This is a genomic window from Rhodococcus sp. IEGM 1330 (genome assembly GCF_033142445.1).
GTDB lineage: Bacteria > Actinomycetota > Actinomycetes > Mycobacteriales > Mycobacteriaceae > Rhodococcoides.
Genome location: NZ_JAWLSB010000004.1, coordinates 112,809 through 167,791, shown reverse-complemented (window position 1 = coordinate 167,791; position 54,983 = coordinate 112,809). Strand labels below are relative to the sequence as shown.

The following is a 54,983-nucleotide window of genomic DNA, read 5'->3' as shown; positions in this document are numbered from 1 at the left end:
AACGCTACTTCACCGACCGTCTCGATCCCGACGTGGCAGCGGCGTTCGAGAATGCTGTCCGGGCACTCGAAGCTGCGGGTGCCACCATCGTTCCCGTGAGTTTCGACGGCGTCGAGCTCTGTCCCGACATCGTCGGCGTCATCGCCTCCGTGGAGGCCGCATCGGTGCACCAGGCTCGCGCCAACGAACGCCCGGATCTGTTCGGATCCGATGTGATCGATGCGCTGCGGGTGGGTCATCTCCACAGCGGTGTCGCCTACGTCGATGCGCAACGAGCACGGTCGGTCGTACTCGGCGGCATGCATCGGATGTTCGGATCGGTGGACGCGTTACTGTCACCGACCATCGCCACGACTGCACCATCGTTCGGTGCATCTCGAATGGCGTTGGCAGAACGAGAGATCGACATACTCAACGGCCTGAATGCGCTGACGGTGCCGGCCAACGTGACCGGCATGCCGGCTTTGACGGTGCCCGCCGGATTCGATTCGACAGGATTGCCGATCGGACTTCAGATCATGACTCCACCGTTCCAGGAGGCTCTCGCTCTGGCGGTGGGCAATGCATACCAATCCCTGACCGACAGTGCCGCAGCGGTACCTGTCATCACTTCGAGAGGAAGAACCGAACAATGAGCGCACAGGACTTCGACCCCACCCGTGAACAGTTGGCAGCAGTCTTCGAATACGCGGGACTCGACATCGAGCCGGCGCGGCTCGAGGAGAAGTTCGAGGTGTACCGCAGCACGCTGGAACTCATTCGCAAGGCAAGCGTGACCGGTATCGGAGAAACCGTTCCCGCAGCGGCATTCAAGGCCTCCTGGACCTGATCAGCACTCACTCGTCGTACGAAAGGACCACCAGCATGCAGTTGTACGAACTTTCCCTCACCGAGGTGGCCGACAAGATCCGCACCGGGGAGGTATCGCCCGTCGAAGTCACCCAGTCGGCCCTCGACCGTCTGGACGAGGTGGAGCCTGCAATCACGGCCTTTGTCACGGTCACGGGTGACCAAGCGTTGACTCGAGCAGCCGAAGCGGAGCGAGAGATCGCAGCCGGCCGGTACCGCGGTGCCCTGCACGGCATTCCGCTCGGCGTCAAAGACCTGTACGACACCGCGGGGATCCTGACGACGTCCAGTTCCGCGCAGCGTGCCGCGAACGTGCCGACGGCCGACAGCGCGTCGGTGGCCAAGCTGTACGACGCGGGAATGATTCTGGTCGGTAAGACCCAGACACACGAATTCGCCTACGGAGCAACGACTCCGACCGCAGGAAATCCGTGGGACGTCACCCGCACGCCAGGTGGCTCCAGCGGCGGTTCCGGTGCCGCGGTCGGCGCGGGCGTGGTGCACGTCGCGCTGGGAAGCGATACAGGAGGATCGATCAGAATCCCTGCCGGTGTCTGTGGGGTGGTCGGCCTCAAGCCCACGTTCGGACGAGCGTCCCGCGCTGGGGTCGCATCACTGTCCTGGTCTCTCGATCACGTCGGACCGTTGACGCGCAACGTCTCCGACGCGGGACTGGTGCTGGGCGCGATGTCGGGCTACGACCGACGCGACCCGGCGTCCGTCGACATGCCGGTTCCCGATTTCCTCGCGGGTATCACGGACGGAGTCGCCGGGACTCGAATCGGCATACCGTCGAACTTCTACACCCACAACGTTCAGCCGGAAGTCACCGAAGTTGCGCATCGCGCCGCAGAAGCGCTCGAACGACTCGGCGCGATCCTGGTAGAGGTCGAGGTCCCGCTCGCAGAGTACGTCCTGCCGGTGGAGTGGGCGATTCTGACCGCCGAAGCCAGTGCCTATCATATGGATTCGACGCGGCAGTCGCCGGAACTGTTCACCGACGAAGTGCGAACGTTGGTCGAAGCGGGCGAGGCGATTCTCGCGACCGATTACATCAATGCGGTCCGCCTGCGTACGCGAATTCAGGAGGCATGGAGGGACATGTACTCGACGATCGACGTGTTGCTGGCCCCGACCGTTCCCGGTGTCGCATCGCTACGCAGCGATCCCTTCTTCCACTGGGATGATGGAACCGTGGAGGGTTCGACCAGTGCGTACTCGCGAATGTCCGCCCCGGCGAACGTGACTGGTCTTCCCGCACTGCAGGTACCTGCGGAGTTCTCGGCCGGGGGCTTGCCGATCGGCGTTCAGATCATCGGAAAGCCGTTCTGCGAGGCCGATATACTGAGGGTGGGTTACGCGCTGGAGCAGTCATCCGATGTAGTCGGTCGAATCGCGCCCGTCGTCACGGCGAGCAGCGCGGTTCGGTGACGTGACGTCCGCCGACATCGAGGGGCCCGTGGTCGAGTCGATCGTCGGGCACGAGTCCGATCCGGCTCTCGCGGAGCACCTTCACCGGCTACGGCACAGCGGTTTCGTCGAATACGTACACATCCCGGCGGAGGACATGGATCGGACTCGACTTCGTGTGAGCTCCGATGCCGGGCGTGACTATCGCATCGCACTCGGTCGCGAGCATCGGGTGCAGGATGGTTCGGTGCTGCTGCTCGAGTCCGAGCGTGCAGTGGTGGTCCGCGCAGGCGAGCCCCGAGTACTGGTGTTGCGCGCAACCTCGGTGTCGGCGGGACTCCGGCTCGGTTTTCTCGCCGGCCACCTGCATTGGAAATCCTCCATGACCGACGACGTCGTCGAGGTGTCGATGCAAGGTGAGGTGGACGACTACCTGAACCGAATCGCCGAGCTCGTCGCCGTTGGATCGGTGGAAGTGCAGTCGCAGTGACGGTCTCCGAGGTGCTGATGACGCTGCGTCTGGGCGACAGTGCATTTCCCTCGGGTGGATTCGCTTTCTCGTCGGGACTCGAAGGTTCGTATCGCGACGGATTCGTGACCGACGAGTCGGGAATGAAGGAATTCGTGCGCGAGCAGGTGATCGGGCGTTGGAACACCGTCGATCGCCGAGTGTTGAGGGCGGCATGGCCTCACGGGTCCGCCGAGGTGGCCGACCGCCGGTGCGAGGCGCACAGCACCATGTCGGTGCTGCGCGAAGCCTCGCGTAGGGCGGGGGCAGCTGTATTGGGGACGTTCGCCGCTCTCGGTCACGAGGATGTGTCCGACTACCGTCGGTCCGTTCTGTCCGGGGCCGTTCCAGGTCATCTTCCGGTGGCCCAGGCGCTGTGCTTCCGCGCGGCGGGGTTGTCACTGGCGTCGGCGGAAACGGTCAGTGCCTGGCAGGCGGTCTCGGGGATCGCCGGTGCGGGCCTGAGGCTGGGCATCGTGGGGCACCTCGGTGCACAGCGCATCCTGGCCGATCTCGAGCCGGCGATCGCCCATCTGCTGACCGACCGACCTCCCGCTGACGCGGCGAACCTGCATTCCTTCACTGCATTCGCAGATATCTCGGCTCAGCGGCGAAGCGATGGCGCGCGGCTGTTCGCCAATTGACGTCCATACCTCTACACGAGAACGGAATTCGAGCGTGAACCTCACTCCTACCGAGAGCGAGCGGTTGACCATCTTCACGGCAGCCGAGTTCGCCCGGCGAAATCTCCGCGACGGTGTTCGTCTCTCGCATCCCGAGGCGGTCGCGTACCTGACCGACGAGATCCTGCTCGCTGCCCGCAAGGATCTGAGCTTCGAGGAGGTGATCGACCACGCCGGTCACCTGCTGACCGCGGCGCAGGTTCAGGCCGGAGTTGCGGCGATGGTGGACATGATCATGGTGGACGCGCCGTTCGCCGAGGGCACGAAGCTGATCACCGTGGTCGACCCGATCGCGCCCTCGGCGGACGATGTCGTTCCCGGCGAGATCATCGTGGCCGATCGGCCGGTCGTGCTGTTCGGCAGTTCCGAGATCACCACAGTCACCGTCGTCAACAGGGGAGATCGCGACGTTCAAGTACGCAGTCAGACACACTTCTTCGAAGCCAACGAGTCCCTGGAATTCGATCGGCGCGCGGCGTGGGGACGCAGGCTGGCGGTGGCCTCGGGTGCGGGTGTGAGATTCGAGCCCGGAATGTTCGTCGTCGCACGCCTGGTTCCGATCTCGGGTGACCGAGTGGTGCACGGCTTTCGGGGACTTGTCGACGGTCCGCTGGACTCGAACGAGGATGCGACGGCGGGATCTCCCTCGTGAGCAACGACGACATCGCGATCGACAGGGCCTCTTATGTGCGGATGTTCGGCCCGACGGTCGGAGACCGGATTCGGCTCGCAGATTCGTCTCTGTTCGTGGAGATCGAGCGTGATCTGACCACGCCCGGGTACGAGCTGCTGGCGGGGGCGGGAAAGAACGTGCGTGACGGGGAGGGGTACCGGCCTACGTCGACGGCATCGGACGGCGCACTCGATTACGTGTTCATCGGGGCCACGGTGATCGATGCGGTGCAGGGAGTAATCAAGGCCGACATCGGTATTCGCGGTGGCCTCATCGCCGGTATAGGCAAAGCAGGCAATCCCGATGTGATGCCCGACGTCACCGAGGGCATGGTCGTCGGACACATGACCACACCGATACCGGCGGCGGGGCTGATCGTCACGGCCGGTGCCATCGAAACCCACGCTCACCTGATCTCTCCACAGCAGAGCGAACACGCGCTGGCCACCGGGACAACCACCCTGATCGGAGGCTCACCCGGCCCGGCGTTCGAGGTGGGAACCGGAAGCGCGCGCAATCTCGGACTGTTCCTCCAAGCTGGTGAGCACACACCGATGAACTTCGTCGCCTTCGGCAGAGGTGCGTCCGACGAGCGAGCGGTACTGGAATCGGTGGCAGCAGGTGCAGGTGCGGTCAAGATTCACGAAGACTTCGGCGCATCACCCGCGGTGATCGACAAGACCCTTCGCGCAGCAGATTCCGCGGACTTCGCCGTGCATCTGCATACCGACTCGATCAACGAGTTCGGGTTCGCCGAGACAACCATGAACACCATCGGCGACCGGACGATCCACATGTATCACGTCGAAGGTGCAGGCGGAGGCCACGCACCCGACCTCATCCGATGCGTTGGATACGACAACGTCATACCTGCATCGACGAACCCCACCAACCCGTACACCGCGTACGCGCTCGACGAGGGCATACCGATGACGATGGCCGCGCACAACATGAACTGGCAGGCACCGGAGGACGTGGCGTTCGCCGAAGCGCGCATTCGTCCGCAGACGATGGTCGCCGAGGACTTCCTGCACGACATGGGCGCGATCTCCATCTTCGGAAGCGACACACAGGGAATGGGTCGCGTGGCCGAGAACATCGCCAATTGTTGGCAACTGGCGGATGTGATGAAGCAGCGGGTGGGACGATTGCCGGAAGAGACGACCGAGGCGGCCGACAACGAGCGAGTCAAGCGGTATATCGCGAAATTGACTGTCAATCCAGCTATCTCGATCGGTGCCGCCGGGTACATCGGGTCCGTCGAAGTGGGCAAGGTGGCTGATCTCGTCCTGTGGTCACCGGCCTTCTTCGGCGTCAAACCCGAGGTGGTCATGAAGAACGGCTTTGTCGCGTGGGCCGCACTCGGCGATGCGGCGGGCAGCATTTCGCGTTCACAACCGGTGGTGAGTCGGCCCAATTGGGGTGCGCTCGGGGCGGCATCCGCCGAACTCGGCATGGTCTTCATGTCCTCGCTCGCCCTCGACGCCGGCATCGCGGAGCAGCTGGGTCTGCGAAAACGCGTCGTCCCCATCGCGTCGGTTCGGGGCTTGCGCAAATCCGACATGGTGCGCAACTCGGCGCTTCCGGTGGTCGAGGTCGATCCACGAACCTTCGAGGTCAGGGCAGACGGGGTACTGCTGACCGGCGAACCTGCGACCAGCGTCCCCTTCTCGAGGAGGTACCTGCTCCGATGAACGACCGACGTGCAGCACGTATCGGGATAGGCGGGCCCGTCGGATCAGGAAAGACCGCCCTCGTCGAGCAGCTCATCGCCGTCTTCGGCGCTGCAGATCGATCGATCTCGGTCATCACGAACGATCTCGTCACGGCCGAGGACGCCGAACGAGTCAAGCGCAGCGGCCTTATCGACCCGGCACGGGTACGGGCGGTGGAGGCGGGCGGATGTCCGCACACCGTGATTCGCGAGGACCCATCGCTGAACATCGCGGCCGCCGACGAGTTGGAGGCGCAGTTTCCGAACACCGAGGTGATCCTGCTCGAAAGTGGCGGAGATAATCTGGCGTCCACCTTCTCTCGGGATCTGGTCGACTACTGGATCTTCGTGATCGACGTGGCCGGCGGAGACGACATCCCCCGTAAGCGAGGCCCCGGTGTGGTTCGGTGTGATCTGTTGGTGGTCAACAAGATCGATCTCGCCCCGTACGTCGGCGTGGATCTCGAGTTGCTACTGCGCGAGGCGGAGCTTGTGCGCGGCGGCAAGCCGATCGTGTCCACCAATGCCCGCACGGGCGACGGCATCGCCGCAGTGGTGGCGCAGCTCGATCGCGATGTGTTGTTCGTGTGATCTCGCGGTCTCTGGATCTGTCCTTCGAAGCGGTGGACGGACGGACGGTGTTCGACAGAAAGCGCTACCGCTGGCCGCAGTCGGTGGGGCGCATGTTTCCCGGGCCGCATCCCGGTTCTGGTTCTGTGATCGTTCAGAACTCGGGGGCATCGATCCACCCCGGCGATGTGATCGAGCAACGTGTGGACGTCGGCTCGGGCGCGTATGTACAGGTTCTCGGCCAGGGCGCGATGCTGGTGACGGGAAAGCCAGGCGGTGCAGCGGCGACCGAGTCGACGGTTCTGCGGTTGCGGGGCGACGGTCGATTGATTCATTGCACCGAGCCCAGAATCCTCACGCGGCATGCGCATTTCGCGCAACTGACCGACGTGGAGATCGGCGACGGGTCCGCAGTCGTCGTGGACGCCTTCGTGTTGCATCCCGAGCTGACCGCGGGCGACGTCGGCAGCATCAGCTCCACCGTCCGGCTTCGTTGCGTCGAGGGTCAGGAACCCCTGATGGTCGATGCCCAGCTGCTCGATTCGAGCCTGTGGCCGCGCTCGCTTCGCGCGTTCGGCACCGTCTACGTCCTGGGGTCGGCAGCGACCGTGCCGTCGTTGTCGGACGTGGACGGTGTTCACATGGTTGTCACGGAGCTTCCGAACGGCGTCGGCCATGCCGTGCGAATGGCCGCAGAGGAGGGCGGTGCGTTGCGGACGGCTCTCGACCGGACGGTGCGGCTGGTCCGGTGACGATCTGCCCAGGCCGTGCCCTATGCACGGCTGGACCCACCGGTCGTTCCGCAGGCTCCACTCCTGTCTCGTAGCAGACTACGAAGTTTCGCTCACCTGGGTCCACCAGGGATCGGGGCGCTTGCGGTGCCACTGCAGCACGTTCTCGAGTTGAGCGGCGACCGACACCAGTAGCGGCTCAGAGGATTCGTGCCCCATCAGTTGTAGGCCGATGGGGAGGCCGCCGGCGGTGAATCCTGCGGGCACGTTGACGCTCGGCCAGCCGAGGACGTTCCACGGCCAGGTGTACGGGCAATGCTCGGTGATGACCCGATCGGTATCGGCGTTGGAGATGCCGTCGATGGCCTCGATTCGGGGCGGCGGGGTGGCCGTCGTCGGGGCGAGCACGATGTCGTACTCGTCGAAGAACCGGCCGATGCGCCGGCCGATGCGCGGCTCGGCGGCGCGTGCTGCGCGCAGCGGCGCTCCGGCGAGAGCCCGGCCGCTCTTGGCATTGGCTCGGGTCCTCGGGTCGGCGAGGGAGGGATCGGGCAGGCGATCGAGCCAGGTCGCCACGCCGGCCAGCGATCGCGGTAAGAAGTTGAGCCCCAACAACATTCCGTAGGCGGGGTCATCGACGACCACTCGGTGTCCGAGCAATCGCAGGACCGCCGACATCTCGTACGCGGCACCGACGATCTCGGGGTCCAGCGGGGCGGGCGTCGGAATGAACGGCTTGCGCAGGCTGAGCGCAATCCGTAGTGAACCGGGATCGCGCCCGACGGCGTCGGAGACGGTCAGCGGAGCGGGACGATGCAGATCTCCGTCATGACTACCCGAGACGACGTCGAGGAGCAGTGCCGCGTCGGCCACGGTGCGCGCGAGGGGGCCGATGACGGTGATGCCGTTGAACGCCTCGGGCTCCGGCCACGACGATATGCGTCCGCGTTGCGGTTTGATCCCCACGAGATTCGTCCAGGAGGCCGGAATTCGCACCGAGCCGGCACCGTCGGAACCCAGAGCGGCAGAGACCAATTCGGCAGCCACTGCGGCAGAACTGCCGCCCGAGGAGCCGCCGGGAGTGCGCTCGCGGTCCCATGGATTGCGGGTGTGCCCGAAGGTGCCGCCGGTGAACGGCCACTGGCCGAGTTCCGGGCTGTTGGTCTTTCCGACGATGACCGCTCCGGCCGCACGCAGTCTGCGCACCACCTCCGAATCCGTGGCGGCAGGTGGAAAGTCGCCCGCACAACCGAAGGCGGTCGGTTCGCCCGTGACGTCCACGTCGTCCTTGACGGCAACGGGAACGCCGAGCAGGGGAGCGGCGTCCCCGGCGGCGCGCAGCCGATCCGCTTCGGCTGCCTCGGCGAGGGCGGCGCTGCGGCGCACGAGGCGGAACGCATTGAGCGTGGGTTGGCTCTTCTCGATGCGATCGAGCGATTCGGCGACCGCCTGTACCGAGGTGATGCGACCCGACGCGAGAGCGGCGGCTTGAGCAACGAGAGTCGACCGATGAAAATCCACGTCTGCACAGTATCGACATCTCGTCAGCGCGGGAACGGTCACCGCCGCTGCGCGCGTGGGACACTGGATCACGTGAGGCCATACCGTGACAACGCAGTCGTCCTGCGCCAGCACAAGCTGGGTGAGGCCGATCGCATCGTCACGTTGTTGACCAGGGAGAACGGAATCGTGCGGGCCGTCGCCAAAGGGGTTCGCCGCACCAAATCCAAGTTCGGTGCGCGGCTGGAACCGTTTGCGCACATCGACGTTCTGCTCTATCCGGGACGCAACCTCGACATCGTCACCCAGGTGCACACGGTCGATGCGTTCGGTGGAGACATCGTGGCCGACTACGGTCGCTACACCACCGGCTGTGCGGTCCTCGAAACTGCCGAACGGCTGGCAGGCGAAGAGCATGCACCCGCGCAGCGGCTGCATCAGCTGACCGTCGGTGCCCTGCGTGCCCTCGCGCAACACGTGCGGCCTCCCGAGCTGGTGCTCGACGCATACCTGCTGCGCGCGATGGGTTTCGCCGGATGGGCTCCCGCACTGACCGACTGCGCGCGGTGCGCAGCGGTAGGGCCACATCGAGCTTTCCATGTCGCTGCCGGTGGAGCCGTATGTGTGCATTGCCGTCCGCCGGGATCGGCGACGCCGTCGACAGGGGTTCTCGATCTGATGGTCGCACTCGAGCGGGGGGAGTGGGACTACACCGTCACAACCTCCGATGCCGTTCGCAAGCAGGCCAGTGGACTGGTGGCGGCGCATCTGCAATGGCATCTGGAACGACAGTTGCGCACACTTCCGCTCATCGAACGCTCGCACCCGCATCAGGTCCCGCTGGCGCAACCTGACTCCGTGTTCGCCGACACCGTCGGGCAGGATGGGGACCGTGATTCGACGACGAGAGCCGCAACCCCGGCCTGACGAACAGTCGGCAGTGCGCCCTCCCGATCCGCATCCCTCGGGCGCTCGGCCGCCGATCCTGCAGCCCGAACTCATCCCTCGCCACGTCGCGCTGGTGATGGACGGCAACGGCCGGTGGGCACAGGACCGCGGCCTGCCGCGTACCGCGGGGCACGAGCAGGGCGAAGCGGTGCTCATGGACACCGTGTGCGGGTGCATCGAGATCGGGGTGCAGTGGTTGTCCGCATACGCATTCTCGACGGAGAACTGGAAGCGCAGTCCCGACGAGGTCAAGTTCCTGATGGGCTTCAACCGCGACGTCATTCGTCGTCGACGCGACGAGATGAACGAGATGGGCGTCCGAGTTCGCTGGGCCGGCCGTCGACCGAGGTTGTGGGGCAGCGTCATCAAGGAACTCGAAGTGGCCGAGGAGTTGACGAAACGCAACACCGTGATGACGTTGACGATGTGCGTCAACTACGGTGGCCGGGCCGAGATTGCCGATGCCACAAGGGAAATCGCTCGACAGGTGGCCGCGGGCAAGCTGAACCCCGAGAAGATCACCGAGGCCACAGTCGCCAAGTACCTCGACGAATCGGATATGCCCGACGTGGATCTGTTTCTGCGTCCGTCGGGGGAGCAGCGGACGTCGAACTTCCTGCTGTGGCAGTCCGCCTACGCGGAGTTCGTGTTCCAGAAGAAGCTCTTCCCGGATTTCGACCGTCGGGATCTGTGGGAGGCGTGCATCGAATACGCCTCGCGGGACCGACGATTCGGTGGAGTCAAGTATGAGTGACAACGCGAACGGCACGCCTGACGAGGGGCTTTCGTTGCAGGCCCGTGCCCAGTTGGCGCTCTCGCAGTTCGCGACGGTCACGCTCGGTGACGAGGGATCTCTCGGTTTCGACTACGCGGGCGCTCTGTGCTCACTGCGTGCCGTTCGACTCTCACCCGAACTCGAAGTGCTCTCGCTCACCGCGGTGTTGGCCTGGGATCGTCCGCTCAAGGCCGCTCTGCACAAGAAAGTTGCCGACCGCAATGCCGATTCGCAGTTCGGTGCCATCTCGGTCAACACCCACGACAAGCTCGCAGATGTGTTGCTGCGCTACACCTTTCCGGCGAACGGTCTGGATGACGAGGCAATGCTGACGATGCTGATCCTGGTACTCGCCGGAGTCGAAAAGGCGCGCGAGGGTCTGTTGCCCTGATCGGTCAGCTAAGGTTTGCCTGTACTTACTTTTCCAGTAGAGGCGGATGCAATGACAGTGCGGTTGACCCGGTTCCTGACGGCAATAGCGTCGGTGATCGTCCTCGGTGCATCGGTGACGGCCTGTTCGACCGCAGATTCCGAGAATTCGGGGACGCAGTCGGCGGACGGTGCATTCCCGGTCGTCATCGATCACATCTACGGCAGCACGACCATTGCCGAGAAGCCAACGCGCATCGTCACGCTCGGGGTGTCCGACGCCGATGCCGTCATCGCCCTCGGCACCGTTCCCGTCGGCAACACCGGGTACACGTTCTACGAGACCGGACTGGGTCCGTGGACCGACGAGTTGGTCGGTGACGCGCCGTTGACGCTGCTGGGCTCGGAGTCCGAGCCGAACTTCGAGCTGATCGCGTCTCTGGCGCCGGATCTCATCACCGGACTCAACGCGGGTTTCGACGAGGCGACGTACGACAGGCTCAGCGGCATCGCGCCGACGGTCGCCCGACCTGCAGGATCGGCTGCCTATGCCGTCGATCGTGAGGTGGCCACCGACACCATTGCTCGCGCGATGGGTGAAGGCGACCGCGGCGAGGAGTTGAACACGCAGACCAGCGATGCGCTGGAGCAGGTTCGAATTGAACATCCCGAGTTCGCGGGCAAGACAGCAGCAGTGGTGCTTCCGTACGACGGCCAGTTCGGTGCATTTCTGCCCGGTGATGCCCGCGGCACATTCGTCACCTCGCTGGGCTTCGAGGTCCCGGAAGCGATCCGCGCCGAGGACGACGGCACCAACTTCTTCGTTCCGGTCGGGGCCGAGAACATCTCGATGCTCGACGCGGACCTGGTGCTCTATCTCGGTACCGGCGACGACATCGACGTGGTGGCCGAGAATCCGATCTTCGGAACGCTCGATGCTGCACGTGGCGACGCGATCGTTCCGTTGTCCACCGATCAGCGTGGAGCGATCACGTACAACTCGGTGCTGTCGATTCCGTTCGCGATCGACGCATTGGTACCTCGCGTGGCGGACGCCGTCGCCTGAGCGGCTTCACTGCGCGGCAGCGCTGCACTGACTGCACGTGCCGAATATCTCGATCGTGTGGCTCACGTCGCTGAAGCCGTTGGATTCGGCGACACTCTGCGACCACTTCTCGACGGTTGGCCCTTCCACCTCGACGGTGAAACCACACGAGCGGCACACCAGGTGATGGTGATGTCCGGAGGAGCAGCGCCGGTAGACCGACTCGCCGTTGTCGGTCCGCAGTACGTCGACCGTCCCGGCGTCGGCCAAGGTCTGGAGGGTGCGATACACCGTGGTGAGGCCGATACCCTCACCACGCTTGCGCAATTCGTCGTGCAGATCCTGGGCGGACTTGAACTCTTCGATGGTGTCGAGCAGATCCGAGATCGCACTGCGCTGCTTGGTGGCCCGCACTCCGATGGCGACGGGTCGTCTGGGTGCGGCGGTATCGGTGGACTTGTCGGTCACAGGTTCCGGCCTTCCTCGGCGTGGGCCACGGCGTCGACGACGATATGGGAGAGGTGATCGTCGACCAGTCGGTACAGGACCTCGCGTCCGTTGCGTTCTCCGCGCACCACGCCCGCTGCCTTGAGTACCCGAAGGTGCTGGCTGATCAACGGTTGAGTGACACCGAGGGCGACGACGAGTTCGTGGACGCACCGCTCGGACTCGCGCAGCTGCAGCACGATGGCGATGCGCACCGGGGCCGCGAGTGCCCGCAGGATGTCGCCCGCCGCAGTCAGAGTCTCCTTCGGCGGGATGTGAGCCGGGGGAGCGACGGCGAACGGATCGCCGGAGTGCAACGGATGCTCGGGGTCCTGTCTGTGGGGCGAACTTGCTTCCACTGTCGAGTCCGTGGACACGGTTGCGGCTCCTTCGGTCGCCGGTTCGTTGCCGGCGGACTCTCCCTGCACGATCGACGTCATGGCATCAGGTTAGTGCAGTAGTTGTTATTGCAAATCGTATTCATTGTGATATGCACAGGTACGCATGTCAACTTCCGCACTCGACCGCTGTTCGGATTCGACCGCCGAGCCAGATAGTCTGATCAGGGCGAAAACCGCCCACGTCACCTCTTACACGATGTAACCGAAGATGGAGAGCTCCGCCAGTGGCACCCAAGTCCAAAGTCGAAACCGTCGCCAACCTCGCCAAGCGCAGAGGCCTCGTCTACCCGTGCGGCGAGATCTACGGCGGTACCAGGTCGGCGTGGGACTACGGTCCGCTGGGCGTCGAGCTCAAGGAGAACATCAAGAAGCAGTGGTGGCGCAACATGATCACCAGCCGCGACGACACCGTCGGGCTGGATTCCTCGGTGATCCTGCCGCGTGAGGTGTGGGAGGCGTCGGGCCACGTCGAGACGTTCTCCGACCCGCTGGTGGAGTCGCTGCACACGCACAAGCGGTACCGCGCCGACCACCTCATCGAGGCGTACGAGGAGAAGCACGGCCACCCGCCGGAGAACGGCCTGGCCGACATCCGCGACCCCGAGACCGGTGAGCCCGGCTCGTGGACCGAACCGCGTGCATTCTCGGGACTGCTCAAGACCTTCCTCGGCCCGGTCGACAACGAGGAGGGCCTGCACTACCTGCGTCCCGAGACCGCACAGGGCATCTTCGTCAACTTCGCCAACGTGCTGACCACCTCACGCAAGAAGCCGCCGTTCGGCATCGGCCAGATCGGCAAGAGCTTCCGCAACGAGATCACCCCCGGAAACTTCATCTTCCGCACCCGCGAGTTCGAGCAGATGGAGATGGAATTCTTCGTCAAGCCGGGCGAGGACGAGCAGTGGCACGAGTACTGGATCGACTACCGCATGAAGTGGTACACCGACCTCGGCATCGATCCGGAAAACCTGCGGCTCTACGAGCACGCCAAGGAAAAGCTGTCGCACTACTCCAAGCGCACCGTCGACATCGAGTACAAGTTCGGCTTCCAGGGCAGCGCGTGGGGTGAGCTCGAGGGTGTTGCGAACCGTACCGATTACGACCTCTCGGTGCACTCGAAGGCGTCGGGCCAGGACCTGAGCTACTACGAGCAGGCCACCGACACTCGTTACACCCCGTACGTCATCGAGCCTGCGGCCGGTCTGACGCGTTCGCTGATGGCATTCCTCGTCGACGCCTACAGCGAGGACGAGGCCCCCAACGCCAAGGGTGGCGTCGACAAGCGTGTCGTGCTCAAGCTCGATCGTCGTCTGGCCCCGGTGAAGGTCGCGGTGCTCCCGCTCTCGCGTAACGCGGACCTGACGCCCAAGGCGAAAGATCTTGCGCAGCAACTGCGTCAGTACTGGAACGTCGAATTCGACGACGCCGGAGCCATCGGTCGCCGCTACCGTCGTCAGGACGAGATCGGCACCCCGTTCTGCATCACGGTCGACTTCGACACCCTCGACGATCATGCCGTCACCATCCGCGAGCGCGACACGATGGCGCAGGAGCGGGTGGCACTCGATCAGGTCGAGGGCTACATCGCGTCTCGTCTGATCGGCGCGTAACAACCTCACGCACACCACAGGGCCCGATCTCGCGATGAGATCGGGCCCTGTCCGGTGTCTGTAGAGAAAACTAGAAGCGGCCGCCGCCGCCACCGAATCCGCCGCCACCCCCGCCTCCGCCGAAGCCCCCGCCACCACCGAATCCGCCACCGAAGCCTCCGCCACCCCCGCCGCCGCGAAGCACACTGTTGATCAGGATGCCGCCGAGCACCGCGCCGGCGATGTTGCCGCCGCTACTGCCGCCGCGAGGACCGTGACGATTCTCCCAGTTCTGTACATCGGCCTGGGCGATCTGCGATGCGCGCGAGGCCAATTGGCTGGCGGCGTGAGCATGCTTGAGGGCTTCGTCGGGGTTCTCCTGGCCCAGCTGGCGAGCCGCGCCGAGATGGCGTTCGGCCTCGGACAGGCGCGTTCTGGCGTCGGCCCCTACGCCGCCGCGACGCGTCGAGATGTAATCCGCGGCTGCGGTGATCTGCGCCTGAGCGGCCGCGATATCGCGCTCGAGGCGAGCCCGCAGCTGGTCCTCGGCAGCCTTCTCCGCCGACGCCTCGTCGACGATCTTCTCGAGTTCGGCATCGGCTTCGGCGAGGGCGGTGTAGCTGCCGAGTGGATCCGAGGATTGGGCCGTCTCCGCGTTCTTCAATGCCGTCTGTGCCGCTGTCATGGCCGACTGGAGTTCGGCACCGCCATGTTCGGCCAATCCACGAGCCTGCTCGATGTCGCGGCGAACGTCCGCGATGGCGTCGGGCAGAGTGGCGATGGCGTGCCTGATGTCGTCCCGGGCATGGTCGACGCCATCGAGCAAGGTCTTGGCCTGGTCGACGGCTCGTTCGGCCGTGCGAATCGCGGTGACCGCAGGTCCCTGCTTGCCGGGCGGGAGTGCTGCCGCCTTGCGGCCGGCCTCGATGTTCTCCTCGGCCAGCGCGAGGCGCTCCTGTGCCATCGTGACGTTGTCTGCGATGGAAGCCAGTGCGGTGTCTGCGAACTCGGAATGCAGCTGCGCGAGAACCGATTCGGACTGCGGAATTCTCACCGTCAAGCCGACGACCGCCTGGGTCAGTTCGTCGAGGTGGGCGTCGGCGTTCATCACGAGATCGCGGAACCCGTCGAATTCCTCCACTCTCGAATCGAGTTCGCGATCGGCCTGGCCACAGGAGGAGATGATCTCGACGAGCATCGCCCGTCGCTGATCGGGAGTTTCCGGAATGGCGTCGTCGAGGCGTTGACGGATCTCGAAGGCGGACGCGAGGGCCCGCTTGGCGTTGTCGTGGGCAGCGATGAACGGTGCGGCCGCAGAATCTCCGAACTCTCCACGGGCGAGGTTCAATTCCTCTTCGCTGGCGCGTACGGCATTGTCGGTCTCGACCAGAATTTCCTTGGCGCGGGTGTCGAGGACGTCGATGGGGAAGGCAGCCAGCGCGGCCGGGTCGCTCGGGTCGATCTTCGCCACTGCCTCGACCTCGGCGGCGACGCGGGCCTTCTTGCGCCGGGACGAGTAGACGACGGCTCCGCCACCGGCCACGGCCAGTGCGCCGACGCCGATCAGCAGTGGCGCCGACGAGCCACCGCTGCCGCTCGAGGCGTACGCGTCGCCGAGTGCACCGGCTGCCGCAATGGCCGCACCGGACCAATCTTCTTCGCGCAGTGCGGGTTCGACGTCGTCGACACGGATCGAATCTTGCTCGGAGGTGGTGATCTGTGTCAGCCCGGTGTCGACGGCGAGGTAGTACGAACGGTCCACGGTCGCCACGGCGAGCAGAACGTCGCGCTCTCCGAGGTCACTTCTCTCGTACGTCTGCTCGGCCCAGTTCGCCGCCGACATGTTGTCGAAGTCTGCGACATAGGTGACCCACAACCGAAGCTGGCTGCTGCCGTAGAGGTCGTCGATGGAGGTCTGTACCTCGGCCAGCGAATCAGGGTCGAGAGCCTGGACGTTGTCGGTGATCTGCGTGGCCAGCCGCGAAGGAGCCTCCGCCGAGGCGACCCCCGGCGCGAGCAGGACCGCCCCGAACAGGGTCAGGGCACCCACGGCGGCGAGACGACGAAATCGATGGATTGCTTCTCGAACGACTGGGGCGCTGGTGTGCCGCCGGTGCTGGACTGCCATGGCCTGAAATCTACCGGCTACGCGCCAGTGAGATCGAGCAGGTCGATGTGGATGCATGACAGTTGTCACCCCGCAATCGTGACGCTCGAACGAGGTCGACGCCGCTCGATCGCAGCAGAGTGATTCCCATGACCACAACGAAGGCAGTCGAACTGCGAAACGTCACCAAGACCTACGGCTCGGTCCGGGCGGTCGACGGGCTGAGCCTGTCCATCGAGCCGGGCGAGGTCGTCGCATTCCTCGGACCGAACGGAGCGGGAAAGACGACCACCATCGACATGATGCTCGGCCTGGCCGCACCCACCACCGGATCGGTGTCGGTGTTCGGGGGAACGCCCGCCGACGCGATCGCCCAGGGCCGCATCTCGGCCGTCATGCAGACCGGCGGATTGCTTCGCGATCTGACCGTCCGCGAAACCGTCGAGCTGACCGCGGCACTGTTCGCTCACACCCGGTCGGTCAAGGAAGTGCTGACCCGGGCGGGCATCGCAGACATCGGAGACCGTCGAGTCGCGAAATGCTCCGGCGGCCAGCAGCAACGACTGCGGTTTGCGCTCGCACTGCTGCCCGATCCTGATCTGCTGGTGCTCGACGAGCCGACCACCGGCATGGACGTCGAGGGACGGCGCGATTTCTGGAACGCCATTCGGCAGGACGCCAGCACCGGCCGAACTGTCCTCTTCGCAACCCACTACCTCGATGAGGCCGATGCCTACGCCGACCGCATCGTGCTGGTGCGGCACGGCAAGATCGTCGCCGACGGCAGCGCCGCCGAGGTGAAGAACCTGGCGGCAGGACGCACCGTCACCGCCACGCTGCCCGGCGTCGACCAGTCGATGTTGCTCGCCCTGCCCGGGGTGGACCGCGTCGACACTCGTGGCGATCGGGTGATCGTGCACGGACGCGACTCCGACGCCGTTGCCCGATACCTGCTCAACGACGCGCACGCGACCGACCTGGAGATCGTCTCGCGCAACCTCGAGGACGCATTCCTCGCCCTGACCACCGATTCTGACAACGACTCAACCGAAAACGACCTCGCCGGGAGCATCCGATGACCACCACCACACAATCCGCAACCACCCGCACTTCTGCCAGAGCCGTTGCCTGGGGCGGATTCTCGCCGACCTTCCTGGGACTGGAAATCCGCAGGCTCTTCCGGAACAAGCGAACTCTGATCTTCACCTTGGTGATGCCGCCGGTGTTCTTCGTCATCTTCGGCACGCAGTCCGACTACAGGACCAACTATCCTTTCGCGCACGGAAACGTCACCGGCTACATCGCCATCAGCATGGCCGTCTACGGCGCGATGCTCGCCACCACCAGTGGTGGAGCGATGGTCTCGGTCGAACGAGCTCAGGGGTGGAGCCGACAGTTGCGGTTGACCCCGCTCAAGCCGGTCGCCTACATCGTCACCAAGGTCCTCGTGGCCATGACGATGGGTGCCGCCTCGATCGTCGTGGTGTTCGTCGTCGCGAAGTTCTTCGGGGCGGACATGCCGATCTGGGTGTGGATCGTCAGTGGTCTCATCGGCTGGATCGGCTCGGCGGTGTTCGCCGCGTTCGGACTGTTCATGGGCTACCTGTTGCCCTCGGAGAACGTCATGCAGATCCTCGGACCCGTGCTCGCGTTTCTGGCGTTGGCGGGCGGACTCTTCGTTCCCCTCGGTGACAGCGGTTGGTTCCCGATGCTGGCCCAGTTCACGCCGCTCTACGGGCTGGCCACCGTGTCCCGGGCAGCGTTCGCCGGGACCGAGACCGGAACGTTGCTGATCGCCGTGATCAATCTGGTGGTGTGGGCGACGGTGTTCGTCTCGGGAGCTGCACTGCTGTTCCGAAAAGACACCAAGCGTGCCTGACGCAGAAACCACTGATCGTGTCGCCCACGGGGATACCGTGGGCGACATGACCACGTTCACCGCTGACCTTCCCGAAGGACGGATCTGGCGGTTCGGCTGGCTGTTCGGAGCCATCTGGCTGGTCTACCTGATCTATCCGTTGAACGAGATTCTGTCGTTGGAATCCGTGCCGTCTCGGGCCTTCGGGATCGTGGTGATTCTCGGCTTCGCCGCTGTGTTCACGACCACCTTCTGGCGTTTTCGAAACGGCCACCGCCGAGGAAATCCACTGTCTGTGTCGCAGGCGTGGGTAGCGCTCGGGGCCATGGCAGTGCTGACCGTGTCGATGTGCGTCCTCATCGGAACCACCGGCTTCGGCGCGACGGTGTACATCGCAGTCCTGGCGATGATGACGTTGCCGGTGCGACAAGCGTGGATCTTCGTTGCGGTGATGGTGGTGTTCGTCGAAGTGGTGCCTCGTTTCATTTCATCCTGGGTGCCCGACAATTTCTTCGCCTTCCAGTTGCTGATCAGCGCCGCTGCTGCGTGGGGCATCACCCAGGTCTTCCAGCGCAACCACGAATTGGCCGTGGCCAGGCAACAATTGGCAGACCTGGCCATCGTGGCCGAGCGTGAGCGCATGAGCCGGGACGTGCACGACATCCTCGGCCATTCCCTGACCGTCATCACCGTCAAGAGCGAACTGGCCGGCAGGCTCATCGAGATCGACCCCGCTCGAGCGGCCGTCGAGATCGCCGAACTGGAGACCCTTGCCCGGCAAGCACTTGCCGATGTGCGCAGTACCGTCGGGGGCATGCGGCAGGTCGACATCGGATCTGAATTGGCCAGTGCACGAACGGCATTGACCGCTGCGGGAATCGACGCCGATCTTCCCGGTGACGCCGACGTGGTACCACTGCGACACCGAGAACTGTTCGGTTGGGTGATCCGGGAAGCGGTGACCAACGTCGTTCGACACTCGAGCGCACGACACTGCCGGGTGACGCTGACGGCGTCGAGCATCTCGATCGTCGACGACGGAGTAGGACCGGCAGACAAGCAGTCCGGCGGCAACGGTCTACGCGGTCTCGGTGAACGAGTGACGGCCGCGGGTGGTGCACTGACGATCGCCCGGGTGTCGACCGGCGGATTCAAGGTGGAGGTCTCGGCAGAATGAGCATCAGGTTGTTGTTGGCCGACGATCAGGCGCTGGTGCGGGGTGCACTGGCTGCTCTGCTGGGGCTCGAACACGATCTCGACGTCGTCGCCGAGGTGGGACGCGGGGACGAGGTTGCCGCTGCCGTTCTCGAACATCGACCCGACGTCGTCCTGCTCGACGTGGAGATGCCCGGCAAGAACGGTATCGAGGTCACCGCCGAACTGGCGCTCGTCGCCCCGCAGTCGAGAGTCCTGATCGTCACCACGTTCGGGCGACCCGGCTACCTGCGACGCGCCATCGATGCGGGTGCGTCGGGTTTCGTGGTCAAGGACACCCCCGCCAAGCAGCTGGCCGACGCCGTTCGGCGCGTGCACATGGGGCTTCGCGTTGTCGATCCGACGCTGGCGACCGAAACCCTCACCGACGGCGTCTCTCCACTGACGGCCCGAGAGCAGGAGGTTCTCCGCGCAGCTGCTCGGGGCGGGACGGCAGGGTCCATCGCTGCTCAGGTCCACCTCTCTGAGGGCACGGTGCGCAATCATCTGTCGTCGGCGATAGGGAAGACCGGCACCAGCACCCGGGCCGAGGCGGTCCGGGTGGCCGAGGATCGAGGGTGGCTGTAGATGGTTCGGGGCGCGCCGTGACCATGCCGATGCGCAGGCCTGGCAAACTCGAGGGGTGAATTCAACTCTCGACCGAGATTCGTACGGCGATCCGTACGACGATCGGTATGCCCCGGACCCCGGTCCCGAGCGCCTGGGCTTCTTCGGAACGCTCGGACGCTGGACCGGTCGGCTGGTCGCGGGAGTGGTGCTGATGTCGTTGGTACTGGTCGCGGGAACAGCGGTGCGGGTATGGCAGGTGGCGCGCATCGACGACTATTCCAAGGCGGACGCCATCGTGGTGCTCGGTGCTGCGCAGTACAGCGGCACACCCTCGACGGTGTTCGAGGCACGACTGTCCCAGGCCGCGTCACTGTACGAGCAGGGAATCGCCCCCGAGATCGTCACCGTCGGCGGCAAGCAGGAGGGCGACCTGTTCACCGAGGCCGCGTCGGGCCGCAACTATCTGATCGATCAGGGAGTTCCTGCCGACGCCATCATTGCCGTCGAGACCGGCTCGGACACCCTCGAGAGCATCGAGGCAGTGAGCAACACACTGCGCGAACAGGGCAAGTCGTCGGTCGTGTTGGTCAGCGATCCGTGGCATTCACTACGCACCCGAACCATGGCGCGCGACGCAGGACTGGACGCCTGGACCTCCCCGACGCGCACCGGTCCCGCGGTCTACACCAGAGAATCCCAGGCACACGGGATCGCCAGGGAGACAGGCGCTCTGCTGTGGTACCAGCTGACCCACTTCACCGCGGACTTCTCCTACACGGCAGGCCAGTAGATGACCGGCACATACTCGGCGCACGACGTCGAACGATTCGTCACCGAACCTCCGAAGACCGCAGGACTGCGGGCCGGGGCAGACAACGCGTCGCATCGAAGCGCCTTCGCGCGCGATCGAGCGCGCGTGCTGCACTGTGCCGCACTGCGCAGACTCGCCGACAAGACTCAGGTCACCGGTCCTCGAGACGGAGACACCCCGCGCACGCGATTGACGCACTCGCTCGAAGTTGCGCAGATCGGCCGCAGCATCGCCGAGGGTCTCGGCAGCGATCCCGATCTGGTGGACCTCGCCGGGCTGGCGCACGACATCGGCCATCCGCCGTACGGACACAACGGTGAACGCGCGCTCGACGAAGTGGCCCAGGATTGCGGTGGGTTCGAGGGCAACGCGCAGAACCTCCGCATTCTCACCGGACTCGAGCCGAAGATTCTCGACGCCGACGGCCGCAGTGCAGGACTCAATCTGACCCGAGCCTCGCTCGATGCCGCCACCAAATACCCGTGGATCAGGCCCGCGCCCGGCGCGAAGTTCGGTGCCTACGACGACGACTCCGCCATTCTGGGCTGGGTGCGTGACGGCGCTCCGGACAAGCACAAGTGCCTCGAAGCGCAGAGCATGGACTGGTCCGACGACGTCGCTTACTCGGTGCACGACGTCGAGGACGGCGTCATCGACGCGCGAATCGATCTCCGGGCGCTGTCCGATCCGATCGAGCGACGCGCTCTCGCCGAACTCGGCGTCTCGGAATTTCGCGGACTCGATGTCGACGAACTGATCGAGGCCGCAGATCGTCTGTCGAGGATGCCCGTCGTGGTCGCGGTCGGACGCTACGACGGCACTCTCGCCGCATCCGTAGCGCTCAAGCACATGACCAGTGAGCTCGTCGGCCGCTTCGCCACCGCCGCCATCGAGGGCACCCACGAGAAGTACGGCACTGCGCCGCTGAGCCGATACGACGCCGATCTGGTGGTGCCGTCGATCGTCGGCTCGGAGGTGGCATTGCTCAAGACGATGGCGTTGCGGTACGTGATGTCCGATGCCGGACACAAGATCCGCCAGGAGCGCCAACGCGACCGTATCCACCGCGTCGCCGAGTGGTTGATGCGCTCGGCTCCGGGTGAACTGGACCCCATTCTGGTGCCCGCCTGGCAGCGGGCCGACAGCGACGCGGAACGGACTCGTGTGGTCGTCGACCAGATCGCGTCGTACACCGAAAGTCGACTCGAACTCATCGACAAGCGGTCACTCGGAGCTCAGGCCAGCTGGGGCTGACCGCGCCGCCGACCGAATGTGGGTAGGTCCGGATCGGGACTAGACTGCCCTTCGTGGCCGGCCGAATTCCTGAACGCGACATCGCCGCCATTCGCGAACGCACACGGATCGAAGACATAGTCGGCGACTACGTCTCTCTCAAGCGCGCGGGCGGCGACTCCATGAAGGGGTTGTGCCCCTTCCACGACGAGAAATCGCCGTCGTTCCACGTTCGCCCCAATCACGGTCACTATCACTGCTTCGGCTGCGGCGAGGGCGGTGACGCCTACTCCTTCCTCCAGAAGATCGAGCACATCTCGTTCGTCGAGGCCGTCGAGCAATTGGCCGATCGGTTGAACTACTCGATCTCCTACGAGGGCGGAGGGCCGTCGGTTCAGCGCGACCGCGGCACCCGAGCGCGCCTGATCGCCGCGAACGCGGCAGCGCAGGAGTTCTACGCGGGCAGGCTCAGTGGTCCCGACGCCCAGGCTGCGCGGGACTACCTCACCGAACGCAACTTCGACGGGCACGCTGCCCTGGCCTACGGCTGCGGGTACGCACCCGACGGCTGGGACACCCTCACCAAACACCTGCTGGGCAAGGGCTTCGAGGCCAAGGAGATCGTCGACGCGGGGTTGGCGACACCCGGCAAGCGCGGGACGCCGATCGACCGCTTCCGGCGCCGGCTGGTGTGGCCCATTCGCAGTCAGAGTGGTGACGTCATCGGCTTCGGCGCACGCAAACTGTTCGACGACGACACGATGCCGGGTAAGTACATCAACACCCCGGAAACCATGCTGTACAAGAAGTCTCAGGTGTTGTTCGGTCTCGATCTGGCGCGCAAGGAGATCGCGAAGTCGCATCAGGCCGTCATCGTCGAGGGATACACCGATGTGATGGCGATGCACCTGGCCGGGGTCAAGACGGCGGTGGCGTCGTGCGGCACTGCGTTCGGCGAGGATCACCTGGCGATGCTGCGCCGATTGATGATGGACGACAGCTACTTTCGCGGCGAAGTGATCTACACCTTCGACGGAGACGATGCCGGGCAGGCCGCCGCGATGAAGGCCTTCGAGGGTGATCAGAAGATTGCCGGGCAGACGTTCGTCGCCGTAGCACCGGACGGAATGGACCCGTGTGATCTGCGTTTGAAGTCCGGCGACAACGCCGTTCGTGATCTGGTCGCCAGGCGTACCCCGATGTTCGCCTTCGTGGTCAAATCACTTCTGCGAGAACATGATCTGGACACACCCGAGGGGCGTGTCGAGGCGTTGAAGCGAACCGTGCCCGTAGTCGCTCGCATCAAGGATGCGTCGCTTCGGGACGAGTACGCGCGGCAGTTGGCCGGCTGGACCGGGTGGGACGACACCGCAATGGTGCTCGCCCGCGTGCGCGACGAGGCGAAGAAGGGTGCCCGGGGCGACACCAGCGGCAAACGGGTCCCGTTCGAGAAGCGTCAGGCCGCTCCCGTGGAGGCCCCAACGGGACCTCCGCGTCCCAACCCAACCGATCCGTCTCTGTGGCCACAGCGGGAAGCCCTCAAGGCGGTATTGCAGATGCCTGCGATGGCAGGCACGGTGTTCGATTCGCTCCCGCCGGAAAGCTTCCATCACCCGGCGTACTCGGCCGTGCGCGACGCAGTGGCCGCTGCCGGCGGCACTGCTGCAGGCTTGGGCGGAGGGGAGTGGGTCGACGCCGTCGCCAAACAGGCCAAGGACGCCGTTGTCGTGTCGTTGGTCACCGAGTTGGCCGTCGACCCGATGCGTGTGGCCGACGACGCTCTCACCCGCTACATCTCGGGCGTACTCGCGCGACTCCAGGAAGTGTGGGTCGGCCAACAGGTGGCCGAACTCAAATCGAAACTGCAGCGCATGTCACCGGTGGAGAAGCCCGACGACTACAACGCGTTGTTCGGCGACCTCATCGCCCTCGAGCAGTACCGCCGCAGTCTGCTCGAACTCGCCGTCGGAAGTGTGGCCGAGGTCGGTTAGCGCCGCAGCTGATCGCGGGGAACGAAGACCTGGGTCTCGTCGTCGATCGGCTGCATCGGCTCCAGTCGGGGCTGAGTGTTCAGGGAATCGGACAGCTTCTGACGGCCGACCTCGATCGCCTTCTTGGTGGCCGGGCTCGATGCGACGGCGCTCGCAGTCTTGCGAATCTGCTCGTACCGGCCCCGTCCTGCCTTGGCGCCGAGCACATACGCAGCTCCAGCCGCCATTACCAAACGAATCATCAGTAGGTCCTTCCCTAGAGCGTGCGGCTGTTCTTCCATCTTGCCCGACGAACCTCGAGCAGGGCGATTTGGTACTCGGCAGGGGGTGTGCGCTATTGTTTCCAACGGCTCGCACGAGAGTGTGACGCCGCGAGGTAATCCCCCATAGCTCAATTGGCAGAGCATTCGACTGTTAATCGAAGGGTTCCTGGTTCGAGTCCAGGTGGGGGAGCGCAGTCCCCGTTCGGTTCGCCCGTGCGGGGATTTTTGCTGCCGGGAGTGTGCCGCACGGGCCCCCGGAGCGGACCGTGAACGTACCGGACATGTGGTACCGGGAGTTCGAGTTAGTTAACAGATCGTGACTGTTATTTCTGTATATCGAATGAATGAATCCCATAGACCGATGCCGGTTTTGTCGGTCGCCCGCGACATACTGAACGAGCGATCCCGGTGGCTCAACAGTGCTATAAAAAGCCGGGTCGGTCGGTTTTAAGGGGCTTCATGAGTTTGAGTTACGCAGCAACCGTTCCGCGGCACCTCGTGCATCGGAGGTCGCCGGGCGACGTTCTGTTGACCGATTACGAGACCGTCGACGGTACCCATCGGGCGGCGGTGCAGTTCCCCACGTCGCATCGCATGTTCGCGCCGGTGCGCCGAACCCACGACTCGTTGATGGTGGCCGAGGCTCTGCGCCAAGCGATCAGCCTCTTCTGCCACGTCAACCACGGCGTGCCACTCGATCACGTGGTGTTCATCGAGCACTCCCGCTTCGAGATCCTGGACCTGCTGTCGGTCGACGACATCGAGGATTCGCTTGTTGCAGAGTCGATCACGACCGACGTGACGTTCGACGACCAGTCGCTGGACAACATGAAGCTGTCGGCCCGACTCCTGAACGGCACCCACCTCGTCGCGTCGGGGACGGCGTCCGTCCGGACCATCGGACCCGAGGTGTATTCGCAGTTTCGGAAGTCGACCATTGCCGACCCCCACTTCCGTTTCCTGCCGGCCGGAACCGAGGTGGTCCCACCGTCCTCCGTCGGACGTCTCGATCCGTCAGACGTGGTTTTGGCGCGGCATACATCCGACGGGACCATCGTCGTCGCGCCGGATCCGCGCAACCTGGCGATGTTCGACCATTCGGTCGAGTATCTGCCGGGAGTCACGATGCTCGAGGCGGCCCGTCAGGCTCTGCGCTTGGCGACCGCAACACCGACGCTGGATTTCACCGCATGCGAGGTGCGGTTCATGGGATTCGCCGAGTGGACCAACCCGTGCTCGGTGATCGTCGACACGGACTCCACCGACGGCATCTTCCGCATTCAGTTCGAGCACGACGGCGAGGTGCTGTCGGCGATGTCCGTCACGACGACGTCCGAACCGTGGTTGGCCCCTACCGAGCGCTCCAGTCGATAAGGGCGTCCTCGGCAACTGTCGTCACCCGCAGAAGGCGTCGGCGCGGCACCACCGCGGGCAGCAACATCTGCCACATCTCGGTCAGCCGTTGCTGTAGATCGGCGCGTCCGGTCAACATCTCCGACACCGTCTGCACGCCGGTGAACGACGCGACGATGTATCGACCGAGCGTGAGTGCGTCGATACCGTCGACGATGTCGCCCTCGGCCTGAGCACGTGCGGCCAGATCGCCCATCTTGCCGATCCAGTCCTCGAATGCTCGCGCATTGGGGCTGCCCACGATGGCCGACTCCAGCGTCAACCGCATACCCCCGCGGGCGATGGAGTCGGTCTGCAGTTGGCGTCCCAACTCCTTGCTCACCAGGATCAAGGCGTCCAACGCTTTCGGCGTCTGCTCGATGATGAGGGCGCTCGCACTCGCCGCCATGGCCAGTTGCGCGTCGATCACTGCCTGCGCCAGATCTTCCTTGGACGAGAAATGGAAGTACATCGCGCCTTTGCTGACCCCGGCATGGGCGATGATGGTGCTCAAACTTGCTGTGCCGTAACCGAACTTCTCGAAACTGGCGGCGGCCCCTTCGAGTACGGCCTGCCTGGTGGACGCTGCACGCTCCTGCATCGGTAGACAATAACTGTTGCCCGGGTTCGCGGCACGGCGGCGCGAAGGACATTCGCCCTGCGAATTGATGGCACGCTGAGCCAATGGTCAATACGAGTGCCGGAATTCTGTTGTATCGCGTCGGTGTCGACGGCCCGGATGTCCTGATCGCTCACCCCGGTGGACCGTTCTGGGCGCGCAAGGACGACGGAGCCTGGTCGATCGTCAAAGGGCTGATCGCCGATGGCGAAGACCCCTGGACGACGGCCCGGCGGGAATTTCGTGAGGAAGTCGGCGTCGATGTGCCTGCCGGAGAACACGTCGAACTCGGCACCGTCACACAGCGCGGCGGAAAGATCGTCACCGCGTTCGGCGTCGAGGCCGATCTGGATGTCTCGAATGCGGTGAGCAACACATTCGAGATGGAGTGGCCCCCGAAATCCGGCCTCATGAAGTCGTTTCCCGAGGTCGACCGCATCGAGTGGTTCCCGCTGGCGCAGGCGAGAACGAAGCTGCTCGCCTCCCAGCACCCCTTTCTGGACGCACTGGAGGCCGTTGTCGCAGCGTCGTAGTTTCGGCGTGGGTTCCCGGGGTATCCACCGGCCGGAAATGACGAGGGTCGCGGATGCAGGGTGGGAAATTGATCATGACGCCTACGGGTACGGCAGGCGCAACTGCTCACGCGGAAACTGCTCTCGTGGAGACCGTATGGGGCGGACGAGTAGTGGCATCGGCGTTCGTGATCTTGGCCACCGGACTGTCCTGGGTCTTCGTCGCAACGGCAATGATCGGACAGTGACCGAGGATCGGTCGGCCGATACTGCTCGGCGACAACGACGAAGGACGGCACAGTGACCGACGGCATTGCCTCTGCAACCCCACCAGCGACAGAGGTGCCCGCCCGCGCCTGGAAAGCGCTCGTGGTTCTGCTGCTCGGCATGTTCATGGCCCTGCTCGACACCACCATCGTCAACGTGGCACTACCGACGATCAGCACCACGCTGGACGCGTCGGAATCGGTTCTGTCGTGGATCATCTCGGGGTACGCACTCGCCTTCGGACTGGCTCTCATCCCGGCGGGCAAGGTGGGCGACCGGATCGGCCACAAATGGGTCTTCTTCACCGGACTCGCCCTCTTCACCCTCGCGAGCTTCGCGTGCGGTCTGGCTCAGGACGACCTGCAACTGGTCGTCGCGCGAGTCGTTCAGGGCTTGGCGGGCGGCATGTTCGTCCCAGCAGTCACCGCGTTCATTCAGCTGTTGTTCCCAGGGCCGGTGCGGGGCAAGGCATTCGCCATCATGGGTGCGGTCATCGGAGTGTCGACTGCGCTCGGTCCCATCGTCGGCGGCCTGATCATCCAGGCTTTCGGCGAGGAGAACGGCTGGCGACTGGTCTTCTGGGTCAACCTGCCGATCGGAATCGTGGGTCTCGTCGCGGCTGCAGTGCTGCTGCCGAACAAGACCGATGCCGAGCCGGCGGCCCGCCCCGGAATCGACTGGCTGGGACTGATACTCATCTCCGCAGGTCTCATCGCACTGCTCGTTCCGCTGATCGAGGGCCAGGAATTGGGCTGGCCCATGTGGACCTACCTGACGATCGCCGCGGGGCTCGGTCTCATCGCGTTGTTCGGCTGGTGGGAGGTGATTCGGACCGGCCGCGGACAGAATCCGTTGGTGCCACCTCGATTGTTCACCCGTCCGGCGTTCACCGGAGGTGTGATCCTCGCGCTGGTCTACTTCGCCGCATTCACGAGCATCTTCTTCACCATCTCGCTGCTGTGGCAAACCGGACTCGGTAACTCGGCACTGGCATCGGGACTGGTGTCCATACCGTTCGCGATCGGCAGCATCATCGCGGCCTCGCAGAGCAACCGGCTGACGATCCGTCTCGGTCGCACCGTTCTGATCCTCGGCGCGTCGCTCGTCTCGATCGGGCTGATCTGGCTGTGGATCATCCTCGCGACCAGTTCTGCCGACACGATCTCCCACTGGACGCTGTTGGTTCCACTGTTCATCGCGGGTCTCGGCAACGGCGCGTTCATCGCACCCAACGCGCAGTTCATCGTCGCGACCGTCGATCGCGACGACGCGGGAGCCGCGAGCGGGGTCATCTCCACCATGCAGCGCGTCGGCTCGGCGATCGGTATCGCCGTCATCGGCAGCGTGCTGTTCGGATCTCTGAACATCACCGGCCCCGACACCGTCGGATCCGGCTTTCTGCACGGCGCGGCGATGGCGATGGCCGTGAGTGCAGCGTTCAGTGTGGTGGCGCTGGCGTTGGTGTTCGCGCTCCCCAAGAAGGTCCAGAGCGCGCACTGAGCGCACCGCTCAGGAGGTCAAGCCCTTGCTGTGCCGACCGACCACGGTTGCTGCGAGGTCGGCGATTTTGATGTTCAGGTCCTGAGAAGACTTACGCAGCAGGGCGAACGCCTCGTCGCCGGACACATCGTGCAGAGCCATGATCAGGCCGATCGCCTTGCCGATCTCACGGTTGCTCTCGAGTCCGTCACGCAGAGTCGATGCTTCCTGACCGTTCATGACCGCAGCAACGGTGACTGCCGTGAACGCCGTCAGAATGATCGCCTTGCTCGCGCTATCGGTGTCGAACACACCCGGCTTGTCGGTGAAGAGGTTGAGCGCGCCGACCTTCTGATCGTCCACATTGAGCCGAAATCCCATGGCACCTCGCACCGGCGTGCGGTTCAACACCCCGCGGGCCATCGCCGGCCACTGGGTCGGTGTTCGGAAGTCGGCCTCGAGCTGCGCTGCCTCGCTGATGATCGCGTCCAGGCACGGGCCCTCGCCGGTGGCGCGCTCGATATCGTCGACGATGCGCGCGACGTCGTCCGAGGCCGCGACGGTGACAGGTTTTCCGTGGCGCATCAGCATCAGGCTTGCGTGATCACAGTGTGGGACGATCAGTACAGCGGCGTTGCAGATCGCGGTGTAGATCTCTTCCGCGCTGCTGCCTCGGTACACGATGTCGGCCAGAGCGGCGAACACTGTAGCCGGATCCGTCGACGGGCCGTCGTGCTGCGTGATTTCGTTCACTTGGCTACTCCCGTCCAGTGTCGGTGTTCGAGCGACCGGCACTCGAAGTGAACCAACCGTACCGCCACGGGATGGGGTGTTCGAACATGCGGGTACCGGCAGTAGCCTCAGGTCGTGAGCGATGCGCAAGGATCCACCGGTTTCGAGTACGGCCACGACGGTCCGAAGTCGATCGTGGTGGGGGTCGACGGTTCCGATTCCTCCTGGCGCGCCGCCGCCTATGCAGCAGGACTCGCTCGGAGGCAGCGGTCGCTGCTGGTGCTGGTGTACGTGCAGCCCATTGCGACGGCGTCGTGGGGCCAGGCCGGCATCTCACTCGTCGAAACCGGTCAGCAGATCGCCGACGAGTTGCTCGACTACGTCCGAACCTCTGCTGCACGATTCGGGGATCGCGAGCACGTGCGGTGGGAGTTCCGCACCGCGCAGGGTGATCCGTACAACGGGCTGATCGCCGTGGCAGAACAATTGCGCACCGACGCCGTCGTCGTGGGGGCGTCCGACAATGCGGGGCATCGAATCGCCGGTTCGGTGGCGGTGCGGTTGGTCAAAGCGGGCCGCTGGCCGGTGACCGTGGTGCCCTGAACGGTCCGAAATCGAGCCTGTCTGCCGTCTGCCCTGTAAAAATAGGCAGTCACCTCGTCGGATGCGAGGCGCACGTGGTGCCGTTCTCGAGGATCCGAGGAGTTCCATGGCTGGGCTGTCGCGTCGACAATTCGTAGCTCGGGTGGGGGCTCTCGCCGCGGCGTGGGGAATTGCGCCCCACGTGCTGGGTGAGGCTCTCGTTGCGCGCGCCCAGCCTGTGGAAGCGGGCGGGACCGGAACGCTGGCGCAGACGATCCTGCGAACCTTGACCGGGCCTGGTCGGTACCGCGTACTCGGTGCCGGACCGGGGGAGCCGTACATTGCTCGCCTGGACGTTCTCGGACGAGCGCCGAGTCCGTCGAGGGTGCAGTCGCGACGGTCGTTGCTCTACCTCGGGCACCTCTCGGACATGCACGTCATCGATGCGCAGTCGCCCGGACGGATCGAGCCGATGATCGTCTCCGACCACGCCGCATGGGGATCGGCGTTCCATCCGCAGGATCCGCTCACGGTGCACGTCACCGCGGCGATGGTGAAGGCCTTCGCGGACGCGCGGATCAGCCCGGTCACCGGCGCACCGATGGGGGCGGCGGTGGTCACCGGGGACAGTGCAGACATGCATTCTCATCTCGAACTGCGCTGGTACATCGATGTTCTCGACGGCGTTCCGGTTCGGCCGACGAGCGGGGACTCGAACGTCTTCGAGGGTGTCCAGGCCTGGCCGGAGGCGCAGTGGGCCTATCGGCCGGGCGATCCGTCGGGAGGGTCGTTCGGCGACTACGGATTCCCGACGCTTCCCGACCTTCTCACTCAAGCGATGTCGGGAACCGTCGAATCGGTGGGGCTGCCCGTGCCGTGGTATTCGGTGTACGGCAACCACGACACTCTGTTGCTCGGCACTTTCGATCTGTCCTCGCAGCTGCACGCGCTCGCAGTCGGTGGCCGCAAGGCGTACACCCTCGAGGCAACGGCTACGTCGGCTCTGGCCGGCTACGCCTCGACGGCCAGTCCGCTACAGCGAATGGTCGACGCGCTGGGCGTCGGATCCGGTGCGCGACCGGGGTTTCGCGCAGTCTCGGCCGATCCGTCGCGATACCTGTTCGAACAACGCGAGTTCATGCAGGAGCACTTCGAGACCACGCCGACACCGGGTCCGATCGGTCACGGCTTCACCCAACACAACCTCGATTCGGGCGAGACCTGGTGGACGGCAGACCCCACCCCGAATATCCGCACGTTCGGACTCGACACCTGCAACGCCGTCGCCGGACCCGACGGTGCGGTTCCGGAGAACCAATTCGACTGGCTCACAAATCAATTGGAGCGGGCACAGGCCGAGAACAAGCTCGTACTGATCTACACGCACCACAACAGCCTGACGTTGGAGAACAGGGCGCAGAGGCCAGGGCAGTCGGTGAAGCTCTACGGCGCAGACGAATTCGTCGATCTGCTGCTGAAGTATCCGGTGGTGATCGGCTGGCTCAACGGCCACACCCACCAGAACCAGATTCTGGCGCACTCGCGAGACGGACGCGGATTCTGGGAGATCACGACCGCGTCGTGCATCGATTTCCCGCAGCAGCAGCAAGTGGTCGAGATCGTCGACAACCGGGACGGAACCCTGTCGCTGTTCACCACGGTGCTCGACCACGCATCTCCGGTCACGCCCGGAAACAGCGGAACATACCTGGATCTGGCGTCGCGCAGCCGTGAGTTGGCGGCCAACGACTGGGCCGAGAATCCACTGATGCGTCGAGGGTCGCGTCTGGATCGCAACACCGAACTGCTCCTTCCGGCTCCGTTCGACCTGAGCACCATCACCGACGCCGCTCTCGAGCAACAACACCTGGACGAGCGCGCCAGACTGTTCGCCTACGAGACGAGGCAGGGCCGATGAACGGTAGTCACAGAGCGGCTGTGCTGGTGTCTGCGATCGTCGTGGCGTGCGCGGGGTGCTCGCAGACCGCAGCGCTCGCCCCGGTCGGCGGTGCCGAGCTCGGAAATCTGCGCTATGCCGTCAACGACGTTCTGTTGGAGAAGGGAATCGAGATCCTGGTCGCGCCGGTGTGCTCGGGTACCGGAGCAGACATCGAATGTGCCGGGGAGACAACCGACAACGAGGCGATTACCGGTTCGGCCACGTCGGACGACGCGAGCACCGTCGAGATCAAGGTCGGTACGGAGGTCCTCTATTCGGGGTCGGTGCAGGACGTTCTCGACCGCAACTCGACGGTCGGTGCGCCGTGAGAGGGATCGGTGTTCTTGCCCTCGTGGCCGTCGTGTCGGCTCTGGTTCAGGCGCTGACAGTCCTGGGTGACCCCGTACCCACGTCTTCTGTGGGATTCGCGGGGTTGGTTGCTGCCTCCGCCGCGGCAATGGTGGTCGCCCTGTGGATAACCGCATCGACAGCACTCGACGTGGTGGACGGCAATGCGCGCGGTGCGCTGAGCCGGGCATGGAGACGGCCGCGCGTCCTGGTGTGGTGCATAGCGCTGACCGGGGTTGCCGTTGCGCTGGCAATTCTTTTCCCGCTGCTTCCGGTCATCGTGATTCTGGTTGCGCTGCTGATACTTCCGGGCGTGGCCGACGGGCAACGACATCCGTTCCGCGCAGCGTCGGCTACGGTCCGGTGTTCCCCGGGGCGGTGCGCAGTCGCGGCTGTCGTCACGATTCTTGCCTACGTCCTAGCCTGGGTCGTGGCACTGGTACTGGGTTTCTTCGTCACCGGCGTGGTGGCGGCGTTCCTCACATGGGTGTGGTTCGGCGCGAATGCTGCTGTGCTGCTGGTGTACTGGTCGCGGCTGTATCGAAGGGCAGCGCTGACTTGACCGCTTTGGACGCCCTCACCCTCGGGCTCGTCGGCCGGCCGCGGCCTCGGCGACGATGTGCGCGATTCGACCTGAGCGAGTGTCGTCTCGCACGGCGCTGACGACCCACCACAGCATCTGCTTGCGGGCACTGGGCGGAAAGTCGTCCCAGGTGGTCCGAGCGTTCGGGTCTCGGTTCAGCGCCGTTGCCAACTCCGGTGGTTCTTCGAGGTCTTCGACCTGATCGGAAATCGTCCACCATCCGTTGGATTTCGCGGCAGCAATGGCGCGGCGACCCGCGTCGGTCATAAGGCCGCGGTCCTCCAAATCGGCTGCACGTTTTCGGTTGAGCCGGGTCCACTGGCTCTTCGGCCTGCGCGGGGTGAAGAGTTGCAGGCTGCGCTCCTCGTCGAGGACGGTGTTCGTGGAGTCGATCCAACCGAAGCAGATGGCTTCTTCGACTGCTTCGGGGTAGGGGCAGCGTGGTCGGTCGGTGGTGTTGCGCCACGAACACAGCCACACGCCTCGGGTCGAGGTGTGATTGTCCGCCAGCCAGGTTCGCCACTGTGTCCGAGTTTCGGCGTGAACAATCGGGTAATCGAACTTCCACGTTGGTGGGTGGTCGGACGCAGACGGCGAAGCTTCCGAAGTAGTCACTCTTGCGCTCCATCTAATCGTCCTGGCGTCGCACTTGAATATCGCATGCGTTCAGTGTGCCCACAATCGAGGACCTTCGATGTCCGCAATAGCACTGGGGTTTTTTTCATCGGCACGAATATCAGGGTTCGGCCGTCGGCATTGTGGTGCGGGCTCTGAGATCCTATTCGAAAAATTCGCACCTGCTAAGCCTGGAGAGATGGGTCTCGTGGCTAGTGCGTCTATTTGGTGAAGCCGGGGCATCGACTGCTCTGTCGCACGATCATGTCCAAGATAATCTGACGGGGTGATTCATGGCATTTCGACAGGATCAGTTGACGCCGTCCGCGCCGATTGCGTCGTTTTTGCGATCGGTGTCGAATCGAAGTAGTAGACAGGCGAGGGCCGCACTAGCCAGGAGCGCGGCGGCCGCAATGTAGCTGACGGTGTGTATCGCCACGTCGTAAGCCTGAACTGCCGATTCCACTACTTCGGGGATGGGTTTGACTGTGGACGCCAGGATTGCTGTTGGGTCCGAGTTACCCTGTGGCGCTGTACCTTCGGGAAGGGTCAGGCTGAGTCTGTACGCAATCGCCAGGGCGGTTCCGAGTACAGCGATGCCGAGTCCCGCTCCGAGCTCGAACGATGTCTCTTGTATGGCAGCCGCTTCGCCCGCGCGGTCGGGTGATGCTGCAGTCATGATGGCGTCCGCTCCGAGCGTCATGATTATCCCTGCGCCCGCACCGACCATGAGGAGCGTAGGGATCAGTGTTGGATAGGCGTCGAGGTCCGCGATGAGGTTGAGCAGGATGAGCCCGATTCCAGCGGTCGACAGACCTGCGGTGATCGACCATCGCAGCCCCACGCGGGATGAAGCTCGCGATGCGAGGGCAGCGCCGGCCGCGTTCGCGAGTGCCAGGGGCGTCAGTGCGAGGCCTGCTCGCAAACTCGAGTAGTTCCCTACGTATTGAAACCACTGCGCCAGGAAGTAGAGCATCGCGGTGTAGCTGCCGAAGCAGATCAGAACACAGAAGGTGGCAACGGAGAACCGTCGGTCGGAGAAGAGCCTCAGGTCGAGTAGCGGTTCGGGTATGCGGAGCTGTCGTCGCACGAACAGGACCAGGAAGACTATGCCGACAACGGCGAAGACGATCGATACGGTGTCGATTTTCAGTTCGGAGCCCACGGATTTTATCGAGTAGACGATGAACCCGAGGGCGATAATCGATGCGATTGCGCTGAGCGCATCCCATGTGCGTGGGACGGGATTTTTAGATTCCGGGATGACTGCAATGCCGACGATAGTCACGATGAGGACGATCGGGACGTTGACAAGGAAGACCGATCCCCACCAGAAGTGTTCGACGAGGAATCCTCCGACGACGGGTCCCAGGGATGCGCCCAGGCTGTGAGCTGCTGTCCACAGGCCGATCGCAAACGTCCTCTCCTTGCCGTCGGTGAATACCACCCGGATGATCGACACCGTCGATGCCATGATCATTGCGGTACCGATGCCGAGGATGATTCTCGCCGGTATGAGTTGCGCCGCCGAGGTGGACAGTGCGCACGCCAGCGACGCCACTCCGAACACTACGAAGCCGGTCAGCACGATTTTCTTGCGGCCGAGTTTGTCACTCAGCGTTCCGAAGGTGACCAGTAGTGCTGCGACGGTGAGGGAGTACGCGTCCAGTATCCAGAGCAGAGAGGTGTTACTGGGTCGAAGATCGGCTGCCAGGCTGGGTGCTGCGATATGAAGGACCGTCAGGTCCACACCGGCGAGGAACAAACTGAAGCAGAGGACCGCCAGGACGGCCCATCGGCGGCTGTTCGGTGGACTCTCGGCTGTCGGGTCGACGACGTGACGGGTCCGATCTGCTGTCATGGTTCCCCAGAATTTTGTCAGGTTTGCGCGCGGGGTGCTGCAGGGAAGAGGGGATTTGTCTATCTGCCGAATCCGCCGCCGTGGGCGATGAGTTCAATTCCGTTCACATATGGAACCTCATCGGATGCGAGCCATGCGATGCCCACGGCGATTTCTGCTGCCTTTGCGATTCGGCCATTGGCGACCAGTCCGCCCAACCTGAGTTCTCGTTCTTCGTCCGTCTCACCAGGCAGCCGTGTCATTTCTGTCTCGACGGGACCTGGTGCGATGCAATTGAGGCGGACACCGAGTGGAGCAAGCTCCACCGCAGCGGATCTGTTGAATGCTTCGACGCCCGCTTTTGTTGCCGTGTAGACACCGAGACCAGCGTTCGTTGCCGATGCACCGATCGCCGAGGTCACCGTCACAATCGACCCCTTTGACGCGGTGGCCATGCGGGTGGCTTCTTCGCGTATGGTCGCGATCGTTCCCGTGAGGTTGATTGCACACATCCGGGTTAAGTCGTCGTTCGTGATGTCAGCGACGTTTGCGTGTGCCCAAATGCCGACGCAGTTGATCGCCACGTCGAAGTTCCCAAACTCTGCATCGAGTTGTTGGAAGGCCGACGTGATCGAATCGAGTTTTTCTGCATCGAGGTGCCCCTCATACGCGAGGCCCTCGCGGTTGGTTCGCGTTCTTCCCAAAACTGCGACCCGATTGCTGGTCTCCGAGAGGTAGTGATCAATGACGGCCGTGGCGATACCGGACGTGCCGCCGACCACGACGATGTCGGTCATTTACTCAACTCGGCTCGCGCAGTACCGAGCTTCGGTAGGAGAGCAACGATTCCGACACTCGCGAAAGCCAGGGACAGGTAGTACACCGAGTGGACGGATCCGGATAGATCGATGATGACACCACCGAGGGATGCGCCGAGGAAGATTCCGAAGCAGATGATCGAGGTGTGGACGGTGTTGACGACGAATGATGTGCCGCCGACTCTCATGACCCGGACTGCGAATGCCGGGTTGAGACTGACGCCGGCGAATCCGAGGGCGGCGACGCCGACCAAGACTGCTGCCGAATTGCTGTCGCCGAGAAGGAACAGCAGACCGGACAAGAAGATCACCACCGCGCCGACGCAGGCGACGGACAAGGGGAAGTCGTCAGAGAGGCGACTGACCACAGTGATACCGATGACGCATGCGACGCCGTATGCGGCCAAGATGATGGGAACCCAGCTCTGGTCGAAGCCGGCACGTTCGGTGAGGATGGGGGAGAAGTAGCTGAAGATGGAGAACACGCCGCCGATCAGCAATCCGCTTGTCGCGTAGGCGAGCCACAAGCTGCCGTTCTTCAACTCCGATAGTTGAGTCAGAATTTTCGGTCGTGGGCCGGCGTCCACCGCGGGTACCAGAACGAAGCTTGCGACGAGTGCGATTGCCGCGAGAACTGCGACGAATGTGAAGGCCAGTCGCCACCCGAAGGCGTTACCGAGGAAGCTGGCGACAGGTAGACCGATGACGGTGCCGATCGTGTTGCCTCCCATGACGATACCGATTGCGCGGCCGCGGATCTTCTCGGGTACCGCCTGGGCTGCGATGGAAAGAGTGACGCCGTAGGCGGTACCCGCGGCGGCTCCGGTGAGGATGCGACCGATGACGATGACGGCGTAGTTGGGGGCTGCAGCGGCGATCAGTTCGCCAATGATGAACACGATCGAGATGGCGAGCAGGGCGGACTTGGGGCGAAACCTGGTGAGAAAGATCGAGGCGGGCGGGGCCACGATCACCATGGACAGCGCGTAGATCGCGATGAGATAACCGACGCTGGGGATCGATGCAGGCAGATCCCGTGCGAGGTCGTTCATTAAGCCCGACACCATGAACTCGCTCGTCGTGAACGCCAAGATGGTGAACGCAAGTACGTAGACGGGGAGGGGGACGCGGGTGATGCCGTCTACATTGTCGGTCTGGGTCCCGGCTAATTCGGTGCTGCTCATACGGCGGTCCTTTCATCGAGTGGATGGCCTGGACTGGTTCCTGGTGCGAGACCGAATCGGCGGCCGATTTCGGATGCGCGCGCTGTGTCGTCGTCGGTTGCCTGAGGAACGGCGACGCCGGCGGACGCGGGGGTTCCGGCTTGGATGAAGAATTCTTCGGTGCCTGGTGGCGTGAAAACGAACAGCACACGCGCTGGGACCGCGGTTCTGTTGCGGAACCAGTGGACAGTTCCGGGGGTGATGACGGCTGTGTCACCGGGCCCCGCCGTGCGTTCGATGCCGTCGATGATGATGACGAGCTCGCCAGTATGGACGTAGATCAGTTCGGTTGCTTCGAGGTGGATGTGCGGGGGCGGGCCACCTCCCGGTGGCACCCATCCGTCAGTAAGCGACACGGCTCCATTGGTGGCTTCACCTCGAACAGTGACGTTGTAGACGTCACTGCTGAGCCACATCGTGGGAGCGTCAGCGACACGGTGGAGAGTCGACGTCACTTCTGTGCCTCTTCCCGCGAGAGGAACGGGTTGGCTGTGGCTCCACTGAGGACAAGTTGCCCGGTGGACCGCACGATCGCGTCCTGAGCTACCGCGTGCTGGTTGACAGTTTCGATATCCCGCAGCATTTGGTCGATCGAGTAGCGCTTGTTGTCCTTGTAGATTGCGCGTCCGCCTGTGATGTCGTACGACTCGCGCACAACGTCTCTCGCAGTTCGGAACGCGCTCTGCCGTGCGAGGGCGGCACCGACGACTGCGGCGTGCAGGGTGTCTCGTGCCGTCGGATTGTTGGCAGCGGCCCACTGGCGTTCGAGTGAGGAGTGCACCGCGGCGCGGGCTGTGTAGAGGCGGGAGAACAGGTCTCCGATCCGCTGTTCGAGCAATGCGCGATCTTCGTTCAGCTCCGCGTACTTCGGTTGCGCCTTTTCGAGCGCCAACTCGAAAGCGGAGATGGCGATTCCCAAAGGGACGCCGGACATTTTGCGCAGGATGGCATCACGTCCGGTGTAGAGCGGACCTTGGCGTAACGGATTGTCGAAGGACATCGAACGTGAGACCGGCACAGAAGCGGTGGCGTCTCTGGTGGTGTAGTGCCGACTCCCGCTGCCTTCCAGACCGGTTGTGTGCCAGGTATCCAGGATTCGGAAATCCTGCGGAAGGGCGGCGAGGATGCGCCACTGCCACCGTTCGGTCCCGTTGTCGAGATCTTCCCGACTTTCGTAGAGCTTCACACCAGCCATCACGCGGTCGGCATGGTCGATGCCGCTGCCGAATTGCCAGTTCCCAGTGAACTCGATGCGATCGCCGCGTTGAACGGCGTTGCCTTGCGGATGAATCCACCCGGCGGAGACAATATTGGGTTGATCGAAGTACTCGTCGTGTGGATCGTCGAGGTAGCCCGAATAGATGCCGGAGTCGATGCCGATCATCACGCACCACCCCACTGAGGCATCGATCCGCGAGATGGACTCGACGATGTCGTTCTGTTCAGGGGACGACAGCCCCAGGCCGCCTGCGTCTGCAGGCTTGGCAATCGAAAACACCTGCAGCGAGCGCAACTTGTCCACGACGGCCGTTGGTAGTTTCCGTTCGACCACCATCGCCTCGCGGTGGGTAGCGACGACATCTGGCAGTTCCTTGCGAATCCTTTCGCGGAGGTCCAAATATGCCGCTGTGGTGCTGATCGGTTCGGAGAGTAGGTCGAGCACGGTAGTCATGCTGGTGTCCGTTCGTCGGGGAGGTATCGACCTCCGCTGAATCGGCGGTGAGGGTCAAGAGCATCGCGAACCACGCGAATGAGTTCATTGGCGTTGTGAGTGAGTGGGTGACCGGCATCGAGCCTGTAGGGCAGCACGCCGAGTGAGGCGAAGTCTGCGTGCAACGAATCCAAAATCTTGTGTGCAGCAGCTGATTGTGAGTTGCGGTCGAACGCAATGGAGACAACGAAGTCGACGATGTCGGGGCCGAGAAGGTTGGCGGTAGCTCCGACCGTCGGTCCCTGCTCGGCCGCGTTGTGCTGACCGATGATCGAGTACGCCTTTTCGAGAAGAGGACCATCACCGGAGAAGAGCAAGGGAAGAAAGAAGATCCAGCCGGTCCCAGATGTGTCGACGCTCGCTGGGGCAGCACCAAGCGTCGCCGCAACGAGGTGATCGTGCGTGCTGACATCTCCGGAGTAGCCGTGTACGACCAGCTTCGTCACTGCATCCGACGCCGAATCCAAGTCTTCCGCGCTGTAGAAGATCTCGGCTTTTGCCGGGTCCAGTCCCAATTGTTCGATCGCGATGTGGGTCAGAGTGCTGACGGCCGTTTTCGGTCCGTCCACAGCGAAGTAGACAACCGACTCGTCGCTGCGGTCGGCACCGGCATACGACGTCCGAGCCCCGGGACTGTAAATCTTGGGCACCGCGTTGATCAGACCCGACGCCAATGCGTTTGCTAGCGCGTCGAGGAGCTCAGGGGTGTGCTCGGAAGGGACCGTCGACTTCACGACGGCTGTGGCCTCCGGCCGTCGCAGCAGACCGACCACGCCCGCAGTGATGACGCCGAAGTTGGATTGTGTGAACAGGCCCAGTAGGTCGGGACCGGTGCCGTACCGATAGGGGACACGACCGGAGTGGACGGTGTCCGGCCACCAACCGATCCTGTGCGTGCTCGAATCGGCGAGGGTGACCTCGATGCCCAGCAGATCCTCGGTGCGGTGGCGACGGAGGCCGACACCTCGATCGAGCGCGTTCCCGAGCACCGACGTTTGAGCTGAGGAGGCCGTCACATTCAGCATGCGTGCTGTGCCGACAAGTCGTCGCGATAGTTCGGCCTGGGTGACACCGGCTTCGACGACGGCCCATCCGAGCTCGATGTCGATGTCGCGGACTGCCTTCAATGCGGCGAGCGAAATGCTCGTGGGTTGGCTGTCGACGGGCACGCTCGAACCCAACCCCCAGTTGTATCCCGTGGAGAACGCATGTATTCGGGTGTCGAAGGGAACTGTCTCGATCAGAGATCTCACATCGTCGACAGTGGTCGGTGTCAGAATGCCGGATTCGGCGTTGTCGAATTCGCCTACGTTGGCGCGCCCGTTCATCGGCCGATTGCCGGATCGTAGGGAACGGTGAATGTGGTCTTGCCTCGCGTGATTAGTTCTTGTAAAGGCTTGTGTGTCAACGTAGACCAGTCGCCGCCATCGGTGGCCATCACTCGGAGCTTGCCCTGCGCAACAAGGTCGAGTAACAGTGCGAGGTCTGTCGACGCCGTCGCATAGTTGTTGAAGCTGACCAAGCTGATCCTTCTATCGGACAGCCACCCGGTATCGACCGAGAGGTGCTCCCGCGATGAACCACCGACGAGTAGCACGGTAGCGCCGGGTGCGACCGTCGGTAGGAGCCGACCGAGCGTCGGACCACCGACCACATCCAACACCCCATCGAATAAGTGCGTCGGGTCGAGTTCGGAGACGAGCCGAATATCTTGCTCCGGGAACAGGTCGTTCTCGATCAGCCAGTGCCGCGACGCCTCGGAACGAACGATCGGAGTGACGTCAAGATTGCAATTTCGCGCAAGCTGAACGACGAGATGTCCGACTCCACCGCTGGCACCGGTGACGGCGATGCGCTTGCCTTCAACAAGACCCAGTTGTCTGATTGCACGTAGGGCAGTCAGGCCGGCAACGGGTAGCGCGGCGGCGACTGCGGAGTTGACACCGTCGGGTACTTCCGCGAGATTGTCTAGTGAGACACTTCGTTGCTGGGACCATGCTCCAGAGAAACCCCAGGTGACGACGCGCGCACCGATGGTCGGTCCAGATGCCCGGAAGTCGGACTCGACGACGACCCCGCTGGCGTCCCAGCCAGCGGGAACCGTTGCGTCCCAACTGACATTGGGCTCACCCCCGTTGAGCGAGATGTGGTCGACTCGCACCAGAACGTCGCTCTTGTCGCGTTCTGGTCCGGGTCCTTGCTCAAATTCGAATCGGTCGTCTCGTTTGTAGATCGACGTGATGCTCATGGCGCTCCTCGAAAACAGTGGCTGGTGATCAGTGCGTCGAAACAAATGCGGGTGCTACATCGCTATTCGTGTCGTTGTTCAGAACCGACGCAGAACACTTCGCGGTGATGACCTTGGCGTAGTGCAGTTCGTCTGAATAGCCGCCGCCGACGTCGACCAGCCTTGCGCTGCGGCGGCCCTCAAAGACGAAGCCTGCCTTCTCGGCAACGCGAACGGACGCGGTGTTGCCCGGTTTGATTCCGAGCTCGAACCGGTGAAACAACTGGGCTTGATGTGACCACGTGCAGAACATCTGGAGAGCGTGAACGGCGTAGCCGAGACCGCGGTACCGTTCGTGCACTTGGTATCCCACGTCCGCAACGCCCGGTGGTACTAGTTTGCGGACCTTGATGAGGCCGACAGGGGTGTTGCTGCTCGATTGCACGATTGTCAATGCCGACTTGTAGCTCAAGCGCCAGTCGAGATAGCCTCTGCGCGCCATGTTTTCGGCGTACTGACGCGTTGGGGGAGAGGTCAATGCCCAACGCCGGGACAGCGCATCCGTGTCACACTCGTAAACGAGATCCGCATCGCCCGGCTGGAGATAGCGAAGGTAGACATCCCCCGCGTCGATGCGACCGTCCTTGATGAGCGGGAAGCCGTCGGGGGCGTCCCAATCGTCGAACTTCTCCATCACCGCGAGGTGGCCCGACGTCGTCTGGCGCACCTCGACCAGCCGCATCCGCCGCGCGACAGCCCACTCGATTGCTGCTGAATCAGAGACCGCCACCTGAACTTTGGTGGGTTCAGGTGCCGAAACCGTGTGTTCCACTGAGCTTCCCCCCATCACTTCGTATTGCGGACATCCCATGTCAATTTTCTGTACAGATCCGTACACAATCGATCCGTGCAACCCGGCATGTAAGTGTTATGTCTTCTTGTCTGCTGCTCTTAAGGCTTCAGGGCGATCAATGCGCCGTCAGCAATAGCGCGCATTGCCTCGCGACCGGACCCGACCCGCGCGGCGACCCGGATGCCGACAACGGCACCGTTGATGATTTCGGCCTGAGCGCGAGGTGGCAACGTACACGAGATGTCGCCGCTGGACTGCCCGGCCCGTAGATAGTCCGCCATGATCGACAGCCTTCGGTGCAAGTTCGCCGTCAATTGCTGGAGCGGCACCGCGAGCTCGGGATCATCCGCAGCTTCGAGCGCCGTGTTCACCGAAAAGCAGCCTGATGGACCGCCCGCCGCCCGCCGGTCCATCTCGCTATCGATCAGGTCATCGAACAACACCGAAACACGGTCCAGCACAGTCATTGCACTGGACATGAGAACAGCGTCCACCGACTCGTCTGCTTCTGTGAGGTAGGTTGACATGCACTCTTCGTACAGGCCCACTTTGCTGCGGAAAGCGTTGTAGAGACTGCTGCGACCCAACCCCGTGACACGACACAAGGTCTCGGTGCTCGTGCCGTGAAAGCCATGGGTCCAGAACTGGCCGAGCGCAGCGTCGACTGCTGTGCGTCGATCGAACTCGGCTGTCCGTCCCATGAGAGGACCGTAGCAATTGTGTATCGATCTGTCCATACAAAATGGTCTGTTCTTCAAGAAGTCGAAACACAGTGGTCAACCACGGAACCAACAGCGAGTCTCGGGCGTCGGAGCTGGTACGGACGAAGAGCGGTGTGCGATATCCGACGGTGGCTACACACCTGATGGACCGGCTGTCATCGCGGGCTTCGCTTCGTGTTCGCCACGATCCAGCTGCGTTAGGGAACAGAGATCGATTCGGCACGGTTGCGGCTTCTGAGGCTCGCCGACCTGACAGGCAGGCCAACCGGGTGTGGGGCGGGCGGGGCTCGAACCCGCGACCAATGGATTATGAGATCGTACCGGGGTGCAGGTCGGGGCCTGAAATGCCCTGTCAGCAGCGATTTCCCGACTGCTCCCGATCGTTCCCGACCTCGATTGTCCCGTGTAGAGTGGGCAAAAAGTGGGCAGGAATCTCAGTCCGAATTGACCACTCGGAGCGTCACGACGTCGGCCATGGGTGGGCCCTCGATCCTGTCCGCGACATCGTTCAGATCGTCCTCGAACAGACCTGCGTAGAGATCGAGCGTCATGGCTGCCGAGGCGTGCCCGAGCATCCTCTGCACCGCCTTCACGTTCGCCCCGACCGAGATCGCGATCGACGCCGCCGTATGCCGTAGATCGTGCGGAGTGACGCGGGGGAGTCGAGCGTCGACGACTGCCTGATCGAACCAGTCCCGCCGCGCGTTCTTGTTGCGGAGGACGCCGCCCGACGGGGTGGAGAACAGGAGATCGTCCGGCCCCTTACCCGCGGTGCTCTCGGTGATGCGCGCGGCGAGCCACGTCGGCACCGGCACCGTGCGAGTGGCGTGGGTCTTGGGAGTGCCCCAGTTCAGTAGGCCGTTGATCTCGGTCACCGATTCGGCCACGGTCAGCCGTCGGCGGCCGCCGTCCCAGCGCCGGACCTTGAGTGCTGCCATCTCGCCCCACCTCAGGCCGGTGAACCCGAGTGTGAGAACGACGAGCTCACCCGGCCCGGCCTTCTCGGCGAGTGTGAACAGCTGCTCCCTCGTGAGGAACGTCGGTTCGTCGTGCCGAGCGCGCGGGAGGTTGATTCCTGATGCCGGGTTGGCAGCAATTCGCCTGTCGCGCACGGCAACATCGAGGATCATCGACATTGCGTGGTGCGCCTTCTTCACCGTCGACGGTGCCCGGTCACGCGAGAGCTCGTTGATCCACGCCTGCAGTGCCGGCGCGGTCACTTTCGCGACGTTCACGTTCTGCCAGCGGGGGAGCACCTGCTGTTCCAGCGTCTGCCGGTACCGCTCGAGCGAGGACGGCTTGACGTCGATCTTGCTGTCGTACCAATCCTGAGCGAGGTGCCCGACCGTGAGCAGCCCGGCCGCCGGTGCGACGTATCGGCCTTCGAGTTTGTCGACCTCGACGACGTTGGCGAACGTCTCGGCCGCGGCCTTGGTCACGAACCCGCGCTTGTCGGTCTGGCGACCCTCGGGCGTGCGGTACCGAACGCGGTAGCGGGTGCCCTTCGCGGTGTCGTACGGCTTGACCGTTGCCATCATCCGGCCCTTCGTAGTTTCGCTCGGCTGTCGCGGATGCGGCGCAGTCGTTTCACGAGGACCGGGTCGGCCTTGAGGGCGTCCGGGTCGTCGAGCAGTGCGGCGAGAATCTGATAGTAGCGTACAGCCGACAGTCCGAGCTGGTCGCGAATGTCGGCTTCCTTGTTGCCTGGCGCTGTGTACCAACGCTTTTCGAACTGCAGGATCTCTGCTTGTTGTGGTGTCACGGCTGTCTCCGTTCGAGCTCGTCGTCGATGAATGCGCGCTCGTCGTCGGTGAGATTTCGAACGCGGGTGAGCAGGGTGGGCAGATCGACCCACAGTTCCTCGGCCGCCTCGTCGTCGATGCGGTACCGGTTCCATGCGATGACGTCGACGAGTCGATCGAGTTCGATCAATCGCTCGGCGGTGATCCGATCGACGGCCTCTTCCTCGCGCATCGCGAGTCGCAGGTCGGCCGGCACCGGGCCGCGCTCGACGTGCACGATCTCGTGAGTGAGGGTGCAGCGGCGCTCGCGCTGGTTCGATCGGCGGTTGATCTGAATGCCGTCGGCCGTCCACGTTCCGAGGCAGCCTGTGCCACCGTCCGGATAGGCGACGTGGACGTGTGGGTGCTCGTCTCGGAGGTGTCGCCATGGGTGCCAGGTCATGAACACACCATGCGGTACGCCACCGACAAATTACGCAGTTGTAATTAGCTGACCTGCGGAAACGCGCTTACTCGTAGGGGATTCCGAGGCGCTCGCGGATCTCGTCCTCGGTCTCGCCCTTGCGCGCGGCGAGTTCGTGGTCAGCCCGTGAGCCTTGATCTGCCTCGAGCAAGGCCTGGTCCTTGTCAGCATGATGCGTTTCTCGCGCATCATGCATCATTTCGCCCACAGGTTCGCCGTCGCGGACCACATTGCTGATCCGCTGACCGAGTTCCGCAGCGGCTTTCCTGAACTTGGTTGGATCGGCAGCTATGGGGGCTCCTGGTTGGCCGCTGCTGCTGCCCGTGCCGCCGTGCTCCGTGCTGCCCGCTTGCGTCCACGATTCCTGCTCTTCGTCATCTGCATCTCCCAGTCGGTTGTCGATCATCAGGCGAACGAGCTCAACGATGACGCGCCGCTCACGGGGCGTGAGTAGGTCAGCGTCTTCCGGTAGCTCTTCGGCGAACGACGGCCCAGGTTGAGGTCGGCCGGCCGCCTCGAACGCAACCTTCTCGGAAACTCCAGCCAGCCAAGCAATGGCACGAATTGTGTCCGCCGCGGGCCGTGCAACGTAAGTCCCCTTGAGGATTCGCGAGACGGTCGATCGGTTCAGGTTGAAGCCATTCGACGTCGCGAGGTCCGCCAGACCGCGACCGGAAAGGTCGCGGACGTCCGCTGCCTCCTGGAGCAGCATCCGAAGTGTCTGGGTCTCGTTCACAGCGATAACTCTCTCCCTGGTGTTCCTGGTTGTGCTAGGTGTGCAGACGAGTTTCAAAACAACCAGACAGATCATATGCGCAGGTGGTCACCAGGTATTCCCGGTTGTCAGCTTGACAACCCAGTGTCAATTGGCGAGTATGACAGTTGTCAGCGCGACTACCAGGAGGCATGATGAGACGGACCCGCCCACCAAGGCTTCGCAAGGAGGTCTGGATGCAAGTGAAAGACCCTGGCCAGATCAGGCGCGAGCGAAAGCATAGGAAGTACACGCAGCGCGAGCTGGCGATGCTGGTTCGTCGCTCGCAGACCACCATCTACAAGATCGAAACCGGCCAGCTACGCAACATCACCGAGGATCTGGCCATGTCGATCGCAGCTCGTCTCGATCGCCCTTGGGAGGACCTCTTCACGGCGCACGAGGTTGTTATCAACCCCGCAGTGTCAACCGTCATGAGTGACGGACGCCAGCCCATACCGGCATGAAAAAGGCCGTCTCCTGCGGGAACAGGAAGACGGCCACGACAACAGATGGGAGAACCGATGTCAGATCTGACTGTACCAACAGGATCGCCGTTCGACGATGGCCGAACCCCGTGCCCACAGGGTGGCGAGGACAAGTGGTCCGCCCGTTGGCTCATGGGGCAGATGGGCTACCCGACCTGGCAGCACTTCGAGCCCGTCGTCGAACGCGCGAAGGTCGCCGCACACAATCAGGGATTCAACGTCAAGATCCTTTTCACGGTCAACCGTGAAAAGACTGGCGGCCGACCAAGTCTGGACTACTTGGTCACCCGATTCGCTGCCTACTTGATCGCCATGAACGGCGACCCTCGCAAGCCGGAGGTTGCGGCCGCACAGGCGTATTTCGCCATCCGCACTCGCGAAGCCGAGACTGTCCAGCCGCTCACGGGCAAGGACCTGCTCGCTGCTGCAGTGCTCGAAGCGCAGGCGACGATCGCGGCAAAGGACGAGCGGATCGCCGAGCTAGAACCCAAGGCGTCGTACGTCGACGTATTCGTCGCGGGAAGTGACCTACTCACCTTCCGCACCGTCGCATCCACGCTCGACGTCGGCGAGCAGTGGCTACGCGAGACGCTGCTCGAGCGCGGCTGGATCTACGCCGAGCGTTCGTCGCGGTGGTCCGACCGTAAAGGCAAGGTGCCGCAGACGCGGTACTCGGAGTACTCGAACAAGAAGCTGTACTTCCGGCGCGTCGAGAACCACGACGCACCTCGGTTCAACGGCGAAGTCATGCACACGCTGAAGATCACGGCCGCTGGTGCCAACGCTATCGCCAAGGCTGTTGCTCGGTGGCAGAGCGAGGTGGCCGCATGAGCACCCCAATCGATACCCCATCTCCATGGCTCACCGTCGACGAGGCCCGTGCCTACGCGCGGTGCGGCCGTCAGCAGATGTACCGCGCACTCCACACCGGCGAACTCGTTGGTACGCAGCGCAAGCGGCCGCAGGGAACGTGGCGAATTCACCGCGACGATCTCGACGCGTGGATGCGGGGGAGTAACCCGGAGCAGGCCCCGACGAAGCTCAAACGCGTCACTCCCGAGCCGCGCCGGTTGCGGAGGTCGGCATGAGTGACGAGAACACCGACGCCCTCGCATATGTCCGCGAGACGTACGACGTGCCTGCCCGATTGGGGCAGCGAATCAGTTTCGACGGGATGTTCCCCCCGCGCGAAGGAACCATTGTCGGCGGCCGAGCGGCGCACTTGAAGGTGATCTTCGACGGCGAGGCGGGAGTCTGCTATCTGCACCCGACCTGGAAAGTCGAATACCTCGCCACGGACGGTGCCTCTTGATCCGCTACCTCCGTCCTCACCTGATCCTCGCGAGCATGCTCGTCGGCGCGCTTGCCGCGTCGCAGTTCTGGCCGGTGGCGTCATGAGCGCGAGCTGGGAGATCGTCGGGTCTGTCGAGATCCTGCGCATGCGGGTTTACCCGCTCGATCACAGAAGCGACGGCTGCGGCACGAACGTGTGCGTCCAGCCTGGGAGCTACCCGGTCTACCGAAAGCACGATCGGTATTGCTACGTGATGGATGGTCGCATCAACGAGCGGTTCGAGCCCCTCGGCGACGGCCTGTTCGCGCTGCATTCTGGCGACAATCCTTCCGGACTTCCGGTCTCGTTCCCGTGCCCGCCGCTTGATCGAGATGCCTTGAATGCCCTGATCCTTGACACGGGGCGCTTCCGGTTCCACATCCCAGGGCTGACGTCATGACTTTCATCGCTCGCGGCGAGGTCTACGACGTCCCGCCCTACGCCGAGTGCGATCTCGACGCCCTGATCGTCAACGTCGCGCTGCCGAATCTCTTGGCCGATGGCGTCGTCGCCGTGGCGCACCTACTCGGCATCCCCTTCTCGCACGCAGAAGCCATGCGTGCACTCCAACTACCCGCTGCCGCCGGGCTGAGTGGCGCGGGTTCCCCGGTGCCGGTGAGCGGTGCGTCACCACTGCTCCCGGCACCCCAAAACGAAACGAGAAACTGATGACTACGAAGCGACAGATCGAGGCATTCGACCGCCGCCTCGCGAAGGTCGAGCGCGCCGACCAGTTGACCAGCGAGATGCTCGGCGTCGAAGTCCACTACGTACTGCCGGGATCGGACGTAGTGGACGGCGGGTTCAATTCCGCACTACTAGTTGGGTTCACCCATCGAATCGGTGTCGGCCTGTTCGGATTCATGACGTTCACGGACATAGTGGTGGCGGAAACTCCCGAAGCTTATGCCGCTGATCGTGATTCGGCCTGGCACGTGGTGAGCGCGATCGTTGTTTCGGTGACCCGCTGGGGCAAGGACGAGGTGCCAGCATGACCGCCGCCGTCACCATCACCGTCGACCGCCGCTACGACGCCGGCCCCGACCACCCGCCGACGATCGTCGCCACCGGAATGGTGGGCAAGTTCCTGCGCGCTACCCGGTTCAACCCGAACCTGTACCCCGACCCGATCGGGCGCGCACGCCACCTCGCGAAGGTGATCGGACGCGCGAACGGCCAAGCGGGCAAGTCGTTCTCGGAGCACTGGACCGCCATCGCCGACGAGCTTGAGAAGATCGAGAAGGAGGGTGGCCGCGTCACTCTCCGCTGCTCGAAGTGCGATCGCATTGTCGCAGTGGTGAGCGCGCCGGCACCGAGCGTTCCGATCACGTGCACGAACCATGGGGCCGAGGTGGCTCGATGAACGACTACATCCAGGTAGACCACGGTCGTATCGTCACCGGCGACGTGCTCGAGAAGCCCGAACGGCACCTCACTCTCGTCGCGTCGGACAACTGGCCGACCGAGGCCGACACCGACCCGTACGAGCGGGACCGGAAGCGACGCAACCCCGTTGGGGCGGCATCCCTCTTGTCGCTCGCGTGCCTGGCTGCGTACATCGGATTCGTGAGATGGGCGGCGATCAACTGATGCCCAGAGCAAAAAAAATCATCCTTCACACCTCGAATACCCGGCTCGCCAAGCTGATTCACGAGCAGTTCGACAGCAAGGTCGTCCGGGTCGAGGTAGAGCTCGACGTTGCGCTGATGCCGCGCAAGGCGGACCTCGTTCTGTCCACGACGCCCTCGTCGTCGACGACCGAGTGGACTGCAGTGCGCCTCGGTTGCTACGTCGCGATCGTGCCCGAGGCGATGGACTACATCGAGCAACTGCTCGATCGCAGCGACGGCCTCGTGCTCGTCGGTGCGGATCGGGGTCGGTGATCGCATGACCGCACATGGAATTCGGATCACCGATCACTGGGCGCGGCTTCTCGATCAGGGCGTCAAGACGTGCGAGCTGCGTCTCGACGATCGGGACTATCAGCCCGGTGACACCCTGACCTTCTACGACCTCAACGGCGACCGTCGCCGCTGGATGCACGTACGCACCGTCACGCACGTCCTGAAGAACTTCGACGGGCTGACGCCGGGATACGTCATCCTCAGCCTCGATGATCCCGAGAAGGTCCGCGCGAAAGCTCAGGCCGAGCACCGGCGCGAGCGCATAACGAGGCTCGAACGATCCAACGCCGCACTCCGCGGTCAGATCACGAAGCTACGCAAGCTTTTGGGGTCAACGTGACCGCCGAGACCGCTGACCCGAAGACCGTCGTGGTGTTCGACGACCGCGTCCTCTGGCACCTCGCGAGCGGAACGAAGATCCGCGAGATCGGCGCGCAAGGGCGCACATTCATCGCCGACTCACGCACACCGGGCCGTGTCTGGCACGACACCAGCCTGTGCACCATCGGCGCGATCGAGATGCCCGTGGAGGTCACCCGTGGCCAATGACGATCCGGCGACCGACTGGGACGCCGAAGACGAAACCGACAGAGCCTACGAGCTGTGGCTCGATAAGAAACTCGGAGTAGCGCAGTGAACAATTCGACATCACAGAGAAGCCAGCGGGAGCCGTACATCGGTTCCCCGATGACCCGATTTCGGCCGATGCCGAAGAGCTCAAGGGCCGACGCGGAACCAGTCCGCCGTCACCTGCTACACCTCGTCAGCGTCGGAATGACCCCGTGCATGATCTCGCGCGCGGCAGGTCTGTCGCAGATGCCCGCTCACGAGGTGCTGTCGGATACTCGTCAGACCATGCTCGAGCCAGCCGCGCGAGCGTTGCTTGCCGTGACGCCACGGCCGAATGCGCAACAAGCGCTGGTGCTTTCGTACGGCGCTCGGCGGCGACTGGAGGGCCTGGCCGTCATGGGCTGGTCGATCCGCGAGATTGCTCGGCGCGCGAACGTGCAGGACATGACGGTCAAGCGGCCTCGTTCCGCTCCACGCGTCCAGTGGCGCGTACACACCTTGATCGCGGACGTGTACGAGGAGCTGTCCCACATTCGTCGCGACAACACCCGAACGGTCCTGTGGGCCGAGGCCAACGGATTCGTGCACCCGATGCTGTGGGACGACATCGACGACTACTACGAGGTGCCCGTCGAGCCGGTCGACTCGAAGATCCCCGACGAGATCGTGATTCAGCGCCTCGCCGACGGACGCGCCGTCGACCGGGCCTCGAAGGCGGAGCGCGCCGCCGCGGTGCAGATCCTCACCGACCGGGGACTGTCCTCGGCCGCGATCGCCGAGCGGATGAGGGTTTCGCAGCGTCAGGTCGTTCGCGACCGCGGCATGGCGGTGGCGTCATGATCACTCTCACCGACATGTTCTGCGGTGCTGGCGGATCGAGCACCGGGGCGATTCAGGTGCCCGGCGTCGAGGTCAAGCTCGCGATGAATCACTGGGCACTCGCGATCGAGACGCACAACACGAACCATCCGTCGACCGACCATGCGTGCGCCGACATCTCGGCGGCCGACCCGCGGTACTACCCAGGTTCGGACATCCTGTGGGCGTCACCGGAGTGCACCAACCACAGCGTTGCTCGCGGTAAGAAGCGGGTCGACGACTCGCAGCTCGACCTCTTCGGCGAGGCGCTTCCTGACGAAGCGGCAGACCGGTCTCGGGCGACCATGTGGGACGTCCCGCGGTTCGCGGAGCGCCATCGATACAAGGCGATCATCACCGAAAACGTCGTCGATGCCGCCAAATGGGTGCAGTTCCCAGCGTGGCTGTATGCGATGGAACTGCTCGGCTACGAAAAGAAGGTCGTCTACCTCAACTCGATGCACGCCCAGGCGGCCGGCCTCCCCGCGCCGCAGTCACGCGACCGGATGTACGTGGTGTTCTGGCTGAAGGGCAACCGCGCGCCGGACCTCGACAAGTGGACGCGGCCGAAGGCGTACTGCCCGACGTGCGACGAGACGGTCAATGCGCTGCAGGGCTGGAAGAAGTCGCAGCCATGGGGTCGCTACCGATCACAGTACGTGTGGCGCTGCCCGAACGTGAAGTGTCGCAACAGCGTCGTCGAACCAGGCTGGCTGCCCGCGTCGTCGGCGATCGATTGGACGATCGAGGGCACGCGGATCGGTGATCGGACGCGGCCACTCGCGCCGAAGACGCTCGCGCGCATCCAGGCTGGTCTCGACAAGTTCTGCGGTGAAGACGCATTCGTGATGCGGCACTACACCCCGCGTGGCGGATACGCGCAGATGGCGACGTCCGTCGACGCATCGATGCCGACCCTCGTCGCTGCGACCACGCCGGGGTTCGTCGTGCCAGGATCGTTCACGCTCGAAGCCGCGGGCAACACATTCGAGCGTCGCCCCGGCGTCCGGACGTGGTCGGCCGACGATGTCCTGCGGACCCTGCACACCACGCAGTCGAAGGCCTTGCTCGTTCCCGTCGAGGGTCGTGTCGGGAAAGAGGCACAGTCCGCCTCGGACCCGATGCGCACGCAGACCACCCGCAACGAGACCGGGCTGGCGTTCCTGTCGGTGATGCGCGGCCAGTCGAAGAACCACCCCATCGACGAGCCGATCTCGACGGTCTCGGCCGGCGGAATTCATCACGCATTCGTGACCACCCTGCGCGGTACCAACGCGCCGAAGTCCGTCGTCGACCCCCTCGACACGTTCGCGGCCAACGGCACTCACCACGGTCTCGCAGAGGCGTCGTCGATCGACATCGACGACTGCCTGTTCCGAATGCTTGAGCCGCACGAGATCGCGCGCGGGATGGCATTCACCGAGGGCTACAAAATCCTCGGGAACAAGCGGGAGCAGGTGCGACAGGCGGGTAACGCGGTCACACCGCCCGCTGCGCGTGACTTGATTTCGGCAGTCGTCGAGTCGCTGGCAGGTGCGGCATGACGAAACTCGAACCAGGCTCGCCAGAGTGGGCGAAGACGATCACGGCATCGAAGATCCCCGCCATTCTCGGGATCTCACGCTGGACATCGCAGTTTGCGATGTGGCACCAGATGGCCGGCAACACCACCGAGGTGATCTCAGAGCCGAGGCAGGACAACTTCGACTACGGGCACGCCGTGGAGGTGGCCGCCGCCGAGTACTGGAAGTACCGAAACCCCGGCTGGCGGATCTCGCGCGGTGAAATTCAGTTCAGCCGAGCGGATCTGCCGTTCCCGAACGCGGCCACCATCGACCGCCGCGGTTCTCGGGGTAGCCGCCGCCGCATCGTCGAGGTGAAGACCGCACGCAGCCTTGAGGAGTGGGGCGACGACGGCACTGGCAACGTGCCCGCCGACTACACCGCGCAGGTGATCTGGCAGCAGTTCATCGCAGGGTGGCACGTCGCAGCCGACCTCGTGCTGTGGCCGCAGTACGGCATGCCTCGGATCTACACCGTCGAATACGACTCACAGATCGCGGCCGTCATCGTCGACCGGGCCCTCGCGTGGCACAAGTCGCTCGAAGCGGGGGAGCCGCCCGAACTCGACGACACCGTCGCGACGTACGAGACCGTCAAGCAACTTCACCCCGACATCGACGGCAGCTCAGTCGAACTCGACCCCGACCTCGCGCACCGATTCATCGACTGGCACCAGGAGCAGAAGCAGACGAACGCCTCTGTCACCGGCATGAAATCGAAGGTGCTCGACGCCATGGGCAGCGCCCAATACGCCATGTGCAACGGCCAGAAGATCGCCGACCGCCGACCGGGGCGAGGCGGATCCGTCTCGCTCTACGCCAATACCAAGCTCGACCTCGCAACCATCAAGGAGATTGCATCATGACCGCCGATCACACCACCGAACTCGCCACCATCGTCGACGACAGCGAATCGACGTCACTCGAACTCGCCCGATCCACCGGCTTCTCCAAACTGCACCAGCACGCTGTCGCCAAGGCCGAAGCATTCGAGTACGCCGAGTTCATCTGCTCGACGGGCATGTGCCCGGACATCTTCCGCGGGAAGCCGAAGGACGCGACCGTCGCCATCCTGCGCGGCGCGATGCTCGGCTTCGACCCGGACGCCTCGCTAGAGTCCCTGTTCATCATCCACGGCAAAGTCGGGATGTACGCGAAAGCCAAGTACGCCGTTGCCATCTCACGCGGTGCCGACATGTACGAGGTCGAAGCGACCGACGCCTCGGTGACATGGGCCGGCACGAAGCCCAGTGACGATCACGTCCAGTCGGTGACGTGGACGATGCAGCGCGCCGAGAAGGCGAAGTACCTGAGCAACGCCAAGTACGAGACCAATCCGCAGCAGATGCTCCGTGCCAAATGCCAGTCCGAGCTCGCGGATCTATTGATCCCCGGTGCACTTCTCGGCCTCGTCGACGAAGTCGATCGAGAATCGAACCCGCCGATCAAGGCGACGGCCGAACGCATCCAGTCCGGGACCGCAGGCCTGCGCGATCACCTCGGAGTGAAGACCGACGACGTCCCGGACGTGAGTGACCACGCCACCGTCGAGATGATCACCGCCGCCCAGCTCAAGAAGCTGCACGCCGAGTTCAACGAGAAGGGCCTGTCGAACCGCGAGGAAGGCCTGGCCTACCTTGCCGACGTCGTAGGGCACGAGGTGAAGTCGTCGAAGGATCTCACCAAGGATGAGGCGTCGCATGTGTTCGACGAGCTCGCCAAGGTGAACGAGCCAGCGAACGGCGGTGAGCCAGCATGAGCGCCGTCGACGATCAACTCCTCCTGTCCGAGAACCGCGCCACCCGCGCGGCCGAAGCACTGTACGACGACCGGATGGGCACGCACGCGATGGTCGAAGCCGCACTCGCGCAGCGGGATGCCATCCACGCCCTGACGCTCGCAATCGTCGAGTCGTCGAAGCCGCGCCACGTCGAGGTCCACGTCGACAGCGAGGTGAGGCAGTGAACGTCACCCTGTACTCGCAGAAGAACTGCATGCCGTGCACCGGCACCAAGCGCGCCCTCAAGCGGAACTCCATCGAGTTCACCGAGGTCGACGTCGCGTCTGCACCGGATGCCGCCGATCCGATCCTCGAACTCGGCTACCGCTCCACGCCTGTCGTCATCGTCGAGTTCGACGAGGGCGGCCAGGATCACTGGGACGGCTACCGACCCGACAAGATCGAGGCTTTGGCGTACCTCGTAGCCGAGGGGAGGGGCGCATGAGCGCGCTCGTGTTCCTCGACACCGAGACCACCGGCCTGCATCCGGACCGTCGCCCGTGGGAGATCGCGATGATCCGACTCGAGAGCCATTCCGGTGACGCAAAAGCCAAGGGCTGCACGATTCTCGTTTCGGATGTCGATCTGTCGCAGGCGGACCCGATGGCACTGTCCATCGGCAAGATCTACGACCGGCATCCGAACTTCACGCAATTCGACGGTGCGCCAATGCCGCCGCAGCCCAACGGAACCTGGCGGTTCTCGGAGGAATCGGCCGCCCGGAAGGTGGAGCGCTGGACACGAGGCGCAACCATCGTCGGTGCGAATCCGTCGTTCGACACCATCACG

General features: G+C 63.9%; 69 protein-coding genes, 1 tRNA gene and 1 pseudogene (2 of these 71 cut by a window edge). 49 read left to right on the top strand and 22 right to left on the bottom strand.

From position 1 onward, the window contains the following. The 9 genes in view from R4P57_RS11620 to R4P57_RS11580 are tightly spaced (at most 35 nt apart) and all read left to right on the top strand, a layout consistent with a single transcriptional unit that may run on beyond the window. Positions 1-635, top strand: the final stretch of a protein-coding gene (locus R4P57_RS11620; protein WP_317803008.1) for an amidase. It extends 805 nt beyond the left edge of the window; 635 of the gene's 1,440 nt are visible here — the last part of the coding sequence; the start codon falls outside the window, past its left edge; its stop codon occupies positions 633-635. After that, complete coding sequence (locus R4P57_RS11615) at positions 632-829, top strand: hypothetical protein (protein ID WP_317803006.1); 198 nt, start codon at positions 632-634, stop codon at positions 827-829. The genes R4P57_RS11620 and R4P57_RS11615 overlap by 4 nt, the downstream gene beginning before the upstream one ends. 35 nt (positions 830-864) lie before the next feature. Further along, positions 865-2,280, top strand: coding sequence for an amidase (locus R4P57_RS11610; RefSeq protein WP_317803005.1), 1,416 nt, complete (start codon positions 865-867; stop codon positions 2,278-2,280). 1 nt (position 2,281) lies between these two features. Next, positions 2,282-2,749, top strand: a complete 468-nt coding sequence (locus R4P57_RS11605; protein ID WP_317803004.1) for an urease accessory protein UreE — start codon at positions 2,282-2,284, stop codon at positions 2,747-2,749. Next, complete coding sequence (locus tag R4P57_RS11600) at positions 2,746-3,411, top strand: urease accessory protein UreF (RefSeq protein ID WP_317803003.1); 666 nt, start codon at positions 2,746-2,748, stop codon at positions 3,409-3,411. Before R4P57_RS11605 ends, R4P57_RS11600 begins: the two co-directional genes overlap by 4 nt. A 34-nt stretch (positions 3,412-3,445) precedes the next feature. After that, positions 3,446-4,102 carry an urease subunit beta gene (ureB, locus tag R4P57_RS11595; RefSeq protein ID WP_317803002.1) on the top strand — a complete coding sequence of 219 codons (657 nt, stop codon included), beginning with the start codon at positions 3,446-3,448 and terminating at the stop codon, positions 4,100-4,102. Further along, complete coding sequence (ureC, locus tag R4P57_RS11590; protein ID WP_317803001.1) at positions 4,099-5,817, top strand: urease subunit alpha; 1,719 nt, start codon at positions 4,099-4,101, stop codon at positions 5,815-5,817. The genes ureB and ureC overlap by 4 nt, the downstream gene beginning before the upstream one ends. Further along, a complete protein-coding gene (ureG, locus tag R4P57_RS11585; protein WP_317803000.1) occupies positions 5,814-6,428 on the top strand; it encodes an urease accessory protein UreG in 615 nt (204 codons plus the stop codon). Before ureC ends, ureG begins: the two co-directional genes overlap by 4 nt. After that, entirely contained in the window at positions 6,425-7,159 is a 735-nt protein-coding gene (locus R4P57_RS11580) for an urease accessory protein UreD (protein ID WP_317802999.1), read from the top strand. Before ureG ends, R4P57_RS11580 begins: the two co-directional genes overlap by 4 nt. Positions 7,160-7,237: 78 nt before the next feature. On the opposite strand, the gene R4P57_RS11575 is transcribed toward R4P57_RS11580, so the two are convergent. Then, positions 7,238-8,659, bottom strand: a complete 1,422-nt coding sequence (locus R4P57_RS11575; RefSeq protein WP_317802998.1) for an amidase — start codon at positions 8,657-8,659, stop codon at positions 7,238-7,240. A gap of 72 nt (positions 8,660-8,731) precedes the next feature. On the opposite strand from R4P57_RS11575, the gene recO reads away from it, so the two are divergent. The 4 genes from recO to R4P57_RS11555 are packed head-to-tail and all read left to right on the top strand — an operon-like array spanning position 8,732 to position 11,796. Beyond that, on the top strand, positions 8,732-9,565 hold the full coding sequence (gene recO, locus R4P57_RS11570) for a DNA repair protein RecO (RefSeq protein ID WP_008715506.1): 834 nt from the start codon (positions 8,732-8,734) through the stop codon (positions 9,563-9,565). Continuing rightward, entirely contained in the window at positions 9,522-10,340 is an 819-nt protein-coding gene (locus R4P57_RS11565) for an isoprenyl transferase (RefSeq protein ID WP_121869510.1), read from the top strand. The genes recO and R4P57_RS11565 overlap by 44 nt, the downstream gene beginning before the upstream one ends. Beyond that, on the top strand, positions 10,333-10,752 hold the full coding sequence (locus R4P57_RS11560) for a hypothetical protein (RefSeq protein WP_317802997.1): 420 nt from the start codon (positions 10,333-10,335) through the stop codon (positions 10,750-10,752). The genes R4P57_RS11565 and R4P57_RS11560 overlap by 8 nt, the downstream gene beginning before the upstream one ends. 51 nt (positions 10,753-10,803) lie before the next feature. Then, positions 10,804-11,796, top strand: a complete 993-nt coding sequence (locus tag R4P57_RS11555; RefSeq protein ID WP_317802996.1) for an iron-siderophore ABC transporter substrate-binding protein — start codon at positions 10,804-10,806, stop codon at positions 11,794-11,796. Between the two features lie 6 nt (positions 11,797-11,802). On the opposite strand, the gene R4P57_RS11550 is transcribed toward R4P57_RS11555, so the two are convergent. Together R4P57_RS11550 and R4P57_RS11545 are read right to left on the bottom strand one after the other, a co-directional pair. Beyond that, positions 11,803-12,243: a Fur family transcriptional regulator gene (locus R4P57_RS11550; protein WP_317802995.1), complete on the bottom strand. Its 441-nt coding sequence runs from the start codon at positions 12,241-12,243 to the stop codon at positions 11,803-11,805. Continuing rightward, on the bottom strand, positions 12,240-12,701 hold the full coding sequence (locus R4P57_RS11545; RefSeq protein WP_317802994.1) for a metalloregulator ArsR/SmtB family transcription factor: 462 nt from the start codon (positions 12,699-12,701) through the stop codon (positions 12,240-12,242). Before R4P57_RS11545 ends, R4P57_RS11550 begins: the two co-directional genes overlap by 4 nt. A 185-nt stretch (positions 12,702-12,886) precedes the next feature. On the opposite strand from R4P57_RS11545, the gene R4P57_RS11540 reads away from it, so the two are divergent. After that, positions 12,887-14,272, top strand: a complete 1,386-nt coding sequence (locus tag R4P57_RS11540) for a glycine--tRNA ligase (protein WP_317802993.1) — start codon at positions 12,887-12,889, stop codon at positions 14,270-14,272. A 70-nt stretch (positions 14,273-14,342) separates the two neighbouring features. On the opposite strand, the gene R4P57_RS11535 is transcribed toward R4P57_RS11540, so the two are convergent. Next, entirely contained in the window at positions 14,343-16,379 is a 2,037-nt protein-coding gene (locus tag R4P57_RS11535; RefSeq protein WP_317802992.1) for a TPM domain-containing protein, read from the bottom strand. A gap of 128 nt (positions 16,380-16,507) precedes the next feature. On the opposite strand from R4P57_RS11535, the gene R4P57_RS11530 reads away from it, so the two are divergent. The 7 genes from R4P57_RS11530 to dnaG are packed head-to-tail and all read left to right on the top strand — an operon-like array spanning position 16,508 to position 24,015. Further along, on the top strand, positions 16,508-17,437 hold the full coding sequence (locus R4P57_RS11530; RefSeq protein ID WP_317802990.1) for an ABC transporter ATP-binding protein: 930 nt from the start codon (positions 16,508-16,510) through the stop codon (positions 17,435-17,437). After that, positions 17,434-18,237 (top strand): ABC transporter permease, encoded by an 804-nt coding sequence (locus tag R4P57_RS11525; RefSeq protein WP_317802989.1) that lies wholly within the window; start codon positions 17,434-17,436, stop codon positions 18,235-18,237. The genes R4P57_RS11530 and R4P57_RS11525 overlap by 4 nt, the downstream gene beginning before the upstream one ends. A gap of 46 nt (positions 18,238-18,283) precedes the next feature. Continuing rightward, a complete protein-coding gene (locus R4P57_RS11520) occupies positions 18,284-19,393 on the top strand; it encodes a sensor histidine kinase (protein WP_317802988.1) in 1,110 nt (369 codons plus the stop codon). Beyond that, a complete protein-coding gene (locus tag R4P57_RS11515; protein ID WP_317802987.1) occupies positions 19,390-19,998 on the top strand; it encodes a response regulator transcription factor in 609 nt (202 codons plus the stop codon). Before R4P57_RS11520 ends, R4P57_RS11515 begins: the two co-directional genes overlap by 4 nt. A 55-nt stretch (positions 19,999-20,053) precedes the next feature. Continuing rightward, positions 20,054-20,770: a YdcF family protein gene (locus R4P57_RS11510; RefSeq protein WP_317802986.1), complete on the top strand. Its 717-nt coding sequence runs from the start codon at positions 20,054-20,056 to the stop codon at positions 20,768-20,770. Beyond that, positions 20,771-22,045 carry a deoxyguanosinetriphosphate triphosphohydrolase gene (locus R4P57_RS11505; protein WP_317802985.1) on the top strand — a complete coding sequence of 425 codons (1,275 nt, stop codon included), beginning with the start codon at positions 20,771-20,773 and terminating at the stop codon, positions 22,043-22,045. Between the two features lie 53 nt (positions 22,046-22,098). Continuing rightward, positions 22,099-24,015, top strand: a complete 1,917-nt coding sequence (gene dnaG / locus R4P57_RS11500; protein ID WP_317802984.1) for a DNA primase — start codon at positions 22,099-22,101, stop codon at positions 24,013-24,015. Here dnaG and R4P57_RS11495 read toward each other — a convergent pair. Then, a complete protein-coding gene (locus tag R4P57_RS11495) occupies positions 24,012-24,257 on the bottom strand; it encodes a hypothetical protein (RefSeq protein ID WP_317802983.1) in 246 nt (81 codons plus the stop codon). The genes dnaG and R4P57_RS11495 overlap by 4 nt on opposite strands. 138 nt (positions 24,258-24,395) lie before the next feature. Between R4P57_RS11495 and R4P57_RS11490 the strand changes: the two genes are divergently transcribed. Further along, a tRNA-Asn gene (locus R4P57_RS11490) sits at positions 24,396-24,468 on the top strand. Positions 24,469-24,737: 269 nt separating this feature from the next. Next, a complete protein-coding gene (locus tag R4P57_RS11485; RefSeq protein ID WP_317802982.1) occupies positions 24,738-25,652 on the top strand; it encodes an AfsA-related hotdog domain-containing protein in 915 nt (304 codons plus the stop codon). Here R4P57_RS11485 and R4P57_RS11480 read toward each other — a convergent pair. Continuing rightward, complete coding sequence (locus R4P57_RS11480) at positions 25,630-26,271, bottom strand: ScbR family autoregulator-binding transcription factor (RefSeq protein WP_317802981.1); 642 nt, start codon at positions 26,269-26,271, stop codon at positions 25,630-25,632. The two genes, R4P57_RS11485 and R4P57_RS11480, sit on opposite strands and share 23 nt — an antisense overlap. Before the next feature lie 83 nt (positions 26,272-26,354). Here R4P57_RS11480 and R4P57_RS11475 point away from each other — a divergent pair, with 83 nt between their 5' ends. The 3 genes from R4P57_RS11475 (at position 26,355) to R4P57_RS11465 (ending at position 28,568) form a co-directional block, all read left to right on the top strand. After that, on the top strand, positions 26,355-26,822 hold the full coding sequence (locus R4P57_RS11475) for an NUDIX domain-containing protein (RefSeq protein WP_317802980.1): 468 nt from the start codon (positions 26,355-26,357) through the stop codon (positions 26,820-26,822). Between the two features lie 74 nt (positions 26,823-26,896). Then, positions 26,897-27,049, top strand: a complete 153-nt coding sequence (locus R4P57_RS11470; protein WP_317802979.1) for a hypothetical protein — start codon at positions 26,897-26,899, stop codon at positions 27,047-27,049. A gap of 52 nt (positions 27,050-27,101) precedes the next feature. Then, complete coding sequence (locus R4P57_RS11465) at positions 27,102-28,568, top strand: DHA2 family efflux MFS transporter permease subunit (protein WP_317802978.1); 1,467 nt, start codon at positions 27,102-27,104, stop codon at positions 28,566-28,568. A 9-nt stretch (positions 28,569-28,577) separates the two neighbouring features. On the opposite strand, the gene R4P57_RS11460 is transcribed toward R4P57_RS11465, so the two are convergent. Then, complete coding sequence (locus tag R4P57_RS11460; protein WP_317802977.1) at positions 28,578-29,300, bottom strand: GAF and ANTAR domain-containing protein; 723 nt, start codon at positions 29,298-29,300, stop codon at positions 28,578-28,580. Between the two features lie 114 nt (positions 29,301-29,414). On the opposite strand from R4P57_RS11460, the gene R4P57_RS11455 reads away from it, so the two are divergent. From R4P57_RS11455 to R4P57_RS11440, 4 genes are all read left to right on the top strand, one after another. After that, positions 29,415-29,882, top strand: a complete 468-nt coding sequence (locus tag R4P57_RS11455; protein WP_317802976.1) for a universal stress protein — start codon at positions 29,415-29,417, stop codon at positions 29,880-29,882. A 106-nt stretch (positions 29,883-29,988) separates the two neighbouring features. Continuing rightward, positions 29,989-31,779, top strand: coding sequence for a TIGR03767 family metallophosphoesterase (locus R4P57_RS11450; RefSeq protein ID WP_317802975.1), 1,791 nt, complete (start codon positions 29,989-29,991; stop codon positions 31,777-31,779). Beyond that, on the top strand, positions 31,776-32,129 hold the full coding sequence (locus tag R4P57_RS11445; RefSeq protein WP_317802974.1) for a hypothetical protein: 354 nt from the start codon (positions 31,776-31,778) through the stop codon (positions 32,127-32,129). The genes R4P57_RS11450 and R4P57_RS11445 overlap by 4 nt, the downstream gene beginning before the upstream one ends. Beyond that, positions 32,126-32,710, top strand: a complete 585-nt coding sequence (locus tag R4P57_RS11440; RefSeq protein ID WP_317802972.1) for a hypothetical protein — start codon at positions 32,126-32,128, stop codon at positions 32,708-32,710. Before R4P57_RS11445 ends, R4P57_RS11440 begins: the two co-directional genes overlap by 4 nt. A gap of 15 nt (positions 32,711-32,725) precedes the next feature. Here the strand turns inward: R4P57_RS11440 and R4P57_RS11435 are convergent, their stop codons facing one another. From R4P57_RS11435 to R4P57_RS11365, 15 genes and pseudogenes are all read right to left on the bottom strand, one after another. Next, positions 32,726-33,346, bottom strand: a complete 621-nt coding sequence (locus tag R4P57_RS11435) for a YdeI/OmpD-associated family protein (RefSeq protein ID WP_317802971.1) — start codon at positions 33,344-33,346, stop codon at positions 32,726-32,728. 310 nt (positions 33,347-33,656) lie between these two features. Beyond that, a complete protein-coding gene (locus R4P57_RS11430) occupies positions 33,657-35,207 on the bottom strand; it encodes an MFS transporter (RefSeq protein WP_317802970.1) in 1,551 nt (516 codons plus the stop codon). Positions 35,208-35,266: 59 nt separating this feature from the next. Further along, positions 35,267-35,983, bottom strand: coding sequence for an SDR family oxidoreductase (locus R4P57_RS11425; RefSeq protein ID WP_317802969.1), 717 nt, complete (start codon positions 35,981-35,983; stop codon positions 35,267-35,269). Continuing rightward, on the bottom strand, positions 35,980-37,188 hold the full coding sequence (locus R4P57_RS11420; protein ID WP_317802968.1) for an MFS transporter: 1,209 nt from the start codon (positions 37,186-37,188) through the stop codon (positions 35,980-35,982). Before R4P57_RS11420 ends, R4P57_RS11425 begins: the two co-directional genes overlap by 4 nt. Beyond that, positions 37,185-37,643: a cupin domain-containing protein gene (locus R4P57_RS11415; protein ID WP_317802967.1), complete on the bottom strand. Its 459-nt coding sequence runs from the start codon at positions 37,641-37,643 to the stop codon at positions 37,185-37,187. Before R4P57_RS11415 ends, R4P57_RS11420 begins: the two co-directional genes overlap by 4 nt. A 35-nt stretch (positions 37,644-37,678) precedes the next feature. Then, positions 37,679-38,899 (bottom strand): acyl-CoA dehydrogenase family protein, encoded by a 1,221-nt coding sequence (locus R4P57_RS11410; RefSeq protein ID WP_317802966.1) that lies wholly within the window; start codon positions 38,897-38,899, stop codon positions 37,679-37,681. Next, positions 38,896-40,266 carry an FAD-binding oxidoreductase gene (locus R4P57_RS11405; RefSeq protein WP_317802965.1) on the bottom strand — a complete coding sequence of 457 codons (1,371 nt, stop codon included), beginning with the start codon at positions 40,264-40,266 and terminating at the stop codon, positions 38,896-38,898. Before R4P57_RS11405 ends, R4P57_RS11410 begins: the two co-directional genes overlap by 4 nt. Beyond that, complete coding sequence (locus R4P57_RS11400) at positions 40,263-41,186, bottom strand: zinc-binding dehydrogenase (RefSeq protein ID WP_317802964.1); 924 nt, start codon at positions 41,184-41,186, stop codon at positions 40,263-40,265. The genes R4P57_RS11405 and R4P57_RS11400 overlap by 4 nt, the downstream gene beginning before the upstream one ends. Positions 41,187-41,214: 28 nt before the next feature. Continuing rightward, complete coding sequence (locus tag R4P57_RS11395) at positions 41,215-41,997, bottom strand: GNAT family N-acetyltransferase (protein WP_317802963.1); 783 nt, start codon at positions 41,995-41,997, stop codon at positions 41,215-41,217. 119 nt (positions 41,998-42,116) lie between these two features. After that, on the bottom strand, positions 42,117-42,485 hold the full coding sequence (locus R4P57_RS11390) for a TetR family transcriptional regulator C-terminal domain-containing protein (protein WP_317803257.1): 369 nt from the start codon (positions 42,483-42,485) through the stop codon (positions 42,117-42,119). Between the two features lie 72 nt (positions 42,486-42,557). Continuing rightward, positions 42,558-42,719: pseudogene (locus tag R4P57_RS11385) on the bottom strand (TetR/AcrR family transcriptional regulator); the annotation flags it as partial. A 455-nt stretch (positions 42,720-43,174) separates the two neighbouring features. Beyond that, entirely contained in the window at positions 43,175-44,278 is a 1,104-nt protein-coding gene (locus R4P57_RS11380; protein WP_317802962.1) for a tyrosine-type recombinase/integrase, read from the bottom strand. Next, positions 44,275-44,502, bottom strand: coding sequence for a DUF3263 domain-containing protein (locus R4P57_RS11375; protein ID WP_317802961.1), 228 nt, complete (start codon positions 44,500-44,502; stop codon positions 44,275-44,277). The genes R4P57_RS11380 and R4P57_RS11375 overlap by 4 nt, the downstream gene beginning before the upstream one ends. Beyond that, the gene (locus R4P57_RS11370) at positions 44,499-44,924 is read right to left on the bottom strand and encodes a hypothetical protein (protein WP_317802959.1); all 426 of its coding nucleotides are present in this window, start codon (positions 44,922-44,924) and stop codon (positions 44,499-44,501) included. Before R4P57_RS11370 ends, R4P57_RS11375 begins: the two co-directional genes overlap by 4 nt. Before the next feature lie 67 nt (positions 44,925-44,991). Then, entirely contained in the window at positions 44,992-45,681 is a 690-nt protein-coding gene (locus R4P57_RS11365) for a hypothetical protein (protein WP_317802958.1), read from the bottom strand. A 215-nt stretch (positions 45,682-45,896) separates the two neighbouring features. Here R4P57_RS11365 and R4P57_RS11360 point away from each other — a divergent pair, with 215 nt between their 5' ends. From R4P57_RS11360 to R4P57_RS11270, 19 genes are all read left to right on the top strand, one after another. Beyond that, entirely contained in the window at positions 45,897-46,166 is a 270-nt protein-coding gene (locus R4P57_RS11360) for a helix-turn-helix transcriptional regulator (RefSeq protein WP_317802957.1), read from the top strand. 57 nt (positions 46,167-46,223) lie between these two features. Beyond that, positions 46,224-47,018, top strand: coding sequence for a phage antirepressor KilAC domain-containing protein (locus tag R4P57_RS11355; RefSeq protein WP_317802956.1), 795 nt, complete (start codon positions 46,224-46,226; stop codon positions 47,016-47,018). After that, positions 47,015-47,275, top strand: coding sequence for a helix-turn-helix domain-containing protein (locus R4P57_RS11350; protein WP_317802955.1), 261 nt, complete (start codon positions 47,015-47,017; stop codon positions 47,273-47,275). Before R4P57_RS11355 ends, R4P57_RS11350 begins: the two co-directional genes overlap by 4 nt. Next, a complete protein-coding gene (locus R4P57_RS11345; RefSeq protein WP_317802954.1) occupies positions 47,272-47,499 on the top strand; it encodes a hypothetical protein in 228 nt (75 codons plus the stop codon). The genes R4P57_RS11350 and R4P57_RS11345 overlap by 4 nt, the downstream gene beginning before the upstream one ends. 82 nt (positions 47,500-47,581) lie before the next feature. Beyond that, positions 47,582-47,920, top strand: a complete 339-nt coding sequence (locus R4P57_RS11340; protein WP_317802952.1) for a hypothetical protein — start codon at positions 47,582-47,584, stop codon at positions 47,918-47,920. Next, a complete protein-coding gene (locus R4P57_RS11335; RefSeq protein ID WP_317802951.1) occupies positions 47,917-48,189 on the top strand; it encodes a hypothetical protein in 273 nt (90 codons plus the stop codon). Before R4P57_RS11340 ends, R4P57_RS11335 begins: the two co-directional genes overlap by 4 nt. After that, positions 48,189-48,515: a hypothetical protein gene (locus R4P57_RS11330; protein ID WP_317802950.1), complete on the top strand. Its 327-nt coding sequence runs from the start codon at positions 48,189-48,191 to the stop codon at positions 48,513-48,515. The genes R4P57_RS11335 and R4P57_RS11330 overlap by 1 nt, the downstream gene beginning before the upstream one ends. Next, positions 48,512-48,883, top strand: coding sequence for a hypothetical protein (locus R4P57_RS11325; protein WP_317802949.1), 372 nt, complete (start codon positions 48,512-48,514; stop codon positions 48,881-48,883). The genes R4P57_RS11330 and R4P57_RS11325 overlap by 4 nt, the downstream gene beginning before the upstream one ends. Further along, positions 48,880-49,110, top strand: coding sequence for a hypothetical protein (locus tag R4P57_RS11320; RefSeq protein ID WP_317802948.1), 231 nt, complete (start codon positions 48,880-48,882; stop codon positions 49,108-49,110). Before R4P57_RS11325 ends, R4P57_RS11320 begins: the two co-directional genes overlap by 4 nt. Beyond that, entirely contained in the window at positions 49,110-49,403 is a 294-nt protein-coding gene (locus R4P57_RS11315) for a hypothetical protein (RefSeq protein ID WP_317802947.1), read from the top strand. The genes R4P57_RS11320 and R4P57_RS11315 overlap by 1 nt, the downstream gene beginning before the upstream one ends. A gap of 4 nt (positions 49,404-49,407) precedes the next feature. After that, a complete protein-coding gene (locus tag R4P57_RS11310; RefSeq protein WP_317802946.1) occupies positions 49,408-49,764 on the top strand; it encodes a DUF3850 domain-containing protein in 357 nt (118 codons plus the stop codon). Then, positions 49,761-49,973, top strand: coding sequence for a hypothetical protein (locus R4P57_RS11305; protein WP_317802945.1), 213 nt, complete (start codon positions 49,761-49,763; stop codon positions 49,971-49,973). The genes R4P57_RS11310 and R4P57_RS11305 overlap by 4 nt, the downstream gene beginning before the upstream one ends. A gap of 237 nt (positions 49,974-50,210) precedes the next feature. Continuing rightward, positions 50,211-50,834: a hypothetical protein gene (locus R4P57_RS11300; RefSeq protein ID WP_317802944.1), complete on the top strand. Its 624-nt coding sequence runs from the start codon at positions 50,211-50,213 to the stop codon at positions 50,832-50,834. Then, positions 50,831-52,396 (top strand): DNA cytosine methyltransferase, encoded by a 1,566-nt coding sequence (locus R4P57_RS11295; protein WP_317802943.1) that lies wholly within the window; start codon positions 50,831-50,833, stop codon positions 52,394-52,396. The genes R4P57_RS11300 and R4P57_RS11295 overlap by 4 nt, the downstream gene beginning before the upstream one ends. Then, positions 52,393-53,280: a YqaJ viral recombinase family protein gene (locus tag R4P57_RS11290; RefSeq protein ID WP_317802942.1), complete on the top strand. Its 888-nt coding sequence runs from the start codon at positions 52,393-52,395 to the stop codon at positions 53,278-53,280. Before R4P57_RS11295 ends, R4P57_RS11290 begins: the two co-directional genes overlap by 4 nt. Beyond that, the gene (locus tag R4P57_RS11285; protein ID WP_317802941.1) at positions 53,277-54,173 is read left to right on the top strand and encodes a hypothetical protein; all 897 of its coding nucleotides are present in this window, start codon (positions 53,277-53,279) and stop codon (positions 54,171-54,173) included. Before R4P57_RS11290 ends, R4P57_RS11285 begins: the two co-directional genes overlap by 4 nt. Continuing rightward, positions 54,170-54,379, top strand: coding sequence for a hypothetical protein (locus R4P57_RS11280; protein ID WP_317802940.1), 210 nt, complete (start codon positions 54,170-54,172; stop codon positions 54,377-54,379). The genes R4P57_RS11285 and R4P57_RS11280 overlap by 4 nt, the downstream gene beginning before the upstream one ends. Next, positions 54,376-54,639, top strand: a complete 264-nt coding sequence (locus R4P57_RS11275) for a glutaredoxin domain-containing protein (protein WP_317802939.1) — start codon at positions 54,376-54,378, stop codon at positions 54,637-54,639. Before R4P57_RS11280 ends, R4P57_RS11275 begins: the two co-directional genes overlap by 4 nt. Further along, positions 54,636-54,983, top strand: the 5' portion of a protein-coding gene (locus tag R4P57_RS11270) for a hypothetical protein (protein ID WP_317802938.1). 234 nt of this gene lie beyond the right edge of the window; 348 of the gene's 582 nt are visible here — the first part of the coding sequence; the start codon lies at positions 54,636-54,638; its stop codon lies off the right edge, out of view. Before R4P57_RS11275 ends, R4P57_RS11270 begins: the two co-directional genes overlap by 4 nt.

Coding starts and splice junctions, on each gene's coding strand:
- R4P57_RS11610 (WP_317803005.1), top strand. CDS start 865: ATGCAGTTGTACGAACTTTCCCTCACCGAGGTGGCCGACAAGATCCGC.
- R4P57_RS11335 (WP_317802951.1), top strand. CDS start 47,917: ATGACTTTCATCGCTCGCGGCGAGGTCTACGACGTCCCGCCCTACGCC.
- R4P57_RS11565 (WP_121869510.1), top strand. CDS start 9,522: ATGGGGACCGTGATTCGACGACGAGAGCCGCAACCCCGGCCTGACGAA.
- R4P57_RS11615 (WP_317803006.1), top strand. CDS start 632: ATGAGCGCACAGGACTTCGACCCCACCCGTGAACAGTTGGCAGCAGTC.
- R4P57_RS11470 (WP_317802979.1), top strand. CDS start 26,897: ATGACGCCTACGGGTACGGCAGGCGCAACTGCTCACGCGGAAACTGCT.
- R4P57_RS11525 (WP_317802989.1), top strand. CDS start 17,434: ATGACCACCACCACACAATCCGCAACCACCCGCACTTCTGCCAGAGCC.
- R4P57_RS11390 (WP_317803257.1), bottom strand. CDS start 42,485: ATGACTGTGCTGGACCGTGTTTCGGTGTTGTTCGATGACCTGATCGAT.
- R4P57_RS11555 (WP_317802996.1), top strand. CDS start 10,804: ATGACAGTGCGGTTGACCCGGTTCCTGACGGCAATAGCGTCGGTGATC.
- R4P57_RS11320 (WP_317802948.1), top strand. CDS start 48,880: ATGAACGACTACATCCAGGTAGACCACGGTCGTATCGTCACCGGCGAC.
- R4P57_RS11560 (WP_317802997.1), top strand. CDS start 10,333: ATGAGTGACAACGCGAACGGCACGCCTGACGAGGGGCTTTCGTTGCAG.
- R4P57_RS11380 (WP_317802962.1), bottom strand. CDS start 44,278: ATGATGGCAACGGTCAAGCCGTACGACACCGCGAAGGGCACCCGCTAC.
- R4P57_RS11445 (WP_317802974.1), top strand. CDS start 31,776: ATGAACGGTAGTCACAGAGCGGCTGTGCTGGTGTCTGCGATCGTCGTG.
- R4P57_RS11370 (WP_317802959.1), bottom strand. CDS start 44,924: ATGACCTGGCACCCATGGCGACACCTCCGAGACGAGCACCCACACGTC.
- R4P57_RS11290 (WP_317802942.1), top strand. CDS start 52,393: ATGACGAAACTCGAACCAGGCTCGCCAGAGTGGGCGAAGACGATCACG.
- R4P57_RS11515 (WP_317802987.1), top strand. CDS start 19,390: ATGAGCATCAGGTTGTTGTTGGCCGACGATCAGGCGCTGGTGCGGGGT.
- R4P57_RS11410 (WP_317802966.1), bottom strand. CDS start 38,899: ATGACTACCGTGCTCGACCTACTCTCCGAACCGATCAGCACCACAGCG.
- R4P57_RS11285 (WP_317802941.1), top strand. CDS start 53,277: ATGACCGCCGATCACACCACCGAACTCGCCACCATCGTCGACGACAGC.
- R4P57_RS11495 (WP_317802983.1), bottom strand. CDS start 24,257: ATGATTCGTTTGGTAATGGCGGCTGGAGCTGCGTATGTGCTCGGCGCC.
- R4P57_RS11485 (WP_317802982.1), top strand. CDS start 24,738: ATGAGTTTGAGTTACGCAGCAACCGTTCCGCGGCACCTCGTGCATCGG.
- R4P57_RS11505 (WP_317802985.1), top strand. CDS start 20,771: ATGACCGGCACATACTCGGCGCACGACGTCGAACGATTCGTCACCGAA.
- R4P57_RS11520 (WP_317802988.1), top strand. CDS start 18,284: ATGACCACGTTCACCGCTGACCTTCCCGAAGGACGGATCTGGCGGTTC.
- R4P57_RS11475 (WP_317802980.1), top strand. CDS start 26,355: ATGGTCAATACGAGTGCCGGAATTCTGTTGTATCGCGTCGGTGTCGAC.
- R4P57_RS11420 (WP_317802968.1), bottom strand. CDS start 37,188: ATGAGCAGCACCGAATTAGCCGGGACCCAGACCGACAATGTAGACGGC.
- R4P57_RS11535 (WP_317802992.1), bottom strand. CDS start 16,379: ATGGCAGTCCAGCACCGGCGGCACACCAGCGCCCCAGTCGTTCGAGAA.
- R4P57_RS11295 (WP_317802943.1), top strand. CDS start 50,831: ATGATCACTCTCACCGACATGTTCTGCGGTGCTGGCGGATCGAGCACC.
- R4P57_RS11480 (WP_317802981.1), bottom strand. CDS start 26,271: ATGCAGGAGCGTGCAGCGTCCACCAGGCAGGCCGTACTCGAAGGGGCC.
- R4P57_RS11350 (WP_317802955.1), top strand. CDS start 47,015: ATGAGCACCCCAATCGATACCCCATCTCCATGGCTCACCGTCGACGAG.
- R4P57_RS11300 (WP_317802944.1), top strand. CDS start 50,211: ATGATCTCGCGCGCGGCAGGTCTGTCGCAGATGCCCGCTCACGAGGTG.
- R4P57_RS11545 (WP_317802994.1), bottom strand. CDS start 12,701: ATGACGTCGATCGTGCAGGGAGAGTCCGCCGGCAACGAACCGGCGACC.
- R4P57_RS11405 (WP_317802965.1), bottom strand. CDS start 40,266: ATGAACGGGCGCGCCAACGTAGGCGAATTCGACAACGCCGAATCCGGC.
- R4P57_RS11330 (WP_317802950.1), top strand. CDS start 48,189: ATGACTACGAAGCGACAGATCGAGGCATTCGACCGCCGCCTCGCGAAG.
- R4P57_RS11345 (WP_317802954.1), top strand. CDS start 47,272: ATGAGTGACGAGAACACCGACGCCCTCGCATATGTCCGCGAGACGTAC.
- R4P57_RS11355 (WP_317802956.1), top strand. CDS start 46,224: ATGTCAGATCTGACTGTACCAACAGGATCGCCGTTCGACGATGGCCGA.
- R4P57_RS11310 (WP_317802946.1), top strand. CDS start 49,408: ATGACCGCACATGGAATTCGGATCACCGATCACTGGGCGCGGCTTCTC.
- R4P57_RS11450 (WP_317802975.1), top strand. CDS start 29,989: ATGGCTGGGCTGTCGCGTCGACAATTCGTAGCTCGGGTGGGGGCTCTC.
- R4P57_RS11400 (WP_317802964.1), bottom strand. CDS start 41,186: ATGAGCATCACGTCGATCTACAAACGAGACGACCGATTCGAATTTGAG.
- R4P57_RS11340 (WP_317802952.1), top strand. CDS start 47,582: ATGAGCGCGAGCTGGGAGATCGTCGGGTCTGTCGAGATCCTGCGCATG.
- R4P57_RS11415 (WP_317802967.1), bottom strand. CDS start 37,643: ATGTGGCTCAGCAGTGACGTCTACAACGTCACTGTTCGAGGTGAAGCC.
- R4P57_RS11530 (WP_317802990.1), top strand. CDS start 16,508: ATGACCACAACGAAGGCAGTCGAACTGCGAAACGTCACCAAGACCTAC.
- ureG (WP_317803000.1), top strand. CDS start 5,814: ATGAACGACCGACGTGCAGCACGTATCGGGATAGGCGGGCCCGTCGGA.
- R4P57_RS11315 (WP_317802947.1), top strand. CDS start 49,110: ATGCCCAGAGCAAAAAAAATCATCCTTCACACCTCGAATACCCGGCTC.
- R4P57_RS11280 (WP_317802940.1), top strand. CDS start 54,170: ATGAGCGCCGTCGACGATCAACTCCTCCTGTCCGAGAACCGCGCCACC.
- R4P57_RS11430 (WP_317802970.1), bottom strand. CDS start 35,207: ATGACAGCAGATCGGACCCGTCACGTCGTCGACCCGACAGCCGAGAGT.
- R4P57_RS11360 (WP_317802957.1), top strand. CDS start 45,897: ATGCAAGTGAAAGACCCTGGCCAGATCAGGCGCGAGCGAAAGCATAGG.
- R4P57_RS11325 (WP_317802949.1), top strand. CDS start 48,512: ATGACCGCCGCCGTCACCATCACCGTCGACCGCCGCTACGACGCCGGC.
- R4P57_RS11425 (WP_317802969.1), bottom strand. CDS start 35,983: ATGACCGACATCGTCGTGGTCGGCGGCACGTCCGGTATCGCCACGGCC.